We start from the raw sequence: 57,671 nt of genomic DNA, 5'->3' as shown, positions 1-57,671 counted from the left end.
GCCGGCTGCTCGCCTGGGCGGTGCCGGCCACCCTCGCGTTCGCCGTCGTCGCCCCGGCCCTGCCGGCCCAGGCCGCACCGGCCAACACCCCGAGCCCGGCCGCGGCCGGCCCGGTCGACAAGGACCTCAACGGCGACGGCGTACCGGACCTGGTGACCGTCGGCGGCCCCACGACGGGCCTCGACTCCGGAGTCTGGGCGGCGCGGGGCCGGGTCAACGCGACCACCGGCGTCGGCACTGGCCGCGTGAAGGTCCCGGCGGTGAACATCGGCGTGTATGGCAACGGGGTCTCCGGCAACGACGACCCGGCCGCGGATTTCGACGGCGCCCAGGTGATCACCGGCCGCTTCTTCGGCACCGCGAACCAGGACTTCCTGGCCTACTACCCGGGTGGCGTCAACGCCGGAGGCGGCAGCTTCATCGCGGGCGTCGGCGACGGGACGATGGTGAACCCGTACCGCGGCAGCGGACAGGTCACTCTCATCCGCGAATACTTCGTCGACGAGTACGACAACTCTCCGGTCCAACTCGTCAACGGGTACACGGCCGACGGCGCCGACAGCGGCATCGCGGATCTGCTGGGCATCGTCGGCGACTCGACGAACGGCTACCGCCTTACCTACTACCCGAACATCGGGGCGCCCAGCCTCTACTTCCCTCGTCTGCCGCTGAGCAACGCCACCCCGACCGGCGGCACCGACTGGCAGAACTGGACCCTGGCCAGCACCGAGCTGGCCTCGGGGGCGGCGCTGGTGCTGCGCAACGCCACCACCGGTGACCTCTACCTCTGGCAGGGCGTCACCATGACCGACAACGGCGACGGGACCGGCACGCTCTCCTACACGCAGTACCGGCTCGCCTCCGGCTGGAACGCCGGTGTCGCGATCAGCGGCCTCACCACCGCCGACCTGAACGCCGACGGCGTGGCCGACCTGTGGGCGGTGTTCCCGGACGGCAGTGTGCGCGCGTACCTGATCTCGAACCTCTCCGCCACCAAGCCGGCGAAGATCCGGGCGATCGAGGCGCAGCAGCTCCGCTGACCCGAGCTGTGGGGTCCGTCGGCCGCGGGCGACGGGCCCCACACCGCTCAGTCGGTCAGCGCGGCGTAGACCAGTTGGCGCAGCTGGGAGCGGAGCGGGTAGGTGCTGGACGGCATCAGCTGGGTGAACAGCAGCGCGGTGATCTCCTCGGCCGGGTCGACCCAGAACGCCGTGCTGGCCACCCCACCCCAGTAGTACTCGCCGACGCTGCTGGGCACCCGGCTGGGGATCGGGTCGTCGACCACCGCGAAGCCGAGGCCGAAGCCGATCCCGTCCAGGGTGGTCTCGGCGAAGCCACCGGTGGACAGGGTGCCCAGGTCCTGGCCGCCGGGCAGGTGGTTGCGGGTCATGAACCGCACCGTGCGCGGCCCCAGGAGCCGGACGCCGTCCAGCTCCCCGCCGCGCAGCAGCAACTGCGTGAACCGGTGGTAGTCGGCGGCGCTGGAGATCAGGCCACCACCGCCGGAGAGCAGCGCCGGCTTGCTGAACGCGAGCGACCCCAGGCTGTCGTAGCGGACGGCCCTGCCGCTGCGCGGATCCGGTACGTAGAGCGCGGCCAGCCGATCGGCCTCGTCGCCCTCCACCCACCAGCGGGTGTCGGTCATGCCCAGCGGGCCGAAGATCCGGTCGGCGAAGAACGCGTCGAGGCTCTGCCCGGAGACCACCTCGACGAGTCGGCCCAGCACGTCGGTGGCGACGGAGTAGCCCCACGCCGAGCCGGGCTGAAACAGCAGCGGCAGCTCGCCGAACGCCGCGCAGGCGCCGGCCAGGTCGACGTCCGCCGGCGGGTACAGGTCGTAACCGGCGGCCCGGTAGAGCCCGTCGACCACCGAAGTCTGCATGAAGCCGTACGTCAGGCCGGCCGTGTGGGTGAGCAGGTGCCAGACCCGGATCGGTTCGACCGCCGGGACTGTGTACGGCTTGAGCGCCGACCCCTTGGAATAGACCCGCAGGTCGGCGAACTCGGGCAGCCAGCGGCTGATCTCGTCGGTCAGCTCGAACCGGCCCTCCTCCCACAGCATCATCGCCGCGACCGAGGTGACCGGCTTTGTCATCGAGTAGATCCGCCACAGGGTGTCGGCCTCGACCGGCGCGCCCGACTCACGGTCGCGCAGCCCGTACGTCGAGGAGTGCGCCACCTCGCCGCGACGGGTGACCACCACCTGCCAGCCGGCCAGCCGGCCGTCGTCGACGTACCGGCCGAAGTGCTCGTCGATCCGCGACAGCCGCGCCCTGTCGAAACCGATCTGATCCGGGTCCTTGCTCCGAGCCACACTCACGCCGCCGAACGTACTCGCCGGTACACCGACGCCGGAAGGGGGCCGGCCCCGGCCTGCCGGCCGTCGGCTGTCGGCGGCGCCCACTAGCCTGGCCGGATGCCGGAGTTGACCGAGGACGTGACCTTCCGCAACGAGGACTGGTACGGCGAGGAGTTGACCGACCGGCACTTCGTGGGTTGTGAGTTCTTCGGTGTGGATCTGACCGAGGCGGTGAGCAGGGGCTCGGTCTTCACCGGGTGCACGTTCGGCAACGTGGCGTTCAACGCCTCCCGCCATGTCGACTCCGCCTTCACCCGTTGCGTGTTTCGGCGGTGCAACTTCTTCGAGGCCGAGTTCACCGGCTGCAAGCTGGTCGGCAGCACCTTCAGCGAGTGCGATCTGCGTCCGTTGACGGTGGACGGCGGTGACTGGTCCTTCGTCGCGTTGCCCGGCGCCGACCTGCGTGGCGTCCGGCTGACCGGGGTGCGCATGCGCGAGGTGGACCTCACCAGGGCCAATCTCACCGGTGCTACGGTCACCGGTGTCGATCTTTCCGGGGCGCAGCTGACCAATGTCCGGCTCGGCGGTGCCGACCTGCGGGGCAGCGACCTCACCGCGCTGGACCCGACGGTCGTCGAACGGGCCGGTGCCGTGATCGACGTCGAGCAGGCAGTGGTCGTCGCACAACTGCTCGGCTTCCGGATCGGCTGACCCGAAAGGGGCTCCTGGTCTGCCCAAGTGCCCGTCCGGGCGGCCGGGATGTCCGACAGCGTCCCATTGTGGGCTGGACACATCCGGCAGTCCGGATCTAGCGTGTCGTCCACGCCCGGGTAAACGTGAAACTGCCCACAGTGAATGGTGTGGTCCTCGGCGGTCCAAAACGGCCGGGCGGCGGAGTTGGAGGGGTCGGTGGCGGACGAAGACCGCACGCGGGCTGGTTCGAGGGCTGGCAACGCGCCGCCGAGGCACCGTCCGCGTGCCATTACCGCTGGGAAGATCCGCAGTGTGTTGCGCCGTGCCCGACAGCGGCGGCGCTGGGCGGTGGAGGGAGCCGCCGTACTCGCCTGCCTGGTGGTGTTGATCTCGTACCTCGCCGCCCGGTCCGGTCCGGCGCCCGACGACGAGCAGGCCGGTCCGGGCGGCGTGCCCGCCCGTTCCCCCGGTTTCCCGGCCGCCGACGTGCGCACCGGCGAGGCGGGGCCGGCGACGCCCGGCCTGCGTCCGCGCCAGCGCCCACCCTCGCCGGACCCGACGCCGTCGGCCAGCGCGCCCGCCCCGCCACCGCCGAAGCCCGGTTCGCCGGCGTTGACGGTGAGCCGGGGCGAGATGCCCGCCATCGTCGACCTCACTGCCGTGGGCGCCCGGGACTGGGTGCACTGGGGAGAGCGTGGCGGCAGGTCGACGAACCGCAAGCGGTCGGGCTCCGGTGAGATCATCGACGGGGGCGGTCCAGGCCGGCGGGTCGGTTGGGACGGCAACCAGGAGTACGTGCGCTGGGCCGACGGCACGCCGGAACGGTCGACGAACGGCAGCTCCAACGGCGTCTACGCCTGCGGCGCCGGGAACGGGTTCAACCTTGCCGTCGCCGGCAGTGGTGAGCCGCGCACGGTCCAGCTCTACGGTGGCATCTGGATGGCGCGGGGGCGACTGGACGCGCGGCTGTCCACCGGCGGGCCCGCCAGCACCGCCCGACTGGAAGACCCGTACACCAGTCAGAGCGCCCAGTTCACCATCCGCTTCACAGCGCCGAAGGGTGCCCGGCTGCTGCTGAACTGGACCGTCGAGAAGGTCTTCACGTCGCACTGCGGGAACGTCGGCCTCCAGGCCGTGACGGTGCGTTGACTGACTGACTGATCGCTGCGCGTCGGACGGCGGGACAATTTGTCCGTCGCGGACTGTCGAATGGGTCGTAACTTTCTGCTGTCCCCATCCGACCATCCAGTGTGGAGGCAGCGGAGATGAGTAGCAGCACCGCCCACCGCGTCCGTCGTGCCGCTTCGTCCGGCACCGGTGAAGCGTCCGGGGAGGTTCTTCGCGACATCCCCCTGCCGCCGTACGTGACGGGCGAGGACACCCAGTTCGCCGTACGGGCGGTGGTGGTGCACGCCCCCCGCCGGTGGTCCGGGGGTGTGGTCTGCCGCAACGATGCCAGCCCGCACCCGTGCCGCCTGCACCGCTGGGGCACCCGGGTGCTGGCGCTGCGCGGGCTGCGGGCCGCTGAGATCGCCGCGCTCATCGAACGCGGTGACCCGACGGCGGTGGTCCCCCCACCGGACCGTCCGGCCTGAGCGCTCGCCGGGCCGGGAGGCGCGAACGCGCCTCCCGGCCGTCGCTCAGCAGGTGATCGGTTTCACCCAGGAGCACTCGACGCCCTCCGGGGTGCGCGGCGTCTCCGGCACCGTCGGCCGGGCCACCCGTGCCGTCGACGCACCACCCTCACGGAAACCGGCCAGCGCCACGGCGATCTGGTCCTCGAGCGACTTCACCGACGCCGTGAGGTAGTTGTTCAGCAGGATGGAGAACGCCAACAGTCGACCATCGGCGCTGGTGACATAGCCGGAGAGCCCGGAGACACCGGTCAGGCTGCCGGTCTTGGCGTGCACGTTGCCCGCTGCCGGCGTACCGGCCATCCGGCTGCGCAGGGTGCCGCCGACGAACCGCTCGGGCTGACCGGCGATCGGCAGTGCCGCGTACCAGGTCGCGAACCACGGTTCGGCGCGGACGGCGCTCAACAGGTCGACGAATTCCGCCGCCGGGATCAGGTTGCGCCTTGACAACCCTGAGCCGTCACGCTGGCGCAGTCTCCCGGTGTCCATTCCGGTGTCGGCGACATACTCGCTGATCGCTGTGAGACCGGCCGTCCAGGTGCCCGAACCGGAGAGCACCCGGCCGATCTCCTTCGTCAACACCTCGGCGTGCCCGTTGTTGGACAGCTTCAAGAATGGCGTCATCAACTCGCCCAGACTCATCGAGTCGTGACGCGCCACCGGCTGGGCCGTCTGCGGGGTGGGCTGGCCGAGCACCGTCCGGCCGAGCACCCGGACGCCGTGTCGGTGCAGCGCCGCCCGGAACACGTCCGCCGCGTAGCCGGTGGGTTCCCAGACGGTGACCCAGTCACTGGCGGGCTCGTCGCCGACGGCGATCTGACCGGTCACCACGACGGTGTTGCCGCCGTGCTCGCGCTCGATCGAGATCGAGGTCTCGCCGTCGCTGACCGTCTGGGCGCGGTTGTCGACGCGGACGTACCCGGTGGCGGGGGTGGTGGTGACCACCGGCGGGGCGCCGGCCCGGTCGGCCGGTGCGGCGTGCACGATCACGGTGCCCGCGTCGTAGTCGGTGTCCGGGGCCACTGTCAGCGCGGAGACCTGGGCGGCGTAGTAGTAGGGCTCGTCGTCCCAGGTCCAGTCGGGGCCGAGCCGGGTGCGGTCGTAGCGGGTGTCGTCGGCGACCAGGTTCCCGGTGACCACCCGCACGCCGTCGGCGGCGACCTGCGCGGCGAGCGCGTCGTAGTCGGCGGCGAGCATTGTCGGATCGCCTCCGCCGTGCAGGTAGAGGTTGCCGGAGAGCAGGCCCGCACGGCGCTTGCCGCTGGCCCGGACGTCGGTGCTGAAGCGGTGGCCCGGGCCGAGCAGCTCAAGGGCGGCCGTCGAGGTCAGCAGCTTGGTGTTGGACGCGGGAACCAGCCGGCGGTCCCCGTTGCGGTCGTAGAGCGTCTGTCCCGTGCTGGTGTCGACCACGACCACCGACGCCTGCGCGCCGGCCAGCCGGGTGTCGGCGAGGATCGTGTCGATGGTGGCACGCAGGTGGGTCGTCGCGGGGGTGGGCGACTCGGCCGTGGCGCCGGGCGCGGCGGCGGTGGCCGCGGTCGCGACCAGCGCGAGCAGCGCGAGCGCCCGGGGAAAGTGACGACGATGCATCCGCTGATGCTGTCACGGAGATATTCGCCGGAGAAGGGCCTCAGGCGAAAGATATTGCCGTCTGGGCTACTTCGGCCCGCCGACCGTCTTCTCGTGCCCACCCCAGTAGTGCCGCTGCGCCCCCATCACCAGTGGCGCGACCAGCGCGGCGAGCGCCCCACCGAGCAGCGGGAAGACGATGAACACCCAGAGCTGCCGTAGCGCCACACCGCCCTCGAAGACCGCCGGACCGAACGCGCGGGCCGGATTGACCGCCGCGCCGGTCAGCGTCACGCCCACCAGTTGGGTCACGGCCAGGGCCAACCCGATGGCCAGCCCGGCGGTGCCCGGATTCTCGCTCCGACTCGTCACCACCAGCACTACCAGCACGAAGAGGAAGGTCAGCACGACCTCCAGCACCGCCGCGCCGCCCCGGTTGATGTGCGCGCCGTAACCGTTGGTGCCCAGGGCCCCGGTCTGGTCCGCCACGTCACCCCAGCGGGTGAGCGCCCAGAGCACGAAGCCCGCGACCGTCGCGCCGACGAACTGCGCGATCCAGTACGCCACCGCCCCGAGCACCGAGATCTTGCCGGAGAGCAGCACACCGAGGGTCACCGCTGGGTTGACGTGGCTCCCGGAGAGTGGGCCGATCGTGTAGACGAGGGCCACCATCACGAACCCGAAGGCCAGTGCCACCACGACCACACCGCCCTGGACCCGTGCGGCGACCGCGCTGCCCACCCCGAAGAACACCAGCAACAGGGTGCCGAGGAACTCGCCCGCATACCGACGGAAGTCGCTCATCAACTCAGCGTAGGCGCAGGTCAGGTGGTCGAAGCCGGAATAGCTGTCTGTGATCGGCGTGACGGTCGAGGACGGGCACAGCGGCGACATCCAGCGCGTTGTAGCCCACGTGGCCACCCACTCCGCGGACGTCGTGGTGATCGGTGCCGGGCAGGCCGGCCTGAGCGCCGGCTATCACCTGCACCGCACCGGCTTCGCGCCCGACAGCGGCTTCGTCATCCTCGACGCCGACAACGGGCCCGGCGGCGCCTGGCAGCACCGCTGGCCGACGCTGGTCTTCGACCGCGTGCACGGCTTCCATGACCTGCCCGGGCTGCCGCTCCCGCCCACCGAGCCACAACGCCCGGCTTCCGAGCAGGTCAGCGCCTACTTCGCCGCGTACGAGAGAGCCTTCGACCTGCCGGTGCGGCGGCCGGTGCGGGTCCGAGGGGTGCACTCCCGCCCGGACGGACGACTCGACGTGCGCACCGACCGGGGCACCTGGACCGCCCGGGCCCTGATCAACGCCACCGGCACCTGGACGCGACCGTTCTGGCCGCACTACCCGGGCCGGTCGACGTTCCGCGGACGCCAGTTGCACACCGCCGACTACCGAGGGCCGGCCGAGTTCGCCGGCCTGCGCGTGGTGGTGGTCGGTGGCGGCACCTCGGCCGTGCAACTGCTCGGCGAGGTCTCCACCGTCGCGGCGGCCACCACCTGGGTGACCCGCCGGCCGCCGACGTTCAACGAGGAGGAGTTCGGCCCGGAACTGGGTCGGGCCGCCGTGGCCCGGGTGGAGCAGGCGGTCCGCTCCGGCCGGCCGCCGGGCAGCGTGGTGGGCGTGACCGGGCTTCCGGTCACCCCGGAGGTACGCCACCTGCGCGAGCGCGGCGTCCTCGACCGGCTACCCATGTTCGACCGGATCACGCCCGACGGGGTGGCCTGGACGGACGGGAGGTTCGTGCCGGCGGACGTGATCCTCTGGTGCACCGGCTTCCGGGCGGCCATCGACCATCTCGCCCCGCTGGGGCTGCGCGCGCCGGGTGGCGGTATCACGATGGACGGCACCCGAGTGGTCGCCGACGCTCGGATTCACCTGGTCGGGTACGGCCCCTCGGCCAGCACGATCGGGGCCAACCGGGCCGGCCGCGCGGCGGTCAACGAGATTCGCGCCTGGCTGGCGCCGGCCGCCGCTCTCCACTGACCTGGCTCTATTTGACGGATGGCCGGCCAGCGGGCACGGTGGGAGTGACGGGGCCGTCAGCTGCCCCGATTCGGTGCGACGGCGATGATCGTTCGCCCCTCTGTCGCCTCCCACGTGTGCTCGTAGGCGGGCCGAGTGTCCGGTCCGCGCGGTATCCGACAGCGAGCCGACAATCCACGAGGAGTTCCACAAATGCTCACCATGACCGATAACGCCGTGCTCGTCATCCGTGACCTCGCCAACCAACAGGACGTCGCCCAGGACGGCGGTGTGCGTATCGCCGCCGACACCGATGCGGGATCGCTCACCGTCGAGCTGGTGCCCGAGCCGGTGCAGGGCGATCGGGTGGTCGACAACCAGGGCGCGCGGATCTTCCTGGACGAGGACGCCGCCGAGCTGCTCGGCGACGCGTCGGTGGACGCCACTGTCGACGACGAGGGCATCATCCAGTTCGGCTTCACCGAGAAGCAGTAGATCCGGCTTTCAGCGTGGCGATCGTCCCCGCTGCGGTGGCGGCCCCTGCCCAGGGTGCCACCGTGGTGCGCCGTCGCCTGCTGGATGCAACAGCGTGCCGAGCACGTGGGCCAGGTGGTGCGAGGTGCTCCACGCCGCCCAGTTGGCGGTCGAGCCGGCCCCGGCGCCACGGCGGGCCCGGCGCAGCAGCTCATGGTCACCCCAGGAGAAGGCCGCACCGGTGATCGGCCAGTGCGGTGCCGACACCAGCGTGCGGCACAGGTCGGCGAACCTGTCGTCGCCCCGGCCGCCGCGTCGCGCCCAGCGGTAGACCCACCAGCTGCCGTCGTCGGTGTAGCGCACCGTCGGCAACCGGTCGCCACTGTCACCGGCGCCCGGCCCAGCCGGGTGGACACCGTAGTCGCCGTAGTCGACCCCGGTGTCGGCCAGTCGCCGCCACAGTTGCCAGTCCCAGCGGTCCAGTTGGACCGGCTCGTCGGTGGGCAACCGGGACAGCGTCGGAGGCATACCGCCCGCCGCCACAGTCACCGACCGCCAGGCGTGTCGGCGTGCCCAGTCCAGCAGGTGGCGTACCCGGGGCTCGGCGGTCCGCACGTCGGCCGGGCAGCAGACGTCCCCCGCGTCCACCAGCAGGTCGCACTCCTCCGGGGCGAGGCCGGTGAACCGCCAGATCCGTTCCACGGCGGTGGTGCTCGCGTCCGGCCCGGCCCGGTCCTGGCCGGCCCGCAGTCGGATGAGCGCGCGCCGGCCGTACGCCCGCGCCGCCGCGCCGTGCGCGACCAGCCGGTGGTCGCTCTCGGAGAGCCCGATCACCGGCACCACCGGCACGCCCCAACGGGTCAGCTCCGCCTCGGGGATGTCGGGCAGTGCGCTGACGTCGATGGCGGGCAGCAGCCCGGACGGCAGCCGGCGAATGGCGTCCATCGTGGACCGACCGATCGCGCCGATCTCCAGGACCGGGGCGACCAGTGCGGCATGGGCGGGATCGAGGTGGCTCAGGGCTTCAAGCTCGCCCCGTCGGTTGGCGAGGATGGGGCGGTAGACCGGTGCCGCCGCCCGGCCCCCGTGGGCGGGCACCATAATTCAATCTAGCCAGGCATACGCCCGTGCCCCAGGAATGTAAGCCGGAATTCGGCTGCCCGACTGTCGGTTCGGCGACTACCATCCACCGATGCCCACGTCGATTCACCGTTACCAGTCCGACGAAGAGGACAGCGCACGGTGGACCGGTTTCCCGTTCCGCGACGGCGACATCGTGATCAGCACCCGGTCCAAGAGCGGCACCACCTGGATGCAGATGATCTGTGCGCTGCTGGTGCTTCGTAGCGCGGAGTTGCCGACGCCGCTGACAGTGCTGTCGCCGTGGCTCGACTGGTTGGGTGAGCCGCAGGCTACTGTGTACGACCGGCTGGCCGCCCAGCCACACCGGCGGTTCATCAAGACGCACACCCCGCTGGACGGGGTGCCGTCGGACCCTCGGGCGCACTACGTGGTGGTGGCCCGGCACCCGCTGGACATGGCGGTCTCCCTCTACCACCAGAGCGCCAACCTGGACCGGGCACGCATCGCCGAGCTGACCGGCCAACCCGCCCCGACCGGGCCACCCAGAGAGCGGCCACCGGTGCGGGAGTGGTTGCTGAGCTGGGTCAACCGGGAGGTGGACCCCTGCGCCGAGCTGGATTCGCTGCCCGGGGTGCTGATGCACCTCAGTGACGCGTGGGTCCGCCGACACGAGCCGAACGTCGAGCTGGTGCACTACGACGACCTGCTGGCCGATCTGGGCGGCGAGATGCGCCGGCTGGCCGACACGTGGAAACTTCCGAGTCCGGGGCCGGAGTTGGTCGAGGCGGCCACCTTCGGTCGGATGCGGGAGCGCGCCGACAGGCTCGCACCGGACACGCTCGGCGTGCTGCGTGACCGGCAGGCGTTCTTTCGCCGGGGAGGCTCGGGCCAGGGGCGTGACCTGCTGGACGAGGCCGGCCTCGCCCGCTACCGGCAACGGGTCGCCGCGCTGGCCCCACCCGATCTGGTCAGCTGGCTGCACCGCTAGGCCCTCCGGCGGACAAGAGCGCGCGGCGCCGCTCCGTGATCGGAACGTCGCCGCGCTCTGGCCGTCTCCCACCACCGCAGCCGTTCGGCGGTACGTCGGCGGGGACCTGGCTCGACCGGCCGTTCGCGCCGGTCCGCTCCTCGATCCCCGGTCCGTGTGGATCCAAACCCTCCCAGCGTGGGGAATTCCACCATTTGTGAGTCCCGGCGTGGGGTGCCGCCGGACGGGGTATGAGCGTGGACATGGAGCATTTCACTATCGCGACCGTCGCCGAGAAGAGCCCGGATTTCCGGCGGGTGCTGTGGACCGGTGAGCACACCCAGCTGGTCATCATGACCATCCCCGCCGATGGGGAGATCGGCGAGGAGGTGCACGAGGACATCGACCAGATCCTCACCTTCGTGAGCGGTGTCGGCGAGGCGCGGGTCGCCGGCGCGAAGCGGAAGGTCGTCGCGGGCGACCTGGTGGTGGTGCCGGCGGGCACCAAGCACAACTTCGTCAACACCGGTCCCAACCCGCTGGTGCTGTACACGGTCTACGGGCCGCCGGAGCACGCCGACAAGGCAGTGCACAAGACCAAGGAAGAGGCCGACGCGGCCGAGGCGGCGGGCGAGGACGAGCCACCGACCGAGTGATCGCCTCCGGCCTGATCCGGGCCGATGCGGGTACCCCCGGCGGGTGGAGCAGCAGCAGCCGATCTCCGACTACGGGTTCCTCTCGGACTCTCGTTCGGGTGCCCTGGTCGGCAAGGACGGCTCGATCGACTGGTGGTGCCCGCACCGGTTCGACGGGTCGTCAGTGTTCGCGCGGTTGCTCGACCCGGGAGCTGGCCACTTCCGGCTGGCGCCGGTAGGGGTCGGCGGCCCGGGTCACCGGGTGGAGCGCGCGTACCTGCCGGACTCGTTGGTGCTGCGGACGGTGCACCACACCCCACACGGCAGCGTGGCGGTCACCGACGCGCTGGCCGCCGAGGTCGGCGCCCGCGCGCACGAGCTGGGCAAGAATTCACCCGCCGTGCTGATCCGAGTGGTCGAAGGGCTCTCCGGGCGGGTACGGATGGCGTTGGACTTCGCGCCCCGCCCGGAGTACGGCCTGCTCACGCCGTACCTGCACGAGCAGCCCGACGGTGGGGTGCTGGCCGGTGCCGGCCCGGTGGTGCTGATGTTGCGCGCCGGGGGTCTGCACCTGCGGGCGGGCAGGGACCGGGTGACCCACGAGTTCGAGGTCTCCGCCGGTCAGGTGATCGGGATGGACCTCGCGTTCGGCGAGGCGTACGGCGACCCGCCGGCAAAGGTGGACCCGTTGACCACCCTCGCCGAGACGACGCAGGCGTGGCAGGCGTTCCGGGAGACGCACGGATACTCCGGCCGTTACCCCGAACTCGTCACTCACAGCTCCACGGTGCTGACCGGCCTCACGTACGCCCGCAGTGGCGCGGTCGCCGCGGCGCTGACCTCCTCACTGCCGGAGCAGATCGGCGGCGACCGGAACTACGACTACCGCTACTCCTGGCTGCGGGACTTCTCGTTGACGATGCGGGCGCTGTGGGTGGCGGCCTGCCCCGACGAGACGTCCCGGCTGTTCGCCTGGGCGACCCGCTCGATCGGCCGCTTCGGCGACGAGCCGGTGCCGGTGCTGTTCGGGCTGGAGGGCGAGCGCGACCTCTCCGAGCACCACTGCAACCACCTGCGTGGCTACCGCGACAGTCGGCCCGTGCGGGTCGGTAACGACGCCTGGCGGCAGCGGCAGCTCGACGTGCCGGGTGAGGTGATGTCGGCGGTGTGGCGGCTGCGCGACTACCTCGGCGCGACGTTCGAGGACGAGTTGCGGGAGATGGTGCTCGGGCTGACCGAGCAGGTGGCCGCGACGTGGCGTCTGCCGGACCGGGGCATCTGGGAGACCCGCGACGAGGAGCGCCACTACGTTTCGTCGAAGGTGGCCTGCTGGCTCGCCATGGACCGGGCGGTGGGGCTCGCCGACCGGCTCGGTGACCGGGCCGACCCGCATCGCTGGGCCACTGTCCGCGACGAGATCCGCGACGCAGTGCTGCGCGAGGGGTGGAACGAGCGGATCGGGGCCTTCACCGGCGCGTTCGGCTCGGCGGAGTTGGACGCCTCGGTGCTCGCCCTGCCGGTCACCCACTTTCTGCCGGCCACCGACCCGCGGATGCGCTCGACGATCGAGATGGTCGAGCGCGAGCTGGGCACCGAGGACGGGCTGCTGCGGCGCTGGACGACCGACCCGGCCGGCTTTCTGCTGTGCTCGTTCTGGCTGGTGGAGTGCCTGGTGATGACCGGCGAACAGCAGCGCGCCGAGGCGCTCTTCGAGCGGGTCGTCGGGCACGCCAACGACGTGGGCCTGTTCAGCGAGCAGATCGACCTGTCCACCGGGATGCAGCTCGGCAACATGCCGCAGGCGCTCTCGCACATCGGGCTGATCAACGCGGCCTGGCGGATCACCCGGCCGGACAGCTACTGATCGGTGGGCGTGCCGCCCCGGTCGGAATCCTGCAACAGACCTGCAAGCGCCAGGCATTGACGCTGGTGCTTGGGCGGTCCTAGCCTCGAAGGAGCTGGAAAGCCCTTTCCCCAGGGCTTCGATCCCGCTTCACCCCGCTTCGGATCCGGGCGTCCGGCGGGGGCGCACACCGATCCCGTTCAGCGCAGCACTCCGTGCCGACACGTCTCGCCACGGCCGCCGAGGGATCACCACCACATGCGTCAAGGAGGACACCTGTGCAGAAAAGACGCTTCACCGGCCGCCGACCACTACTACTGGCCGTGGGCGCCGGGGTGACAGCGGCGGCCCTCGCCGCCGGCATGACCTCGGCCTTCGCGGCCACCGTCTTCAGCGACGACTTCACCGACGGCGACACCTCCGGCTGGTCCAAGTCCGGCGGCACCTGGGCCGTCGACGGCTCGGGCGTGCTCAACCAGTCCAACGCCGGCAGCGAGCTGGCCCGCCAGTTCGCCGGCCAGACCAGCTGGACCAACTACTCAGTGCAGGCCCGGGTCAGGCCGACGAACTTCGGCTCGTCCAGCGCCCTGGTCGGGCTCGCCGCCCGCTCCACCAGCAGCACCAAGATGTACCGGCTGGCCCTGCTCGGCTCCGGCCGGGCCGAGCTGCAGGCGGTCAACGGAAGCTCCGTCACGGCGATCGGTTCCGCCGCGCTGGGCATCGGCACCGGCACCTGGTACAACCTGCGCATCGAGACCAGCGGCAGCACCATCCGCGGCTTCGTCAACGGCACCCAGATCGCGTCCGGCAGCAACAGCCTCGCCGGTGCGGGCCGGATCGGCCTGGTCACCGCGTACGCCAGCGGCGGCTTCGACGACGTGCTCGTCGACTCGTCCGGCGGCGGCACCCCGACCACTCCGCCACCGACGACCACTCCGCCACCCACCACTCCGCCACCGGCTGGCTGGCCGACGCCCACCGGCAGCCAGAAGGTGGACGCCACGATCCCGGTTTCCGGCTCCTTCGACGGTGGGCTCAAGCGCTACTACGGCATCGGTGACGGCGGGCAGAGTGAGAGCCAGGACCCGATGTTCGAGCTGGCCGCCGGCGCCACCCTGCGCAACGTGATCATCGGCGCCCCGGCCGGCGACGGCGTGCACTGCGAGGGCAACTGCACCCTGATCAACGTCTGGTGGGAGGACGTCGGCGAGGACGCGGCGACCTTCCGCGGCGGCACCACGTACACCGTCGACGGCGGCGGGGCCCGTTCCGCCAGCGACAAGGTCTTCCAGCACAACGGCTCGGGCACCGTCTACATCAAGAACTTCCAGGTGGAGAACGCCGGCAAGCTCTACCGCGCCTGCGGCAACTGCTCCACGTCGTACCAGCGGCACGTGGTGATCGACAACGTCATCGTCCGGAACACCGACGCGATCGCCGGCATCAACACCAACTGGGGCGACACCGCCCGGTTCAGCCGGATCACCATCGTCGGCGACCCGGACCGCGAGACCTCGATCTGCGTGAAGTACAAGGGCGTGCCGAAGGGCAGCGAGCCGACCGAGATCGGCGAGGGCGCCGACGGCGTCAACTGCCTCTACTCGCCCTCCGACATCACCTACCAGTAGACCGGCACGACGGCGCCCCGCGGACCGCAGGGTCCGCGGGGCGCCGTCACCTCACCCCATCAGGGGTACGCCGGAGACGTCGACAGTGTCCGGATACTTCAGCCCGGCGCCGGTGTTGAGCACCACCACCCGTTCGCCGGCCCGGATCCACCCGCCCGCGCGCAGTTGCCGGGCCGCCGTGAGGCAGGCCGCCCCCTCCGGGCAGAGCAGCAGCCCCTCCCGGGCGGCGAAGTCCCGCAGATCGGCAAGGATGTCCGCGTCGTCGACGGCGACCGCGGTGCCGGAGGACTCCCGCAGCGCCGCGAGGATCAACTCGTCGCCCAGCGGGGCCGGCACCGTGATGCCGAACGCCACAGTGTGCGCGTCCGCCCACGGCTGCGCCCGATCCTCGCCGGCGGCGAAGGCCCGCACGATTGGCGCGCAACCGGTGGACTGCACCGCCACCAGCCGGGGCAGCTTGTCGCCGATCCAGCCCAGCTCACGCAGCTCGTGCAGCGCCTTGTGGATGCCGATCAGGCCGACCCCGCCGCCGGTCGGATAGATGATCACGTCCGGCGTCTGCCAGCCGAGCTGCTCGACGATCTCGTACCCCATCGTCTTCTTGCCCTCCAACCGGTAGGGCTCGCGCAGCGTGCCGGCGTCGAAGATCGCCCCGTTCGACTCCGCGATCAGCTCGGCCACCCGCCGACCGGCGTCCCCGATCAGCCCGTCGATCAGGCGCAGGTCGGCACCGGCGGCGACGCACTCGCGCCGGCAGATGCTCGGCGCCTCCAGCGGCATGACGATGGTCGCGCGCATTCCGGCCCGCGCGGCGTACGTGGCCCAGGCCGACCCGGCGTTGCCGTTCGTCGGCATCGCGATCCGCTCGACGCCCAGCTCGCGGGCCCGGCTCACCCCGACCGCCGCGCCCCGGGCCTTGAACGAACCCGTCGGGATCAGCCCCTCGTCCTTGACCATCAGGTCCGCGATGCCGATCTCGGTGCCGTACGCCGGAGCCCGCAACAGCGGCGTCCAGCCCTCACCCAGCGTGGTGACGTGCCGAGGGTCGGCGACCGGGAGAAGCTCCCGGTAGCGCCACAGGTCGGCAGGGCGCAGCGGAAAGCGTTCCGGGGTGACCACCTTCGCCACGGCCGGCAGGTCGTAGCGGGCCAGCAGCGGCGATCCGCACTCGCAGAGATTGTGTAACCGGTCGGCGGCGTACTCCCTGCCGCAGCGCGGGCAGTCCAGGTGAGTCAGGTACACGTCGCTCCTCGCCGTCACACCGCGTCGATGCTCAGCCAGAGCCGGCTGCGCCGCCCCGGCTGGTAGACCGAGTCCAGTCGTTTGGCGACCACGCCCGGCAGGCCCTGTTCCCGCCCGGCACGCAGGGCCTCGTCGCCCGCGCCCGGGAACCACGGCGGAGTCTGCCAGTGCGTACCGGACAAGACCAGCCCATCGAGCAGCTCCCGGCGTTGCGCGTACGGCACGTCGACGCTGCTCACGCCCTCCAACCACAGCAGGTCGACGATCAGGTACTGGGCGCCGGTGGGGACCCGGCTGCCGCTGGCCGGCCGAACCGGGCGGACCCGCCCGGCACCGTCGATGCGGACCAGCACACCGTCGAGCACCGCCTCGGTGGGCGCGAGCGCCTCGGCCATCGCCCGCAGCCACGGGTAGCCGCCGGTGATCTCCTCGTCGGTCTCGGAGAGCAGCCGCAGTCGCCCACCGGAGACGTACGCCATCGCCCGGACACCGTCCCAGCGCAGCTCGTACCCCCAGGCGGCGCGGTCGCGGGGGAGCCCGGCCGCGGGCGTGGTGTGCATCGGCCGGACCAGCTCCGGCATCGGCGTCCAGCCCGGCGGCGCGGGGTCGGTGCGGCGGACCATCCAGTCCCGTCCCCCAGTGGCGAAGAGGACGTAGCGGCCGGCGGTCCGCTCACCGGAGAGCGTCACGATCACCTCGTCGTCGCGCCACTTCTCGCAGCGGTAGGTGCCCCGGTCGTGAATCAGCATCCGGCCGCCGCCGTACTCACCGGCCGGGATCTCACCGGCGAAGTCGAGATACTCCATCGGGTGGTCCTCGGTGTGCACGGCGAGGTGGTTGCGACCCGGATCGCGGGGCAGGCCGCGGGGCACCGCCCAGGACGCGAGCACCCCCTCGTGCTCCAGGCGCAGGTCCCAGTGCAGGCTGCGGGCGTGGTGCTGCTGGATGACGAAGCGGGCGGCGTCGGAGCCGGCCGGCGACGGGCTCTCCGACGGCACCGGCTCGGGTGTGCGGGCCGCGTCCCGCCGTCGCCGGTACTCGTCCAGCCGGTCGGTCACACCCGCATTGTCCGGCAGACCGGACCGGTGCGCTGGACGTCGGAGTGTCCGGTTCGCTCGGCGGCCGGGGGCGCGGCGGGGTAGAACGGACCTCATGGACCTCACCGACCAGCCCACCGCCCTGCTCCCCGGTGACGTGCGGATGCCCCTGCTCGGCTTCGGCACCTGGCAGGCCACCGGCCAGGCCGGTTACGACGCCGTGCTGGCTGCGCTCGACACCGGCTACCGGCACCTCGACACCGCCACCGTGTACGGCAACGAGCGGGAGGTCGGCCGGGCGGTACGGGAGAGCGGGCTGCGTCGGGAGGACCTCTTCATCACCACCAAGCTCCCGCCGGACCGGGTGGGCCGGGAGCGCGCGACGCTGGAGGTCAGCCTGGAGGCGCTCGGCGTCGAATACGTGGACCTCTGGCTGATCCACTGGCCGCCGTCGTCGCCGGGGGACAGCATCCCGCTCTGGCGCGAGCTGCTCGCCGCCCGCGACGAGAACCTGGCCCGGGCGGTCGGGGTGAGCAACTACAGCACCGCGGAGATCGACGAGTTGATCCAGTCCACCGAGGAGAACCCGGCCGTCAACCAGATCCGGTGGAGCCCGTCGCTGTACGACCGGCAGCGGCACACCGAGCACCGGGACCGGGGCGTGGTGCTGGAGGGGTACAGCCCGTTCAAGACCAGCGACCTCAGTGACCCGGTGCTGACCAGGATCGCCGGCGCGCACGGCGTCTCTCCGGCGCAGGTGGTGCTGCGGTGGCACATCGACCACGAGATCGTGGTGATCCCGAAGTCGGTGACCCCGGAGCGGATCACCGCGAACTTCGACGTCTTCCACTTCTCGCTGACGGCGGAGGAGATGCGCGACATCGACGCGCTCGGCGAGGTCTGAATCGGCGAATTCCTTCAGCGCGGGGCCCAGCAATGAAGGGTATCGACATCGACGTACGTGACGGTATAGCGTCCCGTCATCACGTTCGTCGATCCGTTCGTACCCGCCGTCGCTGGAGGATCGCCATGGCCCGAACCCCGTCCATCCGTCTGCCCCGCCGTGGGGTGCTCGGCATCCCCGCCCTGGTGGTCGCCGCGCTGACAGTCGTCACCCGACCCGCCGCCGCGAGCGCCGCGCCGAAGGCCGAGTGCCTCGCCGACCTGCTTCAGGACGCCTGATGGCGACGATTCCCTGGCTGGTGGACGTGCTGCGCGCAGCCGGGGTCCAGGTGGTGGTCGAGGGCGACTGGCTCAACCGGATGCGGCCCGGCTCGTTCGACCCCATCGGAGTGCTCTGGCACCACACCGCCTCGACCTCCAGCGCCAGCAACCCGCACCCGGCGCTCGGCATCTGCATCAACGGCCGGTCCGACCTGCCGGGCCCGCTGTGCCAGGCGCTCGTCGACTACAACGGTGTCTTCCACGTCATCTCCGCCGGCCGGTGCAACCACGCCGGAGTCAGCGGCGGCAGCGGACCGATCCCGGCCGGGGACGGCAACACCCTGATGATCGGGTGGGAGATCGACTACAACGGCGTCAACCAGGAAATGACCGCCGCGCAGTACAACGCGTCGCTCGCCGCCACCGCCGCCGTGCTCACCCGGCTCGGCCGGGACAGCAGCTACGCCCGAGGCCACCGGGAGACCAGCACCACCGGCAAGATCGACCCATCCTTCATCGACCTGAACGTCATGCGCGCCGACGTGGCGGCGAGAATGGCCGGCGGTGGCACGGCGTGGTCCTCCACAGTCGACAACACCACCAGCGGTCGATTCACCGCCAGCGCCAACTGGGGCGTGTCGTCGTACTCCAGTCAGCGCTACGGCGCCGACTACCGCTACGCGGACCCGGTCGCCGCCAGCGACGTCGCGTGGTACCGGTTCAACGTCCCGGCCACCGCCAACTACCGGGTCGAGGCATGGTGGCCCGCGAACACGGGTTACAACAGCGCCGCCCCGTACATCGTCGCCACCGGCGCCGGAAACCAGACCGTCCGGGTCGACCAACGGGCCACCGGCGGGCAGTGGCGGGTCCTCGGCACGTTCACGCTGCCGGCGGGCGACGCCAACCGGGTCGGCGTGAGCCGGTGGAGCAACACCACCGGCCTGGTCATCGCCGACGCCGTACGCCTCACCCGGGTCTGACCACGACCACCCGCGCCTGATCGACTCGACTTCCCGAAAGTCGGGGCGTCCCGCGTGCGAGGACGCCCCGACCTCAAGGATCCCGCGTGGATTTCCTGAGTGGTGGGGGCGTGACCGGATGGTCGCGCCCCCACCGTCAGGTCAGCTGCGCGAGCAGGTTGCCCCGTTGAGCGAGAAGCTGCTCGGCGACGAGTACGACCCGCTCAGGGTGCCCTGGTAGCCGAAGCTGGCAGTGCCCCCGGGAGCGAGGGACCCGTTGTGGCCGACGTTGCGAGCGGTCACCGTCGACCCGCTCTGGCTCACAGTGGCGTTCCAGGCGTTGGTGACCTGCTGACCGCCGGGCAGGCTGTAGTTCAGCGTCCAACCGTTGATCGCGCTGGACCCGGTGTTGGTGATCTGCACGTCGGCGGTGAAGCCGTTGTTCCACGAGTTCGCCGTGTACTTCACCGCGCAGCTCGCGCCACCGCTGGGCGGCGGGGTCGTCGGGTTGGTGGGCGGCTGGCCGCCACCGTTGACGTTGGCCGAGAACGAGGTGACCGCGAGGCCGGCACCGCCCTGCCACGGCTCGAAGCCTGCCTGGATGCTGGTCAGGTACCAGGAGTTGGTGATCGCCCCCCGGTTGCGGGTGTCGTTGATGAAGTCCAGCACGCTGAAGTTCAGGCTGGAGATCGCCGACGACGCGACGTAGGAGATGACGTTGTTGGAGCCGTTGCTGCCCCGCCAGACCTCCCAGGTGCGGCCGGCCAGGTTCGTGGTGCCGACCACCGAGCCGATCGGCTGGATCGGGCCCTGCCGGTTGAGCCAGATCATGATCTCCATCTGGTTCACGCCATCCCGCTTCGGCGACGGGTCCAGCCAGATGTCGTACGACGCGTTGTAGATGGCGCCGCTGACGTAGCGGTAGGAGATGCTGCTGGTGGCGCTGCTGATCTGGCTCACCTGGATCGGCAGGTTCGTGCCGGGGGAGCAGTTGGTGTAGTGGCAACCGAAGAACACCGAGGGGTACGCGGTGGGCGCCCCGTTGGTGGGGCTGCTGCCGTTCAGGGTGGTGATCTCGAAGCCGTTGTTGGTGGCGTTGATGCACTGCTGGGCGGTGGTGCCCCAGCGGTTGTTCTGCACCACGTAGCGGCCCTGGATGACTGTCGAGCCGTACTGTTCGCAGATCTGGGTGTCGGCGGAGGCGCTGCCGCCGAGGGCTACTGCCACCAGCGAACTGGCGACCAGCAACCCGGCGGCGGCCAGGGCCCGAAGTTGACGTTTCATGACACTCCTCGACTCGGCGCGTGCCGGGCGCCGGATGTGGTGGGGCGGTGCGGGAGCGCTCCCACGCTCAACGACACATTTACATGTCTGAAACTGACGCGCAACCGTCCGGGTCGAACTGGTGAATTGTGAGGATTGCCTCGTCCCGCCGGACGGCTGGCCGCTGACGGCCAGCCAAGCGACGCAGGTCGCCGACGAGTGGCAGGGTGCGGGCCGATTGGGCCTGGTGTGCGTCGATCGCTCCGAGTAGCGTGTTGCCTCCAACGCGTGCCGCTCCCCCTCCGGAGGCGTACACCACCATGGGTGGCTCCCCCCTGCGCATCCTCGTCGTCGGCGCGGGCATCGCCGGTCTGGCCGTAGCCCGGGCGCTGCGCCTGGCGGGCTTCCGGCCCGACGTCACCGACAAGCTGCCACCGGGGGAGTCCACCGAGACCGGTCTCTACCTGCCCGGCAACGCCGCCCGCGCACTGCACCGGCTGGACCTGCACGACCCGGTCCGGCCGACCGGGCAGGTGATCCACCGGCAGCGGTTCTTCGACGCCGCGGGCGCGCAACTCTGCGAGGTCGACCTCGACGCACTCTGGGCCGGCGTCGGCGAGTGTCGGGCGCTGCCCCGGGCCGACCTGCACCGGGTGCTGCTCAGCGGCGCCGGCGGCGCCGTCCGGCACGGCGCCGAGGTCCGCACCCTGGACCTCCTTCCGGGCGCTGTCGGCGTCACCTTCACCGACGGCACCACCACGGAGTACGACCTGGTCATCGGCGCCGACGGGCCACGCTCCTCGGTCCGTGCGCTGGCCGCGCTCGGTGGTCCGCCGCGTCCGGTCGGGCAGGTGGTCTACCGGGCCGTCCTGCGCGACGGCCCGCCGGTCACCGAGTGGACCGCACTGCTCGGCCAGCGCTCCGGGTTCCTGATGGTGCCGATCGGTGCCGGGCGGCTGCACCTCTACGCCGACGAGGCCGGCACCGAGGAACCGGCCGACCCCCTCGCGCGGCTGCGGGACCTCTTCGCCGACTACCGCGGCCCGGTGCCAGAGGTGCTGGCGGCCCTCGACGAGGTGCACGTCGGGACCACCGACGAGGTGGAGTTGGGTCGCTGGTTCCGGGGGCGTGTCCTGCTGGTCGGCGACGCCGCGCACGCCACCGCGCCGACGCTGTCGCAGGGTGCGGCCATGGCGTTGGAGGACGCCGTGGTGCTGGCCGAGTCGCTGCGCGCCGCCAACAGCGTGGAGGCGGCGCTGGTGGCGTACGAAAGCCGTCGCCGTCCGCGTACCCGATGGGTGCGGGACCGGACCCGGGACCGCAACCGCACCAGGGACGTCCCGCCGGCGCTGCGCGACCCACTGCTGCGCGGACGCGGCGACCGGATCTTCGGGGAGCACTACCGGCTCCTGCTCGGCCCGCTGTAGGCCCGTAGTAGATCGTGTCACGCCACCCCACGCGGCGCTGCGACCTGCCGGGGACTATCCTCCTTGCGGATGACGGCCCGCCGATAACCAGCGTGTGCCGAGCGGGACAACCGAGAACCGGAGGCCACTCGTGACCACCGTCGCACCCAAGCCGGTCGTGACCCGGCCCTGGCCGGTCCGGGAGCCGGTCAAGGGGTCGGCCATCGCGCGGCTGCTGCGAACCACGGACGCGAAGCAAATCGGGATCATGTACATGATCACCGCGTTCGCGTTCTTCATGATCGGTGGCCTGATGGCTCTGGTCATGCGTGCTGAGCTGGCCCGACCCGGGCTGCAGTTCCTGTCGCCCGAGCAGTACAACCAGCTCTTCACGATGCACGGCACGATCATGTTGCTGTTCTTCGCGACACCGATCGTGTTCGCGTTCGCGAACTACATCGTGCCGATCCAGATCGGCGCGCCTGACGTCTCCTTCCCCCGACTGAACAGCTTCGCCTACTGGCTGTACCTGTTCGGCGGAACGATGGCGACCGCCGGATTCATCACCCCGGGTGGCGCCGCTGACTTCGGCTGGTTCGCGTACGCGCCGCTGAGCAGCGTCGAGCACTCGCCGGGCGTCGGCGCCAACATGTGGATCATGGGTCTGGCCATCTCCGGCCTGGGCACGATCCTCGGTGCCGTGAACATGATCACCACGGTGCTGACCCTGCGCGCGCCCGGCATGACCATGTTCCGGATGCCGATCTTCACGTGGAACATCCTGGTCACCAGCCTCCTGGTGATCCTGGTCTTCCCGCTGCTGGCCGCCGCGCTCTTCGCGCTCGCCGCGGACCGCATCCTCGGCGCGCACGTGTACGACCCGGCAACCGGTGGGCCGATGCTCTGGCAGCACCTGTTCTGGTTCTTCGGGCACCCCGAGGTGTACATCGTCGCGCTGCCGTTCTTCGGCATCATCAGCGAGATCATTCCGGTCTTCTCCCGCAAGCCGATCTTCGGCTACAAGGGCCTGGTGGCCGCCACCATCTCCATCGCGGCGCTGTCGATGAGCGTCTGGGCGCACCACATGTTCGCCACCGGCCAGGTGCTGCTGCCGTTCTTCAGCTTCCTGAGCTACCTGATCGCCGTGCCGACCGGTATGAAGTTCTTCAACTGGATCGGCACCATGTGGCGGGGCCAGATCAGCTTCGAGACGCCCATGCTCTGGTCGGTCGGCTTCCTGGTCACGTTCCTCTTCGGTGGTCTCACCGGTGTGCTGCTGGCCAGCCCGCCGATCGACTTCCACGTGTCGGACTCGTACTTCGTGGTGGCGCACTTCCACTACGTGCTCTTCGGCACCATCGTGTTCGCGGTCTTCGCGGGCATCTACTTCTGGTTCCCGAAGATGTTCGGCCGGATGCTCGACGAGCGCCTGGGCAAGGTGCACTTCTGGCTCACCATGATCGGCTTCCACACCACGTTCCTGGTGCAGCACTGGCTCGGCAACGAGGGCATGCCCCGTCGGTACGCCGACTACCTGCCCGGCGACGGCTTCACCACGCTGAACACGATCTCTACGATCGGCGCGTTCATCACTGGTATCTCCACGCTGCCGTTCATCTACAACTGCTGGAAGTCGTACAAGACCGGCCCGGTGGTCGAGGTGAACGACCCCTGGGGTCACGGCAACTCGCTGGAGTGGGCGACCAGCAGCCCGCCGCCGCTGCGCAACTTCGACCGGATGCCGCGGATCCGCTCCGAGCGGCCGGCGTTCGACGCGAAGTTCCCGGAGCTGGCGGCCGGTGGCCAGAGCCTGGCCGGCCCGCCGGAGGGTGGCGCCAAGCCGCTCACCAGCGAGTCGGACGGCGGAGCCAGCTACCGCGAGGACACCGCGAGCGACGTCGACCGGCACTGACGCTCACGCTCAGCAGTACGACGGGCGCCGCCCCCGGGACACCGGGAGCGGCGCCCGTCGCCATGTCCAGCCCATTGCCACTCTCGCCATCTCGCCATCTCGCCTCGTTCCGGCCGCTCCACGCGGCTTGCCAGCGGCTTGTACACGCGACGTGCCCGCCCTTGGTTGGGCGGGGGTTTGGTTCGGCCTGGTCCTGGCTGGGTGTGGCCTTGGTTGGGCGGGGTTTCGGTTCGGCCTGGTCCTGGCTGGGCGTGGCCTTGGTTGGGCGGGGTTTCGGTTCGGCCTGGTCCTGGCTGGGTGTGGCCTTGGTTGGGCGGGATTTTGGTTCGGCCTGGTCCTGGCCGGGCGTGCCCTTGGCTCGGCGCGGCTGGGCCTCGGGGCTATCTCCCTGATGAGCCTGATGTCTGTGAGTCATCACGATGACTCACAGACATCAGGCTCATCAGCATGATGCTGCCCGCGCGGACGGACCCCGCGCGGACGGACCCCGCGCGGCGGAGGGACCCCGCGACCCCGCGCAGGGGACCACCGCGCAGGCCGCTCCCCGCCGCAGGTCGGTCTCGCGTGCCGTCGCCGCGGTCGGACAGCGCAACGCGGAGACCGGCAAGGGACGCCGACCTTCAGCTTCGCTGCGTCGTAGCGGTCGTAGCGGTCGTAGCGGTCGTAGCGGTCGTAGCGGTCGTAGTGGTTGTAACGGTCGTCAGTGGGCGGCGGAGGTGAGGTCGGCCTCGGCGGGCGGCGGGGTGGCCGCGTCAGCGATGCGGCGGCGGCGCAGCTCGATCGGCAGCACCACCAGGGTGACCAGCGCGCCGAGCGCTCCGGTCACCACGAAGCCCCAGGGTGGCGCGCTGGCGTCGATCACCGCGCCGGCGAGCGGCGCGCCGATCGCGATGCCGACGGTGACCGCGGAGCCGTGCAGACCCATCGCCTCACCGCGTACCTCGGCCGGAGCCAGGCGGCTGACCGCGTCCGAGCCGGCCGCGATGGTCGGCGCGCAGAGAGCGCCAGCGGGGATCAGCGCCAGGCACAGCAGCCACCAGTGCGCACCGCCCAGCCCCACCGGAATGGTGCACAGGGCCAGCGCGGCGGTCAGCGCCAGCGGGGAGAACGAGCGGTGCACGGCGCCGTAGGCGAAACCGCCGGCCAGCGAGGCGACCGCCCAGATGGCCAGGACCGCGCCGGTCCAGCCGACCTCGCCGCTGGCCCGCAGGACGGCGACCACCGCCACGTCGGTGCCCCCGAGCACCAGGGTCGCCGCGGCGCTGAGCGCCAGGACGGCGAGCAGTCGGGGGGTCAGCCACTCCCGGCGCGGCACGCGGCGTTGTGGGCCGGTGGGCTCGGTAGCCTCCCGGATCGGTGGGTTGACCACCCACAGTGCGATCCCGGCGGCGACGATGCCGCCGCCGACCAGGTACATGGTGGTCTGCGCGGAGATCGCGGTGACCAGGGCCACCGCCAACGCCGGGCCGATCATGAAGGACAGCTCCACCGACATCGAGTCCAGCGCGTAGGCGGGGCGGCGTTGGTCCTCGGGGACCAGCGCGGCGATCGACTGACGGACCACGGAGAAGATGGGCAGGGCCAGGGAGCCGGCCACGAACGCTGCTGGCAGGAGCACGGGGTACGCCAGCGACGGCGCGGTGGACCAGAAGATCGCCTCGGCGATCGCGGTGAGCACGAGGACCGGGCGCAGTCCACGCCGGTCCACGAGTCGGCCGAGCAGCGGCCCGCCGATCGCCGCGCCCACGGTGACCGCCGCACCCACCAGCCCGGCCGCCCCGTAGCCCCGATCAAGATCGAGCACCACGTGGAAGGTCAGCGTCACCCCGGTCGCGGTGAGCGGGATGCGGGCGAGGACGGCAACCAGTAGCAGCGACCGCAGGCCGGGCAGGGCGAGCGCCCGCCGGTAAGGCTTCATGTTCACGTGGGTCCGTACCTCCGGCGACATCCTTGACCGGCGGCGGCCCCTGGGCCAACCAATTAGCAGCTCATGCGGCCCTGATCACAGGCTGGCCGTGCATGATCACCCCGGCGCCCTCCATCGCGCGTAGGGCCACGTCGGTGGTCGCCGGTGCGACGGCGGCGGTCAACTCCAGCAGCACTGTGGTGGCGAAACCCTCCCGGGCGGCGTCCAGCGCGGTAGCCCGGACGCAGTGGTCCGTGGCGATGCCGACCACGTCGACCCGGTCCACGTCGCGCCGACGCAGCCAGTCGGCCAGGCACTCGCCGTCGTCGGCATGGCCCTCGAAACCGGAGTACGCCGCCGCGTGCTCGCCCTTGTGGAAGATCGCCTCGACCCTGGCGGTGTCCAGTTCCCTGTGGAACTCCGAACCGCTGGTGCCGACCACGCAGTGCCTTGGCCAGGACTCCACGAAGTCCGGCGGATCGCCGAAGTGGGCACCCGGGTCGACGTGGTAGTCCTTGGTGGCGACCACGTGCGTCCACCGGTCCGGCTCGGCGGCGAGTAACCGGGAGATGCCGGCGGCCACCCCTGCGCCGCCGGCGACGGCCAGCGAGCCGCCCTCGCAGAAGTCGTTCTGCACGTCCACGATGATCAGCGCGTTGGCCATCGGGGGGTTTCCTCTCTCCGCACTGTCGGGGTGGCGCTCGGGGATGAACTCAACCAGCGGGTACGACGGTGACCGGCACCGCCGGGTCGCCGGCCGAGAGCTTCAGTCCCTCCCACGGGATGGAGATCAGGCACTCTCGCAGGTGCTCCCGTGACTCGTCGAGGGTGGGCAGCGGCACCGACTCACCGGCGACCACGTACGACTGCTGGAGCAGGCGGTCGTTGGGCTGCCGGTCGGGAACGCCCTGCGGAACGATGACCTCCTCGGTGGCGGTGCCGGTCGGCTTGTGCCGACGGACCGCGACCTTCCGGCCGCCGATGGTGGCCTTGTGCTCGGAGCGCTTCACCACCGGCCGGCCCTCGACCTCGACCAGTTTGTAGACCAGCCCGGCGGTCGGTGCCCCGGAGCCGGTGACCACGGCCGTGCCGGCGCCGTACATGTCCACCGGTTCGGCGGCCAGTGCGGCGATGGCGTACTCGTCCAGGTCACCGGAAACGATGATCTTGGTCTCGGTGGCGCCCAGCGAGTCGAGCAACTCCCGGGACTGCTGAGCGATCACCGCGAGGTCGCCGGAGTCGATCCGTACCGCCCGCAGGTCCGGCCCGGCCACAGCGATGGCGTTGCGGATGCCCTGGCTGATGTCGTACGTGTCGACCAGCAGCGTGGTGTCCTTGCCCAGCGTGGCGACCTGTGAGGCGAACGCCGCCCGCTCGTCGTCGTGCAGCAGGGTGAACGCGTGCGCTGCCGTGCCCGCCGTCGGAATGCCGTAGCGCGCGCCGGCGGCGAGGTTGGACGTGAACCGGAACCCGGCCAGGTACGCGGACCGCGCCGCGGCCACCGCCGCCTCCTCGTGTGCCCGGCGCGACCCCATCTCGATCAGCGTCCGGCCCCGCGCCGCTGTCACCATCCGGGCCGCCGCGGCGGCCACCGCGCAGTCGTGGTTGAGCACGGACAGCGCCACCGTCTCCAGCACCACACATTCGGCGAAGCCGCCGGAGACGGTGAGGATCGGTGAACCGGGGAAGAACAGTTCACCCTCGGCGTACCCGTCGATGTCGCCGGTGAAGCGGTAGTCGGTGAGCCACGCTGCCGCCGCCTCGTCGACCACCCCGGTCCGCAGAAGGAACTCCACCTCGCTGGGGTCGAACCGGAAGTCGCGGATCAGCTCGATCAGCCGGGCCGTCCCGGCGACCACGCCGTACCGGCGGCCGCTGGGCAGCCGGCGGCTGAACACCTCGAAGACACACCGGCGGTCGGCGGTGCCGTCCTTCAGTGCCGCGCTGACCATCGTCAGCTCGTAGTGGTCGGTCAGGAGCGCGGGGCGGTGGATGCTCACCGCCCCAGCCTAAGGTTCAGCTCGGGTCGCCGCCGTCGTGGCCCGGGATCGAGCGCAGCGCCGCCCACAGTTCGGTCCGCCCGGTGACGCCGAGCTTGGCGTAGATCCGCTGGAGGTGGTTCTCCACCGTGCGCGCCGACAGGTAGAGCCGTTCGGCGATGGCCCGGCTGGGAGCGCCGTGCGCGGCGAGGCGCGCCACCTGCCACTCCCGCTCGGTGAGCACCGGCGCACCGGCCTGGAGCGCCGGCGTCCGGATCAGGTCACAGCGCCCGAGCAGCCCGGCGAGGCGCTCCCGGGCGTCGTTGGCGGCAGCCGGGTGCTCCCGGCGCAGCCGCTGGACGGCCTGGGAGGTGGCCTCGGCCGCGTACACGGTCAACTCCAGGGCGGCGTAGTCGTCGGCGACCGCGAGCAGATCGGTGGGGGAGTCGGTCACCGCGGCGCGGGCGTGACGGGCCAGCAGTGGCGGGAGCACCCCGTCGACCCGCTCGGAGAGCTCGGCGAGGCGCTGCGCGACGGTGCGTCGACCACCGTCGGAGCAGGTGGGGCCGACTGCCATGCCCGCCTGGTCGAGTCGGACGAGGTCGTGCAGGACATGCACCTCGTGCCCGGCGAAGCCATCCGAGCGCAGCCGGTCCACCAGGTCACCGAGGTGCTTGACAGCGCCAGGCAGGTCGCCCGAGGCGGCGAGCGCCGCGCCCCGGGCCTGATCCAGCCACGGGTAGAGCACCGCCATGCCCGGCGCGTGGGTGCGGTCGGCTTCGGCCATCGCCGCGACCGCCTGCGCGGCGTCACCGCGCAGCGCCGCCGCCTGGGCGCGTTCGGCTTGAGCCAGACCGGCGTAGACCCGACTCGTGGCCAGCACCGCGCAGGCGCCCAGGGAGGTACGCATGGCCGCGTCGCTCTGCCCGCGCAGCCGGGCCGCGTACGCCTGGAGGATGGCCAGGTAGCCGGTGCCGAGGCGGAAGTCGCCGGCACCGGCGAGGTCGGCGAACTCGTCGGCCACGATCGCGTCGATCCCGGCCAGGTCGCCGGTGAGCATGAGCCGGGTGCCTCGGGCCAGCTCCAGGGCCAACTGGAGGTACGGCATGTCGGTGCGCCAGTTCGCCGCGGCCGAGTGCACCTGGGCGATGGCCGTACCGCTGCGGGTCAGCTCGCCCTGCGCGGCCTGGACGTACGCGATGGTGGAACGGGCCAGCTCGCGGGCGGCGACGCCGGCCGCCGGCCGGTCCAGGACACGTCGGCTGAGCTGCACCGCGGTGTCAGTGTCCAGTCGGTGCAGGCGCATGATCGCCTCGAAGGCGTGCACCCGGGACCGGTCGGCGGAGTCGCTGAGCTGCTCGACCCGGCCTGCGATCTCCTCCACCGTGGACTCCTGGCTCAGCCCCCAGTAGCTGACCATGCCGCGTACGGTCAGCCAGCGGCAGAGTCGCCGCTCGTCGCCGGGCTCGGGGGTTACCGCGTCGAGGACGTCGATCGCCTCGTCGGGCCGGTCGGCGAACATCAGGATGGTGGCCAGCAACTCCGCCGCGTCGTAGCCGCCGTCGGCGTGCAGCGCGGCCCGCGCCAGGCGGGTCGCCAGCGGCACGTCGTAGCGGGTGAACGCCTGCACCGCGGCGTCCAGCAGCAGAGCCGGGTCCTGCGCGGTGCCCGAGTCGAGTCGCCAGACGGCCACCCGCAACAGGTCGTCGCGTCGGCGTTTGCCGACCTGTTCGAGCAGCTCGGCGAGGTGTGCCTGAAGCCGGCGGGTGCGGCTGACCGGGCACCGACGGCGCATCACCTCGCCGTAGAGCGGGTGCGCCAGCCTGACGTTGGTGCGCCGGTCGTGCTGAATGACGGTGATCAGCCCGCGTTCCTCGGCGGTCTCCACGTCCGACTGCTCGGCGGCCTGCCTGAGGAGGTGCAGGCCCAGTGGTTCGCCGAACGCGACCAGCTCGACGACCGCGCGGACGCCGTCGGTGAGCTTGCCGACCCGGGTGTCGATGAGGTCGGTCAGGTTGGGGGCCAGTTCCAGTCGCCCGGTCCACTTCCAGATCCCGTACGTGCGCTTCAACTCGGCGCTGCCGTTGGCGGCGTGCACCAGCTCGCGCAGCAGCAGCGGGTTGCCGGCCGACAGGCGGCCGAGCCGGTCGGCGGAGCCGGCGTCGACAGGGCCGCCCAGGATCGCGGCCAGCAGGTCGGTGGTCGCCTCCTGCGGCATCGGGGTCAGCTCGACGTGCTCGACGAGGTCGTCGGTCCAGAGTGCGCGGATCGGCAGCGGGATCTGCTCGCCGTCGCGCAGGGTGCCGAGGACTGTGGCGTTCTCGGCGCGGGCGACCAGATGCACAAGTGCGGCCGAGGGCGGATCGAGCAGGTGGGCATCGTCGATGGCGAGCACGATCCGTCGGCCGGCCGCCTGCTGTTGCAGCACGTTGAGCGCCCAGCGCAGGATGCCGGCGGGGGAGAGGCCCTGGGGCTGCTCGGCGGGGAGGACCTGGACCAGCCCACCGAATGGCAGCGCCGCGGTGGTGGCGCTGGCGGCGATGGACCAGATCGCGAACCGGTCGGTGGGCAACATGCCCACACCCTCGCGCAGCAGGCGACTCTTGCCGATGCCAGCGCTGCCACTGAAGAAGAGCCCGCGGCCGGCCTCACCGGTCACCGCCTCCAGCAGGCGGTTGAGCTCATCCGTGCGGCCGACGAACTCCCATCGACTCATTCGCGCAGCATATCGACCGGAATCCGTCCGCGCCCGTACCGTCACCGTGCGAAGTTGAGTAATCGCACAATTACCGGTGAGTATTCGAGGTGTTCCGCCCGGTCGCCAGCCCGCACGTAGTCTTCCGACATCCGGGTTTCGTACCGGAACTTTTCGCGACCGGACCTCTGGTCACCTGCAACGGGAGGCACCTGATGAAGCAGGGCCCTCTCCCCTCGGTCGATTCGCCGGACGACATGACCGGCCCAACTGATCTACCCACCTGCGGCCCCCTCCCCACTCGGGTCGGCGTGTCCGGCGCCGCCCCGGACGAGCCGCTCGGTGTGGTCGCCGTCGGCCCGGCCGGTGCCGAGCGGCGTGCCGTGCTCGCCACACTGCTCGGGCTCGACCCGGTCATGCTCACCGTGCCGGCGGGCAGCTGGTTGGTGGTACGCGACGCCAAGGTGCCCACCCGGGCGGCGTTCGTGCCCGGTTACCGCCAGCCGCACTCGTACGGCGCGGATCGGGATGCCGCCGGTCCGGCGTTGGCCCGCCCGCCCCGGCGTGTCGAGCTGAGCGTGCCCGAGCCGCTGCTGCGGCACTTCACCCTGATCGACGTTCCGGACACCGCCACCCTTGGCGTGTCCGGCACCCGGGTGCTGCTCGAAGCGGCGGGCCGAGCCGGCGCGCTGCTCTTCGTGATCGCTGCCGACCAGGCGTTCACCGCCGCCGAGTTGAACCTGCTCGCCGAAGTCGCCCCGACCTCGGTGGAGGTCGTCTTCGCGGTCACCCCCGGCGCGTCGGGGTGGGCTCCGCCGACCGACGGTACGGCGACTACGGAGGGCGCGGGGGCGTCCGTCCCGCCGGTCGTGGGTGCGGAGACCGAGGTGGATGCGGTAGCGGTGACGGTGGAGGCACATCGGGCGGCTCTCCTGGCCGCGGTGCCGGCGCTGGCCGGTGCGCGGTGGTTCCCGGTCGACGGTGCGGGCACCGCCTCCGATCTGCGGCGGGCGCTGGTGGGTTGGGCGTCGCGTGAGGGGTTGCGGCGGGCCAGCGTCGACCCGCCGGTCCTGCCGGGCCAGCAGGACCGCGTCGCCGTGGCCGCGGATCCGGGTGACTGGTCCGAGCGGCTCGACCGCCACGCCCGTTCGTGTGCGCAGCGGATCCGCCAGCACCTCGCCCTGGAGTTGGCGAACATCCACCTTCGGGCCGTTCAGGAGATCGTGTTCGGAGTCGGCTGTGCCGGCCTACCGGATCTCCTCGACCGGGAGATGGCGGCGTTGTCGTTGTTGGCCACCGCACAGTGCGATCAGGCGGTGCGCGGCATCATGACCGACGTCGCGTCCCAGGTGCTCGGCGCGCCGCCGGCCGAAGGCGTGCGCCGCCGGATCGCCCTCGCCGTGCAGTACGGCCTGTCCGATCACCGGCCCGGCCACGAACTGGACAAGGTGCTGTTGATCACCAGTACCGCCGGCGTGGCCGAGTTGACCGGCATGGAGGCGATCGACGCCGCCGCCAGCTATCCGGTGGCGTCCCGGGACGAGGTGCTCCCGCCGGTCGCGGTGGCGCTCTCCGGCGGGTGCTGGCAGCAGTGGCGTACGCCAGGCAACAGCGACCACAGCGCGGCGCGGGCCTGGTCCCAACGGGCGGTGCGCGAGGTCGAGTTGGGGTTGTCCAGGGAGATCTCCCGACGGTTCGAGGTGATCCGCCTCTCGCTGGGCGTGGTGCTCTCCGATGCAGTCGATCACGGCATTCTGCTCGCCTGACGGCGCGCCCACCGGTTGGTCCGGGTCCGTGCCGGACCCCACCTCCGATGGCGTCCGGGGTGGGTCGGGAGGGCCGGGGGTGGGTGATCCGCGCCGGGCCGGCGTTCCGGTTCCTCGGTTCCGGGAAACCGGTGGCACGATGGGGGGCATGGCGGCTCCGCAGGTTGCACCGGTCGAGACGCCGGACACTGACGAGGTGCCGGCGTCCGACCGGCAGTGGGTGACGATCGTGTGGGACGACCCGGTCAATCTGATGACGTACGTGACCTGGGTCTTCCAGAAGCTTTTCGGCTACAGCCGGGAGAGGGCCGAACAGCTGATGCTTGACGTGCACCACAAGGGCCGCGCCGTGGTCTCCACAGGTGCCCGCGAACGGATGGAGCACGACGCGTCGCAGCTGCACGCGTACGGGCTGTGGGCGACGGTGGACAGATCATGAGCATGTTCCATCGCCAGGCCGGTCACTACGTCGCCGTCTTCGCCGTCGACGAGGTGCGGGTGCTGCGCAAGGTCGCCTCCGAGGTGGTGGGTCTGCTCACCGACGGCTTCGACCACACCGACCCGGTGGTCGGTCGGCTCTTTCCGGCGGTCTACCCACAGGACGCTCCGGGCACTGCCGAGTTTCGCCGCTACACAGAGGGCGACCTGAAGACCGCGAAGATCGATCAGGCGGGTGCGATCCTGGCCGCGTTGCCGGACGAGGCCGGTGGCGAGGTGCGGCTGGACGCCGAGGCGGCCGAGGCGTGGTTGCGGGCACTGAACGACGCCCGGTTGGCGATGGGCGTCCGCCTGGAGATCAAGGACGGCACGGATCTGGGCGAGGAGTTGGACGACGCTGTCGCTGAGGACCCTGGTTCCAGCCGGGTGTTCCAGCTTTCGGTCTACGCCTATCTCGGGTATCTACAGGAGTCGCTGCTCAACGCCTTGATCGACTAGGGGTGACCGGCACCACTTCGGCCCGTGCCCCGCAGGCGTTAGGCTGGTGCACGTGCTGAGCATCGACCGGTCGATCATTGACGCGATCGTCGCCCACGCGCGCCGGGATCACCCTGACGAGGCGTGCGGCGTGGTCGCCGGTCCCGTCGGCAGCGACACCCCGACCCGGCACATCCCGATGGACAATGCCGCGCGGTCGATGACCTTCTACGAGTTCGACTCGATGGAGCACCTGCGCGTGTGGCGGGAGATGGACGACCGGGACGAGGAGCCCGTCGTCATCTACCACTCGCACACCGCCACCGAGGCGTACCCGTCGCGGACGGATGTCTCCTTCGCCGGTGAGCCGGGGGCGCACTACCTGCTCGTCTCGACCCGTGAGCCCGACTCGGAGGAGATCCGGTCGTTCCGGATCGTCGACGGCGTGGTCACCGAGGAGCCGGTCCGTGTCGTGGAGGCCGGTGTCGACCCGCACGCCGTCCAGTCCTACATGTTCGGGCAGAGCCCGGCGACGGTCGATTACGAGTGTTCCGACCGCTGACCTGTCAGCGCCGCAGCCATCTCGTCCCGTCACCGTAGGCACACCCGATCGAGGAGTTCCACATCATGGCCATTGAGGTTCGCATCCCCACCATCCTGCGCAGCTACACCGGCGGCGCCAAGGTCGTCGACGGCACTGGCGACACGCTCGCCGATCTGCTCACCGACCTGGATTCCCGGCACGGCGGTCTGCGCGGCCGGTTGATCACCGACGCGGGCACGCTGCACCGCTTCGTCAACGTCTACGTGAACGACGAGGACGTCCGCTTCCTCGGCGCGCTCGACGCGAAGCTCTCCGACGGCGACAGCGTCACCATCCTGCCGGCGGTGGCCGGCGGCGCGTTCGGCTTCGCCGCGGCAGCGGCGATCAGCTCGCACAGCGCGGCGGCGGCGGCGATCAGCTCGCACAACATCAGCCCGCAGAGTGCCGCCGACGCGGTGGCCCGCGACGCCGTCGCGGCTCGCTGAGGTCGGCCGCCATGGCGCGGTACGACAGCCTGCTCGACGCCTGCGGGGGTACGCCGCTGGTCGGCCTGCCCCGGCTCTCCCCGACGGTGCCCGACGGTGCCCCTCCGGTGCGGCTCTGGGCCAAGCTGGAGGATCGCAACCCCACCGGCAGCATCAAGGACCGCGCGGCGCTGTTCATGGTCCGGGCGGCGGAGGAGGCTGGCCGGCTCCGCCCGGGTGACACCATCCTTGAGCCGACGAGTGGCAACACCGGCATCTCGTTGGCAATGGTGGCGAAGCTGCGCGGCTACCGGGTGGTCTGCGTGATGCCGGAGAATGTCTCCACCGAGCGGGTGCAACTGCTCCGGATGTACGGGGCCGAGATCATCTTCTCGCCGGCGGCGGGTGGTTCCAACCAGGCGGTCGCCACGGCGAAGCAGATCGCCGTCGAGCACCCGGACTGGGTGATGCTCTACCAGTACGGCAACGAGGCCAACGCCCGGGCGCACTACGAGACGACCGGGCCGGAGCTGCTGCACGACCTGCCCAGCATCACGCACTTCGTGGCCGGGCTGGGCACCACCGGCACCCTGATGGGCACCGGGCGTTACCTGCGGGAAAAGGTCGAGGGCATCCAGATCGTGGCCGCCGAGCCGCGTTACGGCGAGTTGGTCTACGGCCTGCGCAACATCGACGAGGGGTACGTTCCGGAGCTCTACGACGCCTCGGTGCTTTCCCGGCGGTTCTCGGTGGGCACCCGGGACGCGGTGTTGCGCACCCGCCAGCTGGTGGAGGTGGAGGGCATCTTCGCCGGGTTCTCCACCGGTGCGATCCTGCACGCCGCGCTGGCGGTGGCGCACGAGGCGGTGCGCGACGGCCGGCGGGCCGATGTGGCCTTCGTGGTCTGCGACGGCGGGTGGAAGTACCTGTCCACCGGCGCGTACGGCGGCACGCTCGCCGATGCCGAGGACGCCCTGGAGGGGCAACTCTGGGCCTGACCGATCTGGTCTGCCGATTACGGGCCGTCGACATTCGTCGACGGCCCGCGCGCTTCCCGACGGACCGCGAGCGGGTGTCACGTTCGTGACAACTTCCGTTGGATGATTCTTGCTGCCGGGTGCGCCAGCGTAGGCTGCGCAGCGTGGCGTACGCGTCGGTAGAGATCATGGCCGGGACCGTCACCGGCGCGGGTGCTACTGATAGTGACAGCGAGACCACTCGATGCGACTGACAGTTCTGGGAAGCGCCGGCAGTTTCCCTGGCCCCGAGTCGCCCTGCTCGGCTTACCTCGTCGAGGCCGACGGCTTCCGGCTCCTGGTCGACTTCGGCTCGGGGTCGCTGTCAAGCCTCCAGCGGTACGCGGGGTTGCACGCCCCGGACGCCATCCTGCTGACCCATCTGCACTGTGACCACATGTTCGACGCCGTGCTGTACGTGGTGGTGCGCCGGTACGCCCCGGACGGCCCCTACCCGCCGCTGCCGGTGTACGCGCCCGCCGGCGCGCCGGACCGGCTCAGCGCCGCGTACGGCGACGACGGCTCGGTGGAGGACGTGTACCAGTTCTACGCGCTCCAGCCGGGCACCTTTCCGATCGGGCCGTTCGCCGTCACCGTCGACCGGGTCAACCATCCGGTCGAGACGTACGGTGTGCGGCTGGAGCACGACGGCCGTTCGCTGTGCTACTCGTCGGACACCGCGCCCTGTGAGGCGCTGCTGCGGCTGGCCCAGAACGCCGACGTGTTCCTCTGCGAGGCCAGTTACCTCGACGGCATGGACAACCCGCCGGATCTGCACCTGACCGGTCGGGAGGCCGGCGAGGCGGCGACCAAGGCCGCTGTGGGTCGGCTGCTGCTCACCCACCTGGTGCCGGCCTGGGGCAGCGAGGCGCACACGTTGGAGTCGGCCGCTTCCGCGTACGCCGGGCCGCTCGAGGTGGTCCGGCCCGGCGCCAGCTACGACGTCTGACGCAGCACGCCCGGTTCGCGAGGCCGGGCCACCGTCGCCGCTTGCTCGGTGTGCAACGGCGCGGGCGTTCCCCGGGGCACCGCGGGTGAGGTGGATCGCCGCACCGCATAGGGTGCAGGCATGGCGCGACCTGACGGGCGAGGGCCCTCTCAACTTCGACCGGTGACAGTGACCCGAGGCTGGAGCACCCATCCGGAGGGCTCGGTGCTCGTCGAGTTCGGCGGCACCCGGGTGCTCTGCACGGCGAGCGTCACCGAGGGGGTGCCCCGCTGGCGTAAGGGCTCCGGGCTCGGCTGGGTGACCGCCGAGTACGCGATGCTGCCCCGGGCCACGAACACCCGTTCCGACCGGGAAAGCGTCAAGGGTCGGGTCGGTGGCCGTACCCACGAGATCTCCCGGTTGATCGGCCGTAGTCTGCGGGCCAGCATCGACCTGAAGGCGCTCGGCGAGAACTCGATAGTGCTCGACTGCGACGTGCTCCAGGCCGACGGCGGCACCCGCACGGCAGCGATCACCGGCGCGTACGTCGCGTTGCACGACGCGGTGGGCTGGCTTGCCGCCCGCAAGTCGTTGGCCGGTAAGCCGGAGAAGGTGATGCACCGCTCGGTGGCGGCGGTCAGCGTGGGGATCATCGCCGGGGAGGCCCGGCTCGACCTCTGCTACGAGGAGGACGTCGCCGCCGAGGTCGACATGAACGTTGTCTGCACCGGCACTGGCGACTTCGTCGAGGTGCAGGGCACCGGCGAGGCGGGCGTGTTCGCCCGCGACCAGCTCGACGCCCTGCTCGACCTGGCCGTCGCCGGCTGCGCCGAGTTGGCCGAAGCCCAGCGGAAGGCTCTCGCGTGAGCACGAGGAAGCCTGCGAGCCCCGCAGTCGCGAACAAAGGTGTCTCAGCATGAACAAGGTCCTGCTCGCCACCCGTAACCGCAAGAAGCTGGTCGAGCTACAGCGGATTCTTGACGGCGCACTCGGCGCGCACCGGATCGCCCTGCTCGGGCTGGACGACGTCGAGCAGTACGCGGAGCTGCCGGAGACCGGCCTGACCTTCGGCGAGAACGCGCTGATCAAGGCGCGGGAGGGCTGCCGGCAGAGCGGGCTGCCGACCATCGCTGACGACTCCGGGCTCGCTGTCGACGCGCTCAACGGCATGCCGGGGGTGTTCAGCGCCCGCTGGTCCGGCCAGCACGGCGACGACCGGGCCAACCTTCAGTTGGTGCTGGACCAGATCGGCGACGTTCCGGACGGGCAGCGGGCCGCCTCGTTCGTCTGCACTGTGGCGTTGGTGCTGCCCGGCGGCAAGGAGCACCTGGTCGACGGCCGGCAGTCCGGGCGGGTGCTGCGGGCGCCGCGCGGTGACGGCGGGTTCGGCTACGACCCGATCTTCCTGGGCGACGGACAGGACCGGACCAACGCCGAGCTGACCCCGGCGGAGAAGGACGCCATCAGTCACCGGGGCAAGGCGTTGCGCGAACTGGCCAAACTGATCGCCAAGGTGCTGCCGCCCGCCGTTTGACGGGCGCGAGGTGCTGCCGCCCGCCGCCTGACCCGCGGCGGACGACAGCGACCCGCTGGAGATCAGCCCAGCGGGCCGACCTCCTGTTCGATGGCGGCGCGCAACTCCGGTCCGGCGACGACGGCACGGGCCGCCTCCATCACCGGGGCGAGGAACACGTCCGGGCCGGGCTCGCCGGCTGCCGCACCGAGCGCGGCGACGGCCGCCCGACCGGCCGGGGACGGCTCCAGCGGGGCGCGCAGCTGGAGGCCGCGTACCCCGGCCAGCAGCTCCACGGCGAGCAGGCTGGTCAGGTTGTCCAGGACGGTGCGCAGCTTCTTGGCCGCCGCCCAGCCCATCGACACGTGGTCCTCCTGCATTCCGCTGGTGGGCAGCGAGTCCACCGAGGCGGGGGCGGCCAGTCGACGGTTCTCGGCGACGATCCCGGCCGCCGTGTACTGGGCGATCATCAGCCCGGAGTTGACCCCGGCGTCGGGGGAGAGGAACGCCGGCAGTTCCCGGGAGCGGGTGACGTCGAGCAGCCGGTCCACCCGCCGCTCGGCGATCGCGCCCACCTCGGCGGCGGCGATGGCGAGGAAGTCCGCGGCGAAGCCGAGCGGTGCGCCGTGGAAGTTTCCTGTCGACTCGACCCGGCCGTCCGGCAGCACCACCGGGTTGTCCACCACTGACACCAGCTCCCGGCCGGCGACGGTGCGGACGAAGTCCAGGGTGTCGCGGGCCGCGCCGGCCACCTGCGGCGCGCAGCGCATCGAGTACGCGTCCTGCACGGCGTGCGCCAGGTCGTCGCGGTGCGAGTCCATCACCCGGGAGTCCTGCAACAGGCGGTGGATGTTCGCCGCCGACGCCGCCTGACCGGGGTGTGGTCGGATCGCGTGCAGCTCGGGCAGGAACGGCCGCTCCGAGCCGAGCATCGCCTCGATGGCCAGCGCTGCCGTCACGTCGGCCATGGCGAACAGGTGCGCCGCGTCGTGGATGGCCAGCAGCAGCATGCCGAGCATGCCGTCGGTGCCGTTGATCAGGGCCAGCCCCTCCTTGGCGGCCAGCTCGATCGGCTTGAGCCCGGCGGCTGTCAACGCGTCTGCCGCGTCCTGCCGCTCACCGGCGGGGCCGAGCACCCAGCCCTCGCCGAGCAGCACCAGCGCGCAGTGCGCCAGCGGCGCCAGGTCACCGGAGGCGCCCAGCGAGCCGTGCTCCGGCACCCAGGGGGTGATGTCGTGGTTGAGCAGGTCGACAAGGGCTTCCGCCACCAGCGGCCGGACCCCGGATCGGCCCAGGGCGAGGGACCGGACCCGCAGCAGCATCATGGCCCGGACCACCTCGCGCGGCATCGGGGCGCCCACCCCGGCGGCGTGCGAGCGGATCAGCGCGTGTTGCAGCTCGGCCCGTCGCTCCGGTGCGATGAAGGTGTTGGCCAACGCGCCGAACCCGGTGGAGACCCCGTAGACGGGACGGCCCGACGACTCGATGCCGTCCACGATGGCCCTGCTGGTCGCCATCGCGTCGATGGTGGCCGGGGCGAGGACGACAGTGGCGGTGCCGCGGGCCACCGCGAACACGTCGTCGGCGGAGATCCCGGTGGGCTGGATGGTCACGTGCGTCATTGCGGAACTCCGTTGCGTATTACCTGGCGGATCAGGGGGACACCGGGCCGGTAGGCAAGGTGCAGGTGTGACGGCGCGTCGAGGATGACGAGGTCGGCCCGCGCGCCGGGGGTGAGGACACCGATGTCGTCGCGGCGCAGCGCCCGCGCGCCACCGGCGGTGGCGGCCCAGACCGCCTCCGCCGGTGTCATCCGCATCTCGCGGACCGCGAGGGCCACGCAGAACGGCATCGACGAGGTGTACGACGAACCGGGGTTGCAGTCCGTCGCCAGCGCCACAGTGACACCGGCGTCGAGCAGCCGACGGGCGTCCGGGTAGGGCGAGCGGGTGGAGAACTCCGCGCCGGGCAGCAGCGTCGCCACGGTGCGGGTGCCCGACCCGTCGCTGTGGGCAGTGTCGGCCAGCGCGGCCACGTCGGCGTCGCTCAGGTGGGTGCAGTGGTCGACGCTGGCCGCGTCCAGCTCCACGCCCAACCGCACCCCGGGGCCGGGGCCGAGCTGGTTGGCGTGCAGCCGTACGCCCAGCCCGGCGGCCCGGCCGCAGGCCAGGATGGCGCGGGCGTGGTCCACGTCGAAGGCGCCCCGCTCGCAGAACACGTCGATCCACTTCGCGTACGGAGCGGCGGCGGCCAGCATCGGCCCGCAGACCAGTCCCACGTAGTCGTCGGGGCGGTCGGCGTACTCGGCGGGCACCACGTGCGCGCCCAGGAAGGTGGTCTCGGTGCTGGTCTCGGCGGCGATCCGCAGTGAGCGGGCCTCGTCGGCGACGGTCAGGCCGTACCCACTCTTGATCTCCATGGTCGTGGTGCCCTGGCGCAGCGCCTCCCCACGCAGCCGGCGCACTGTGGCGCGCAGCTGTTCGTCCGTGGCGGCCCGGGTGGCACCGACTGTGGTCCGGATGCCGCCGCCGGTGTAGGGCTGACCAGCCATCCGGGCGGCGAACTCGGCGGCCCGATCCCCGGCGAAGACGAGGTGGGCGTGGCTGTCCACGAAACCGGGCAGCACGGCCGCCCCACCGGCGTCGATGTGATGGTCGGCGGCCGGCGCGTACGCGGACTGCCCGACCCAGACCACCCGGCCCTCCTCGACCAGCAGTGCGGCGTTGCGACGGATGCCGAGCGGGCCTTCGCCGGCACCGTTGGTGACCAGCTCCCCGATGTTGTCGACAAGCAGGCTGCCGCTCATGCGGGTGTCACCGCCTCGATCGCTGACGACAGTTCGGTCGGCACGTCGACGGTCAGGTGTCGGCCCTCGGCCACCACCACCCGGCCGTCCACCACCACCTGCTCGACGTCCGCCCCGCTCGCGGCGAAGAACACGCCCACCGGCGGCACCCCGGCGGTGCGGGCGCTGTCCAGGCGTACCGTCACCAGGTCGGCGCGGGCACCCACCGAGATCCTCCCGGCGTCGGCCCAGCCCAGCGCGGCGTGCCCGGCGACGCTGGCGGCGGTCAGCAGGTCGAGCGGCGCGAAGTGACCGCGACGGCGGGTGCGCAGCCGCTCGTCCAGCTCGACCGCCCGAGCCTCCTCGAACAGGTCGATCACGGCGTGGCTGTCGCTGCCGAGGCTCAACCGGATGCCCGCGTCGGCCATCAGCCGGGCGGGGCCGATGCCGTCGGCGAGGTCCCGTTCGGTGGTCGGGCAGAGGCACACCCCGGTCCGGCTGTCGGCGAGCAGTGACAGGTCCGCGCTGGTGGGGTGGGTGGCGTGGACGGCGGTGGTGTTCGGCCCGAGCACGCCGTGCTCGTTGAGCAGCGCGGTGGGGGAGCGCCCGTGCACGGCCCGGCACTCGTCGTTCTCGGCTGGCTGCTCGGAGAGGTGCACGTGCAGCGGCGCCTGCCGCTCCCGGGCCCAGTCGGCGACAGTGCGTAGCTGATCGGCCGGGACGGCCCGCACCGAGTGCACCGCCGCGCCGACCCGGACGTGCGGGTCCGTCGGTTGCAGCGCTGCCGCCCGCTCGGCCCAGCGGCCCGCGTCACCGTCACCGAAGCGGCGCTGCGGCCCGGCCAGGGGCCGACCGTCCACACTGGAGGTCAGGTAGCAGGTGTCCAGCAGTGTGAGCCGGATCCCGGCGTGCGCGGCGGCCTCCACCAGCGCCGCGCCCATCGCGTTCGGGTCGTCGTACGCGCCGCCGTCCGGTCGGTGGTGCAGGTAGTGGAACTCGCCCACGCAGGTGATCCCGGCGAGCGCCATCTCGGCGTAGACGGCCCGGGCCAGCGCGAGGTAGGTGTCCGGGTCCAACCGGTCCGCGACGGCGTACATCTGGTCCCGCCAGGTCCAGAAGTCACCCCGCCCACCGTGGGTACGCCCGCGCAGCGCCCTGTGGAAGGCGTGCGAGTGCACATCGGACAGGCCCGGCAGGGTGAGGCCTGGCAGTGGCACCGCGTCGGCGTACACCTCGACCCCGGCCGGTGGCCTGCTGCCGGGGGTCAGCGGCGTCACCGCCGTGATCCGGCGGTCCTCGACCTCGATCAGCACGTCGGGGGTGGGCTCGGCGTGCTCGGGCAGCCACGCGTACTCGGCCAGCCAGCGGGTGGTGGTCATGCCGCTCGCCTCCTTTGGAGCTGAATCGTCTGCGACATCAACGGCCGGGGTGACATCAGCCGCCGGGTTGACATCAGCCGCCGAGTTGACACCCGCGGCCGGGTTGACACCCGCGGCCGGGTTGACACCCGCGGCCGGGGTGACGCCGACAGTTGGGGCTCACCGGCTGATTCGTTTACGACATCAGCTCCAAAGGACGACAACAGGAGATGCCGCACCTCGCCACGCCGGAGACCCCGCACCCACCGGCGCCGCAACTCCGTGCCGTCCGAGGAGCGGCTCGCCACCCCGTTCACCGGCATGTCAGCTCCTCCAGCACCCGGGCCAGCGCCCGTACCCCGGCGGCGCAGTCGTCGTCGGTGGCGGCCTCGGCGGGGGAGTGCGAGACACCGGTCGGGTTGCGCACGAAGAGCATCGCGGTGGGCAGGTACGCGGCGAGCACTCCGGCATCGTGCCCCGCCCCGGTGGGCAGCACCGGCGCGTCGAGCAGTGTGGCCAGGCGGTTGGCCAGCCCGCTGTCGAAGGCGACCACCGGGGTGGCCGACTCCTCGGTGACCGTCACCGTCGTACCGTCGCGGCGGGCCCGCTCGGCGAGCTTGGCGCGTACCGCGTCGACGAGCCCGGTCAGCGTCTCCGGGTCGGCCGCCCGGGCGTCCAGCCAGCCGGTCACCTTCGACGGGATCGCGTTAGTGGCGTTGGGTTCGACGGCGACCCGGCCCACAGTGGCGTGCGCGCCGCGCAGCCGGGCCTCCTTGTTCGCCGCCAGCACAGTGAACGCGTAGGTCAGCATCGGGTCGCGGCGGTCCGCCATCCGGGTGGTGCCCGCGTGGTTGCCCTCGCCGACGACGTCGAAGCGCCACCGGCCGTGCGGCCAGATCGCGCTGGCCACGGCGACCGGCGCGTCGGTGTCGACGAGCGCGCGACCCTGCTCGACGTGCAACTCCACGAAGGCGCCGAACCGGCGCAGCAACTCCGGGCGGGCGCCCGCCGGCCGGTCACCGAGCGCCTCGGCGAAGCTCACCCCGGCCGCGTCGCGCAGGCCGGCCGCACGTTCGGCCGACAGCGCCCCGGTGAGCAGCCGCGACCCCAGACACGGTACGCCGAAGCGCGCCCCCTCCTCCTCGACGAAGGCACCCAGCACCAGCGGCCGGCCGGGGGTGACGCCCGCGGCGCGCAGCTCGTCCACGGCGAGGAACGCGCTCACGATGCCGAGCGGCCCGTCGTACGCCCCGCCGTGCGGCACCGAGTCGAAGTGACTGCCGGTGAGCACCGCGTCGGACGCTCCCGGGTCACCCCATTGGGCGAAGAGGTTGCCGTTGCCGTCCTCGGTGACCGGCATGGCACGGCGCTCGGCCTGCGCCCGGAACCAGGCGCGCAGCTCCCGCTCCGGCTCGGTCAACGCGTACCGCAGATAGCCGCCGCTGCCGGCGTCCCGTCCGACCGGCGCGATCTCGTCCCACAGCGCCCGGAACCGGGCGGAAAGGTCGTCGGTCACGCGGGTCCGCCCTCGGTCATGGGCACCCGGACGCCGGTGCGGTCGGCGACCTCGCGGGCGCTCTCGTAGCCGGCGTCGACGTGCCGGATGACGCCCATCGCCGGGTCGTTGGTGAGCACCCGCTCGATCTTCTGACCGGCGAGGGCGGTGCCGTCGGCCACACACACCTGCCCGGCGTGGATCGACCGGCCGATGCCCACCCCGCCGCCGTGGTGAATGGACACCCAGGAAGCCCCACTGGCCGTGTTGACCAGGGCGTTGAGCAGCGGCCAGTCGGCGATGGCGTCGGAGCCGTCGGCCATCCCCTCGGTCTCCCGGTACGGGCTCGCGACGCTGCCGGTGTCCAGGTGGTCCCGGCCGATCACCACCGGGGCGGAGAGTTCGCCGGAGGCGACCATGTCGTTGAACCGCACGCCCGCCCGGTCCCGTTCGCCCTGACCGAGCCAGCAGATCCGGGCCGGCAGGCCCTGGAAGGCGACCCGCTCACCGGCCAGCTTGATCCAACGGGCCAGCGACTCGTTCTCCGGGAACAGGTCGAGGATGGCCCGGTCGGTGGCCGCGATGTCGGCCGGGTCGCCGGAGAGCGCCGCCCACCGGAACGGACCCCTGCCCTCACAGAACAACGGCCGGATGTACGCGGGCACGAAGCCCGGGAAGTCGAAGGCGCGCTGATAACCGCCGAGCTGCGCCTCACCCCGGATCGAGTTGCCGTAGTCGAACACCTCGGCGCCCGCGTCGAGGAAGCCGACCATCGCCTCGACGTGCGTCGCCATCGACGCGCGGGCCCGGTCGGTGAACTCGGCCGGCTTCGCGGCGGCGTAGTCCCGGGCCTCGGCCAGCTCCACCCCCACCGGCAGGTACGCGAGTGGGTCGTGCGCGCTGGTCTGGTCGGTCACGATGTCGATCTCGACGCCCCGGTTCAGCAACTCCGGGAAGACCTCGGCGGCGTTGCCGACCACGCCCACGCTCAGCGCCCGGCGCTCCCGTTTCGCGGCGCGGACCCGAGCGATCGCGTCGTCCAGGGAGTCGGCGACCTCATCCAGGTAGCGGTCGTGCACCCGACGGTCGAGCCGGGTGCGGTCCACGTCCACGATCAGGCAGACGCCGCCGTTCATCGTGACCGCGAGTGGCTGCGCGCCACCCATCCCGCCGCAGCCGGCGGTCAGCGTCAGCGTGCCGGCGAGGGTGCTCCCGAACCTCTTCGCGGCCACCGCCGCGAACGTCTCGTAGGTGCCCTGGAGGATGCCCTGGGTGCCGATGTAGATCCACGAACCGGCAGTCATCTGCCCGTACATGGTCAGGCCGAGCTGTTCGAGGCGGCGGAACTCCGGCCAGGTCGCCCAGTCGCCGACCAGGTTCGAGTTGGCCAGCAGCACCCGGGGCGCCCACTCGTGGGTGCGCATCACCCCGACCGGGCGGCCCGACTGCACCAGCATCGTCTCGTCCTCGCGCAGGTCGGTCAGTGTGCGGACCAACGCGTGGTACGACGGCCAGTCCCGCGCCGCCTTGCCGGTGCCGCCGTAGACCACCAGGTCGTCGGGGCGTTCGGCCACCTCGGGGTCGAGGTTGTTCATCAACATCCGCAGGGCGCCCTCCTGCTGCCACCCGCGGGTGGTGAGCTGGCTGCCCCGTGCGGCACGAATGGGTTGCGTCATCTCTGGTTCTCCTCCGGTCAACCGAGGAACAACTGTCGGCGGGCCGCGGAGGCTTCGAACGCCTCCAGTCGGCGCTGGGTGTCGGCCGGCGTGGCGTCGCAGATCGCCTGCAACAGCACCATGGCCAGGGTCATCGGGGCGGTGTGCAGGTCGAAGACGAGGTGCGCGCCGACCGCGGCGGCGAGCACCACGTCGGCGTGCTCGGTGGCCGGGCTGACCGGCGAGTCGGTGATCGCCACAACTGTCAACCCGGCGTGGCGGGCGTCGCGCAGCGCGTCGAGGGTTTCCCGGGGGTAGCGGGGCAGCACGAAGGCCAGGACGGCGGACGCCCCGGCCTCGGCCGCCTGCTCCAGGCGGTCGGTGAGCAGGCTGCCGCCGTCGTCGAGGACCCGTACGTCCGGGTGCACCTTCGCCGCGAAGTAGGCGAAGTACGCGGCCAGCGGCGCGGCGGCGCGCAGGCCGAGCACCGGCAGTGGGCGACTCTCGGCGAGCAGGCGCCCCGTCTCGGCGATCCGGTCCCGGTCGGCGAGCTGACCGGCCAGTCGGTCCAGGTTGCCCATCTCCGCGCGTACCGCCTGCTGGAGTTCGTTGCCGGCGTCCGTCGATCCGCCCGGAGTCGAGCCGGTGAGGTCCCGCAGCCGGCGGCGCAGCGCCGGGTAGCCGTCGTGGCCGAGCGCGACGGCGAACCGGGTGACCGACGGCTGACTCACGCCGGCCAGTTCGGCGACCTCGGCGGCGGACAGGTACGCCACGCGGGGGGCGTGCTGCACCAGACAGTGCGCGATTCGGCGCTGGGTGGGGGTGAGCCGCACCCCTTGGAACAGGTCGAGCACCCGGTCAGCGGGTGCCGCGACAGCTCCTTCATTCATGAGCTGACTCTATGCATAGAAACTTTCATAGACAACCACCTCGGGTCACCCCCCGCCCCCCGTTCAGCCGCCGTGACTCGTAACATGCGGGCGGCCAGCGTGATCAGGATCGCGTCACCGAGAAGGAGCGCTGTGGTCGCAGTCGAGGACGCCCCGCCCATTCGTGCCTCTCGTCCGGCCCCTCCTCGACGCATCCGGGCGACGGTCGGGGAGGCGGTGCCGGTCATCGCCCTGCTCGGCGCCTTCTTCGTCGTCAACGACATCCGGTCGTGGCTGACAGCCCAGTACTGGGGCGACGAGGCGTGGGTCGCGCTCTCGGTCCGCTTCCCCCTCACCGACCTGCCGGTGACGACCTCGTCGAGCCCGATCGGGTGGAGTTTCCTGCTCAGGCTGGTCCCGGACATCGACCACCTCCGGGTCGTACCCCTGGGTTTCCAACTGCTGACAGTTGTCGCGGCCTACCTGCTGGGCCGCTCGTTGGCGTCCGAACGCGCCCAGGGCATCCTCATCGGCATCGTCGCCGGGCTGACCGTCCTGCTCCTGCCGGTCCAGCAGACCCGCCACGACCTGAAGCAGTACACAGCGGACGCCGCAGTGGCGGTCTGCCTGCTCGCCCTGGCCACCTGGACGGAACGCTCCTGGTCTCGGCGACGGCTCGCTGTGGTGGTGGCCGCGGTGGGTCTGGGCATGCTGATGAGTCACACCACAGCCATCGTCTCGGTCTGCGTACTCGGCGGTCTGCTGCTCTCCGTCGCCGTGCGCCGGCAGTGGGCGAGGACGGTCGAGGCGGCAGTCGCCGGCCTGGTCGCCGGCGCACTCGTGGCCGCCGTCTACTTCGGAGTGTCGGCCAGAGGCAACAGCGACGCCATGCGGGACTACTGGGACGACTTCCTACCGAGCATCTCCGAGCTGCCCGCACACCTCTCGCGGCAGATCAAGGCCCTGTCGCCGATGCTCGGCGCACCCGTGCCGATCCTCGCCGTGCTGCTCGTGCTCGGCGTCCTCACGCTGATCCGACGCGGACACGCCGCCCCGGCAATCGCCGTTCTCCTGCTGCCGGTGGCGGCCATCGGGCTGGGTGTCGCGGGTATCTACCCCCTGCTCGACCCGCGCACCTCCCACTTCCTGATCGTGGTGACGGGCCTGGTGGTCGGCATCGGCATCGTCGGTCTGGCCGACCTGGCCGTCGTCCTGGTCCGCCGCGGGCTCCCCCGGCTGCCACAGGGTGTGGTGGCCGCCGTGACCTGCGCCGTCCTGCTCGCCAGCTTCGCCGCCGTCAACCACCGCTGGTACCGCCTGGACGGCGACGAACCCGGGGTCTGGCGGGCACACCAGGCCATCACCGACATCGGATCGTCGACCCGCTACGTCGCCGCGCACAAGGGGCCACACGACCTCGTCGTCGTCAGCGGGCCCGCCTGGTTCGGGTTCACGCTCTACTCCGACCAGGATCCGCTGAAGTTGGTCGCGCCGGTCACCGGCACCGTCGGTTGGACAGTCACCATGCCCACCCGCGCCGATGTGATCCTCCCGAGAGCCGCCGACGCGCCGTCCATCAAAGACGCCCTCGACGGGATCCTCGCCAGGGCCGCGGAACAGCCGCCCGGCACCCGGGTCTGGCTGGTCCGCGCGTACACCCACCCGAGTGAGCCGGTGTGGCAGGCGGCGCTGGCCGACTATCGCGTGCAACGCGTCACGTCCGGGCCGGAGCCGGTGGTCGTGATCAGCAAAAGGTGACAGCGGCGACGAGTTGACGGGTGACCGCCGGGCGACTGACTGTGGCACCTGTCGGTACCATGCGCCTGGCGGTCGAGCGGAGGAGTTGGCATGCAGCCGGAAGGCCCCTACAGGTTCACCCACTTGCTGGGCGGTTCGCCGGTGGGCAAGGCCTGGGCCGCCATCGACGAGCAGGGCCGGTTCGTGAGCGTGGCAGTGCTGGACGCGACGGTTGCCGCCGCCCCCGGTTGGCGGGAGGCGTTCGCCGAGGTCGCCAACGCGCTCGCCCAGTCACCCGACGGACCCCCGATCACGTACGCCGACTTCTCGGCCGCCGCGCCCTGGGTGGCGTACGCCGCCGAAGCCGGACCCGCCCCGGAGAAGCTGTTCCGCGCGCTCGGCGTGGAGTACAAACCGGTGCCCGCCGCCCCCCGCCCCGTCTCCGCCCCTCCCCAGCCGGTGTCCGGTGTGCCGCAACCCGTGTCGGGTGTGCCGCAACCGGTGTCGGGTGTGCCGCAACCCGTTTCGGGTGCGCCGCAGCCGGTCGTCGACATGCCGCATGCCCCGTGGGCGGTGCAGTCGGCAGCGATCCCGAACCAGCCGGCTGCCCATCCCGTCTCGGCCGCGCCGGCGTCGAGCGCACCCGCGTCGCCCGCCGGGCCGGCCGGCCACGACGTCGCCCCGACGCCGGCAACAGTGTCGGGCCCACCGGCCGACGTGCCACAGTTCGACCCCTACGCCGCCCCCGTACGGCGGATCAAGCCCTCGGCGCCGCCCAAGCGGCGTACCGGCCTCTGGGCCGGTGTGGCCGCGCTGGCCCTGGTGGCAGTAGTCGGTGGCGGCGCCGGCATCTACGCCCTCAGCTCGGATGAGCCCGGCGAGCCGGATCCCCCGCCGACCGCCACCTCCACAGGCTTTCCGGCTGCGACCCCGCTCGCCCCCGGCCTCAAGCCCTGGGCGCAGGCCGCCCTGCGCAGCCCCGAGGAGCGGGCACTTGCCGTTGCCGGCCCGTCCATGGTCTTCGTGGAGGTCATGTTCACCGGGTACGTCCGCAACAAGGCCGATGGCGCCCTGCTGAACAAGGCGCCGGTGACCTTCAGCCGGCGCTGTAGTGGTGTGGTCGTCCAACACGAGGGGCACGTCCTCACCAACAGCCAGTGCGTGCAGCCCACCCCGGACGTCCTGGTCGGGAGCGCCCTGAACTCCGTGGCCAACCGACTCGTCGCCGAGGGCAGCCTGCAGGCCAAGGACATCAGCACCTACACCCGCAGCCGGGTGAACACCTCGGTCCTGACCGGCGCGAATGCCGCCGATCAGCCGGAGTCCCGGCTGTACGGGCAACTCAACATCGCCAAGGGCGAGGTGACTGACAGCCCGGCGATTCCGGGCACCGTCGTCCGCGCCCTCCCGATCGAGGCGGGGAACGTCGCCCTGGTCAAGCTGGAGCAGAAGAACCTGCCCACGGCGGAGCTGAACACGTCGGCCAGCGTCAGCCCGGAGACGTCACTGCTCGTCCTGGGCTACGGCACCAGCGACACCAGTTTCCGCGCCGCGACCTACACGGTGCTGTCCAAGACCGTGACAGTGACCGGGCTCGACACCTCGACACCGCTGAACCCGTACCGGATCAATGAGGATCTCGGGCTCTATTCGCGGGGCGGGATCGCCATCGACCCGAGCGGCCGGGTCGTCGGGATGCTCGACAACGACGTGCTGCGGCCCGACAAGGCGAACCGCCTCGTCGTGCCGGTCTCCACCATGACCGCCCTACTCCAGGCTGGCGGCGTCACCAACGCGCTCGGCAAGGCCGACAACCAGTACCGCAGCGGCCTCGACGCGTACTTCGCCGGAGACGAGTCGACAGCCATCGCCCGGTTCGACGAGGCCGCGCGGAACTCCCCGGCCAATCTGCTGGCCCAGTCGTATCGACAGGCGGCCGTCGACAGCCGGGGGCCCGACGACTCAGGCGGGTCGAGCTGGGCCGTGCCGGTGATCGCCGCGGCCGGAGGCGCGCTCGCGGTGGCCATCGTGGTGGCGGTGGCGATGCTCCTGGCGCGACGGCGCAACAGCCGTTTCTAGTGGGTCTGGGCGGCGCCCGGCCGAGGCGCCACGCCGCTGGCGGCCCGCGCGGAACCGCCGATCCGGGTGCCGGTCAACCACGGGCCCAGCGGCGTGCTGATGACGATCCACGCGAACGCCCAAGGGACCACGAGCGCGGCGACCAGGTCGACCACCCCACCGGACCGGGGTGTCTTCAGCACCCACAGGATGCCCGCGTGACTGAGCACGACGGCGATGCCGCAGCCGGCCAGTCGACTGATCACCCGCGACGCCCGCACGCTGATGCGCAGGTCGAGTTCCTCCGCGAGCCGGATGAGACCGACGCTGATCAGGATCGCGGTCAGCACCCCCAGTACCGGGGAGCCGAAGTCGCCGGCCTTGAGGTCCAGATCCCGGTTGAGGCCGAGCAGCACGAAGCCGACGCCGATCGAGAGTGACGCCGCACCGGCGCTGGCCGGAAGGCGCGGGCGGAGCCGCCGCAGCAGCCGCCCGGCCAGCACGAAGACCAGGCACGCCGGGACCAGGAAGAGCCCGAGCGGGCCGGCGGTGACAACGCTGGGCGCGAGGTACGCCGTGACCAGGCCGATCACCGCGACCGTCCAGGCGACAGCGGCGGGGAACCGCTCCAGCCACCGGAACGCGACAGCAGCGATGAAGAGCACCGAGACGAACCAGAAGGCGGAGAACGGTCGGACCGCGGCCGTGCCGCCGTAGAGCGCGTCACCGATGGTCCCCGGTGCCACCTGGCCTGTCACGGCGTCCGCGGCGAGCAGCGCCGCGACCAGGATGAGGAACCAGACCACGTAGGGCACGCCCAGGGTCGTCCACCGCTTGCGCAGTTCCCCACCGAGCGGTCGACCGGGCGACCAGAAGTAGCCGGTCAGGACGAAGAACACGGGCACGTGCCAGGTGTAGATGGACGCGCGGGTCAAGCTGTCGCTCCAGACGTGGCCCGCGACAACCGCGGCGATCCCGACAATCCGGAGGAGGTCGACACCGGCAGAGCGGTTACCCGCCGCCGTTGTCGTGCTCGTTGCGGCCATGGCGGGCATCATTTCAGACAGCGGGACAGACCTACGCCCCGGATCGGCACCGGTTCGGCAGTAGGTCGTGCCGGCGTCGTCGGGTACGGCGCATCGCCTAATCTGGGGCACGACACGCTGCCCACACTGTGGAGGTTCTCCGGGTGTCTCCTCCCCACCCTCCGTGGGCCCGCCTCCGATCGGTGCCCCGACCGGCCTGGATCGGCTTCGGGGTGGTCGTCCTGCTGCTGGCGGCCGTCCCCGTGCTCGGCTGGTGGCCGACGAGGACCGGCGCACCGGACGCCGCCTGGTCGGCGGCCGACGTGGACACTCCGCCGCCCGTCGCGCCCATAGACGGCACCGCCTGCGCCGCCAACGCGCACGGTATGGCCGGCTTCACCCCGGTCAGCGCCCTCGACCTGCCCGAGCGGAACGACCCCAAACGGCCCATGGCTCTCTCGTTCGACCGGACCGGCGTGGTGGCCGGCGGGTTCGACCGGGTCGGCTACTGCCTGGAGTTGACCGGCCCCACCGGTACGCAGTGGGTGTGGACCGCCATGTCGCCGTTCACCACCGATGCTCGACGCCTCGGCCTGCCGACCCGGGCCGGTCAGATCGTCAGGCAACGGATCGCCGATCTGGAGGTCGCCACCAACGCGCCGGGCCTGGCCACCGGCACCGGTCTCACCGGCTATCTGGAGATGTGGCCGAACAAGTACGGGCCGGCCAGCTCCGGTCAGATCCCCGGTGCCGCCGCCGACAGGTACGACTCCGACGACGACGTGTACTCGTCGATCGGGTACGGCTCCTTCCAGGTGCACACGGTCGCGGCCACCCGCCCGGCGCCCGCCGTCCCGCAGACCGTTCTCGCGGTCAACGGGTTCACCTCGACCGACCAGCCGCTGTCGGTGGGCATCGGGACCGCCCCCACCGGTCAGCCCGACTGGACGACCGCCGGTAATGCCGGCACGTACACCCAACGTCGGCTGACCACCTACGCCCGCGCGTCGGTGCTCACCGTCAGCCAGCACCCCCGGGACCGGCAGCTGTACCCCCGGGACGCGGCCGGCGGCGCTGTCGTGCCGGTGGCGGGAAGGACTACCGACCCGCGGGTCCGCGCCGTCCGACTCAAGGTCGTCAGCGGAGCCGACGGCTGGGACGAGACGGTGCCCGTCGGGGCTCGTGGTGAGTTCGCGTTCCGGCAGCGGATCACCGCCGCGCTTCGGGAGTACCGGTTCGAGTTGCACGTGCTCGGCGACGGCGTCGCCCGACGGGCGGCCCTGTGGGAGGGCGTGGTGTCCGGCGACGTGTACGTCATCCAGGGCCAGTCCAACGCGGTGGCGGCCAGTCACCGGGGCTCGTCGATCGGTGAGGAGTCCCCGTACGTCCGCAGTTTCGGCTCGACCACGGGCGACCGGGTCCTCTCCGGCGCGGACCGTACCTGGAACTACGCCGTCTCGGGTACGGTCCGGCAGCCCGGCTCGGTCGGCCAGTGGGGGATCCGCGCGGCCCACCGACTCATGGACACCTACCAGGTGCCGGTGGCCGTGATCAACGGCGCGGAGAGCAGCAAGGTCGTGTCGTTCTTCCAACGCAACGACGGCAACCCCGGTGACCTGCGCACCAACTACGGCCGCCTGCGGCAACGACTCACCGCCGCCAACGTCATCGGCGAGGTCCGTGCGGTGTTCTGGTACCAGGGCGAGGCCGACAACAACGACGCCGCCGGGCACGTCGCCGGGTTCAGCGCGCTGTTGACCGACTGGCGTCGGGAGGTCGGCGTCCGGACCGACGGCGGCACCCGGTACTACGTCGTCCAGGTCGGCAGCTCACCGTGCGGAAACACCTCCGGCGGCCCGCTGCGTGAGGCCCAGCGACGGATGGCCGACACCCTGAAGGTGACTGTGCTGTCGACCACCGCCCTGTCGGGCCGGGAGGGTTGCCACTTCGCCTGGGAACAGGGCTACCGCGAGTTGGGCGATCAGGCGTTCGCGGTCCTGGCCCGCGACATCCACCGTGGCCCCGGCGAGGGCGTGGCGGCCCCGAACCCCCGGTCGGCCGCCTTCACCGACGCTCGGCGTACCCAGGTGGTGGTTCAGCTCCGTAGCGTCGACCCACTGACCGTCCGGGCCGGCGCGGGCACCGACTTCACGATCGACGGCGGCACCGCCACCGTCACCGGCGTCGAGTACCGCGAGGGAGGACGGCTCGTGCTGAGCCTGTCCGGCCCGGCCGACGGCGCAAACCGGCTGAGTTACCGGGGCGATGCCGGGCCCTGGTGTGTGAACGCCGCCGGGGCCGGCCTGCTGGCCTTCCAGGGGCTTCCGATAGCCGGCGGATAGTCCGCCCAGCAACGGCCCGGTCGAGGGCCGGGGACTGCGAGGGCTGGTTTGCGCTTCGCGGGTTCAGTTGAGAGCGGCGGCCCGGCTGTCCTGCCGGCCGATGAGTCGCCGGAGCCCGGCCAGGGGCGCCGGTCGGTCCACCAGGTCCACCGGCCCCGGCGCCGGAGTGCGCGCGGGGGGCGCGGACACCGAAGTGGTGAGAGCCAGCAGCACGACGATCCAGGTCAGCCCGTCCACCGACAGTGGGTTCCAGACGACCTCGGTGAACGAGTAGACGATCAGAAGCACGAGCGGCGCCTTGGCGGTGAACGCCTGCCCGTCTTCGACGCCCCGGTGCATCAGGGTGGCCGCCCAGAGGCCGAACAGGGTCAGTGCGACCAGCCCGCCGGAGAAGATGACCAGGACGTACCCGGAGTGGAAGAAGTGGGTGGGTGCCGCTCCGATGTCCTGCAGGTGAAACCACTTCGAGACGCCGACCCCGACGGCCTCCCGACCGTTCAGGTACTCGCGGGCCGCGACCCAGATGTTGCCCCTGTTGCTCAGCGTGGTCTTCGACGCGCTCCAGGTCAGGTACGTGGCAGCTGTCAGTGCGCCGATGACGAACGCGACGCAGATCGCGAAGGGGATCTGCAGGCTCGGTCGCAGGCGCTGTACGAGGAGTGCGGCCAGCACCCAGGCGCATACCGCCCCGACGGCCAGGTAGCTGGTGCGGGAGCCGGTGGCGACGATCACCAGCAGGCAGAACGACGTCGTCACCACCAACTCACTGCGGCGCATCGCGCAGAACGCGGCCACCAGGGTGAACGACGCGAGCATCGCCACGTAGTTCTCGGAGTTGTAGAAGCTCTTGAACAGCGCCCCGGCCACCGAGCACTTTTCCAGCTTCCCGCCGGTACAGAGTCGCCACGACTGCTCGTACACGGCGGTCGGGATGGTCAGCAGCGCCAGGACCGCCAGCCCGGTGTAGGCCATCGTCCGGACACTCACCGCGGTGCGCGCAGCCATCAACCAGATGGCGAGCAGCAGCAGCGCTGCCGCCCCGTACGCCGGCAGCCGCGAACCGTAGAACCCGCCGCCGGTGAGGGCGTCGACGCCGGCAGACCAGACCAGCAGCGCCCCGGCCATCGCGATCGAGATCCGCAGCCACACGTCGGATGGTCCGCGCAGAACCGCCCGGCCGGACAACACCAGCCAGGCCAGCAGGGCGATCAGCAGCACGCCGATGAGCACCGAACTCTTGTCGCCGGCGACCGCTGGCGCCGCGTTGGTGAGCACGGCGAACCCGACCAGAGCGACAGCTGTCGCACTGTCGCCGAAGGAGGCGGCGATGTTCCGCCGGATTCGGATCAACCACAGGGCTACCGCGACGCCACCGACGGTCAGTAGGACACCGAAGATGGTGGTCACGTCAGACCCTTTCTCGGTCAGCTGCCGATGCCGCCTCGGCGTCGGCCTCGCGGGGCGGGTCGCGTCGCAGGGCAGCGACGAGGCACCCCCACAGCAGGACGGCGAGCAGAGCGTCGCACACCAGACTCGACACGACCGCACCCTGCCACCCGTACGCCGGAATCAGCCAGACGTTCAGGCCGGCGTTGACCACGCCGACCGCGATCTGGGCTACCGTCCGGCGTCCCTGCATCCGGGCACCGGACAGGGTATCGGCGGCGAGATAGTGGATCGCCTTCAGTACCAGCAGAGCGCTCAGGCCCTGCAGGGCAAGGGTCGCGGCCTCGTATTCGGGACCGAAGACCACCGGCATCATCCAGGCGAACGCGACGAGAAGGAGAGATGCCGGCACGCTGAACGCCAGGTAGCGCGGCAGTAGCTTGCGCGTGAGCCGCAGTGCGGCCCGAGGTCCGTTTCGCCCGGCCTCGAAGAAGTTGGGGTACGCGACCGCCGCCATCGACCTGGCGGGCGTGTACGCGAAGTCGACAACGCGGTACGCCGCGGCGTAGATGGCCGCGCTCTCCGTGGTCCCCAGCTTGGAGAGCATCACCTTGTCGAGATCGTTGTACACGGTCTGAGCGGACAGACCCACGGCGAACAGCATGCCGGTACGCGCCTGCGCCAACGATCCCCGGACTTCCAGCGGAGTCCGACCTGCCCCTCGTAGGCCACCCAGGACCACTGCCACGCACACCACCGTTGACAGCAGCACCGAGGTCACCGCCCACGCGTGCAGGGTGACCGGTCCGGCCGCCGCGGCCAGCGCGATGACCCCGACCAACCGGGCGACCTGCAGCAACGCGGGAATGACGGAGGCGAGCAGGATCCGGCCCCGGGCCTGGACCGAGGCGGCCACCGCCTCGATGAGGCGCCAGGCCACCAGATCGGCGAAGGCCAGACAGAAGAGGTCGACCAGGCTCGCCTGGGCACCCCAGATCAGCGCGCCCGCCGCAGCGACGAGCACTGTGGCACCAGCCCCGAACACCACCGACAACATCAGCCCTCGGGCCAGGTGTCGGGCCCACTCGGCGGGCGCGTCGGCGTGACTCTGGAAGATCAGGCTCGGTGCCCCGGCCGACGCGAACGGCGAGATGACCGCCACCAGGGCCGTGATGCCGACGAAGAGGCCGTACGTGTCGATGGGCATTTCCCGCGCCAGCAGCACGAAGAGCGCTCCCTGGGCGAGAGTCCGCAGCAGGGTTCCCACGAAGAACCTGCCGGACTTGCGCAGGAAGGCGTCACCCCGGCGAGGCGCCCGGTGCCGTGGTGATGCGCTGCGGTCCGGCTCGCCCACGAGGTCGACCGCTCCTTGGGCGAGGGTCATCGTCGTACCGCCTCCACCCATTGTCGGCTGATTCCGGCCGGATCGAAGGCGACCGAGCGGGCGTGCCAGGCCTTCTCGAACTCGACGGGCCCGGGCCGGCCGTAACCCGTCAGGTGCCTGATCGCCTCGGCGAGGGCGGTCGAGGTCGGGGCCGTCGTCAGCATGCCCGGCACCAGGTCCGGCACCATCTCGTCGACGGCGGACACCGGCATCGCGGCGACCGGCAGACCCACTTCGGCTGCCTCCACGAGGCTGAAACCGAAGGTCTCCGCCAGCGACGGGTGAACGAGCAGGTCGGCGTCGGCCAGCAACCCGCGGACGTCGGGGATCCGGCCGAGGAAGGTCACCCGATCCGCCAGGCCGCGCTCGCGCACCCGGGTCTCCAGCAGTGTCCGCTCCTCGCCGTCTCCGGCAAGCGTCAGGTGGTAGGCGGTGGGCAACTCCGCGAGCGCGTCGATCGCGCACAGGTGGTTCTTCAGGGGGCGCAGCGCGCCAGTGGTGACCAGCCGGATCCGCGCCGGGTCGGCGATTGGCCGGGGCGGGACGAACGGCGCGGTCGGCACCGGATTGGGAATCGTGACGACGCGTGACCCGGAGTGGAGATTGCGCACCGTCCGGGCCACCCCGTCGGACACGGCCACGACGAGCCGCGGCCGGAGAGCACCGAACCCGGACGCGCGGGCGAGCATCCGCACCCGACGGTCGGCCCGCATCCGCTCGGGCAGCAGCGAGTGCTCCCAGGCGATGAACGTCCGAGATGAGCCAGCCAGAGCCGCCCCGACGGGCACGCTGCCCCACAAACCGCTGGCGACGACCTCCACGTCCGGCGGCAGGCTCCGCAACCGGCGGCGCAGCGGGGGGACAGCTTCCACCAGGCGGGTGAGCCGCGACCCGAGGTCCAGGGTGTCGACACGGAGATCGTCGAGCCCCTGCGGGACTCCCCGGGACAGGACGGTCGCGGACACCTCCACGCCGTGACGTGCGAGCCCACGCATCACCAGGACCGCGGCCCGCTCCATGCCGTAGTACGGCTCGAGCTGCGGCAGTACGAAGTGCAGACGCATCAGTGTGGCCGTTCGGTATCAAGCGGTCGAGTGGGGCTGCTGGGGGCCTTCGACTTGCGCATGGCGACCCGTTCCAGGGTCGACCGGGGTACGAGCCCGAGCGCCGCCAGCACCGCGTTCCGGGCGGACGGAGGCGAGTTGCGGCGGATCGCCCGCACCATCTCCCGTACGCCCTCCCGGTCTCGGGCCTGGAGAGCGTAGCGGAGGGTCTGGGCCGCGATGAAGTCCGAGAAGGTCCCCGGCGCCCACACTCCCTCCCAGCGCTGGGCCCAGTGCCACGAGGTACGCCAGTCGGCGCCGGCCGAGATCGACCCGGGGCTGCCCACGGTGTAGACGGCCGTCGCCTCCTCCACCTGGACGATCTTCACCCGGGGCAGCCGGGCGACCCGGACCAGCCAGTCCCAGTCCTGGTGTCGGGGGAGCGTCTCGTCCCAGCGGCACTCGGTCGCCAATTCGTACGTGGTCAGGAGCGTCGACGTGGGCAGCGACTGCCGGCCGATGCCGAGGTGACGGCGGCGGAACAGGTAGTCCTCGGGCAGCATGCCGTCGGGGATCACCTCGGCGGGGGCCGGTGCCGGCAGCGGCTCGGCGCCGTCCTTGCGTTGCAGGATCCGGGATGACACGACGGGGCGGAACCCGGCCGCCGCGACCCGCTCGAGCGCTGGCACCTGTGCCGCCAGCTTGGTCGGCAGCCAGGTGTCGTCGTCGTCGAGGAACGCGACGTGGCTGCCCGGGATGGCGTGGGTGACTCCGAGGTTGCGGGCGTACGACCCGCGCCGGCCACCGCCGGTGCAGACCACCCGGTCGATGTGCTGCCCCAGGTTCCGCACTGTCTGCGGCACCTCCGGGGTGTCACAGACGACCACGATGTGCACGGATGCGCCCTGCTGGGATCGGGCGGAGAGCACCGCGTCGGCGATGCTGGGGCGGCCCGTGGTGGGGATCACGACGGATACGTTCGGCATTACGTTCTCCATGCGTTGGGGGTACGACCGGCACACGGCCGCCGG

Annotated in this window: 49 protein-coding genes (1 of these 49 running past the window's edge); 27 read left to right on the top strand and 22 right to left on the bottom strand. The window is 71.5% G+C overall.

From position 1 onward, the window contains the following. Positions 1-1,040, top strand: partial view of a hypothetical protein gene (locus tag MED01_RS00245; RefSeq protein WP_238666499.1) — the 3' portion only. The gene continues 22 nt to the left of window position 1, outside the view; only the last 1,040 of its 1,062 coding nucleotides appear in the window; its start codon lies beyond the left edge, outside the window; it ends in the stop codon at positions 1,038-1,040. 47 nt (positions 1,041-1,087) lie between these two features. On the opposite strand, the gene MED01_RS00240 is transcribed toward MED01_RS00245, so the two are convergent. Continuing rightward, positions 1,088-2,320, bottom strand: coding sequence for a serine hydrolase domain-containing protein (locus MED01_RS00240; protein ID WP_238666498.1), 1,233 nt, complete (start codon positions 2,318-2,320; stop codon positions 1,088-1,090). Between the two features lie 96 nt (positions 2,321-2,416). On the opposite strand from MED01_RS00240, the gene MED01_RS00235 reads away from it, so the two are divergent. From MED01_RS00235 to MED01_RS00225, 3 genes are all read left to right on the top strand, one after another. Beyond that, the gene (locus MED01_RS00235) at positions 2,417-3,010 is read left to right on the top strand and encodes a pentapeptide repeat-containing protein (protein WP_238666497.1); all 594 of its coding nucleotides are present in this window, start codon (positions 2,417-2,419) and stop codon (positions 3,008-3,010) included. Between the two features lie 294 nt (positions 3,011-3,304). Further along, positions 3,305-4,141: a hypothetical protein gene (locus MED01_RS00230; RefSeq protein WP_238666496.1), complete on the top strand. Its 837-nt coding sequence runs from the start codon at positions 3,305-3,307 to the stop codon at positions 4,139-4,141. Positions 4,142-4,257: 116 nt separating this feature from the next. After that, entirely contained in the window at positions 4,258-4,587 is a 330-nt protein-coding gene (locus MED01_RS00225; protein ID WP_030331319.1) for a hypothetical protein, read from the top strand. A gap of 45 nt (positions 4,588-4,632) precedes the next feature. On the opposite strand, the gene dacB is transcribed toward MED01_RS00225, so the two are convergent. Then, on the bottom strand, positions 4,633-6,216 hold the full coding sequence (gene dacB, locus MED01_RS00220; RefSeq protein ID WP_238666495.1) for a D-alanyl-D-alanine carboxypeptidase/D-alanyl-D-alanine endopeptidase: 1,584 nt from the start codon (positions 6,214-6,216) through the stop codon (positions 4,633-4,635). A 66-nt stretch (positions 6,217-6,282) separates the two neighbouring features. After that, positions 6,283-6,999, bottom strand: coding sequence for an MIP/aquaporin family protein (locus MED01_RS00215; RefSeq protein WP_091393624.1), 717 nt, complete (start codon positions 6,997-6,999; stop codon positions 6,283-6,285). A 58-nt stretch (positions 7,000-7,057) separates the two neighbouring features. Between MED01_RS00215 and MED01_RS00210 the strand changes: the two genes are divergently transcribed. Beyond that, positions 7,058-8,182, top strand: coding sequence for an NAD(P)-binding domain-containing protein (locus MED01_RS00210; RefSeq protein WP_238666494.1), 1,125 nt, complete (start codon positions 7,058-7,060; stop codon positions 8,180-8,182). Positions 8,183-8,374: 192 nt separating this feature from the next. Continuing rightward, positions 8,375-8,656 carry an adhesin gene (locus MED01_RS00205; protein ID WP_238666493.1) on the top strand — a complete coding sequence of 94 codons (282 nt, stop codon included), beginning with the start codon at positions 8,375-8,377 and terminating at the stop codon, positions 8,654-8,656. A gap of 9 nt (positions 8,657-8,665) precedes the next feature. Here MED01_RS00205 and MED01_RS00200 read toward each other — a convergent pair whose 3' ends face one another. Next, on the bottom strand, positions 8,666-9,736 hold the full coding sequence (locus MED01_RS00200) for a beta family protein (protein WP_238666492.1): 1,071 nt from the start codon (positions 9,734-9,736) through the stop codon (positions 8,666-8,668). A gap of 91 nt (positions 9,737-9,827) precedes the next feature. On the opposite strand from MED01_RS00200, the gene MED01_RS00195 reads away from it, so the two are divergent. The 4 genes from MED01_RS00195 to MED01_RS00180 all read left to right on the top strand — a co-directional run bounded on the left by MED01_RS00195 (position 9,828) and on the right by MED01_RS00180 (position 14,791). Further along, complete coding sequence (locus tag MED01_RS00195; protein WP_238666491.1) at positions 9,828-10,706, top strand: sulfotransferase domain-containing protein; 879 nt, start codon at positions 9,828-9,830, stop codon at positions 10,704-10,706. A gap of 242 nt (positions 10,707-10,948) precedes the next feature. Then, entirely contained in the window at positions 10,949-11,341 is a 393-nt protein-coding gene (locus tag MED01_RS00190) for a cupin domain-containing protein (RefSeq protein WP_091397116.1), read from the top strand. Between the two features lie 43 nt (positions 11,342-11,384). After that, positions 11,385-13,184: a glycoside hydrolase family 15 protein gene (locus tag MED01_RS00185; protein ID WP_238666490.1), complete on the top strand. Its 1,800-nt coding sequence runs from the start codon at positions 11,385-11,387 to the stop codon at positions 13,182-13,184. 257 nt (positions 13,185-13,441) lie between these two features. Then, positions 13,442-14,791 (top strand): pectate lyase, encoded by a 1,350-nt coding sequence (locus MED01_RS00180; protein WP_238666489.1) that lies wholly within the window; start codon positions 13,442-13,444, stop codon positions 14,789-14,791. A 51-nt stretch (positions 14,792-14,842) separates the two neighbouring features. Here MED01_RS00180 and MED01_RS00175 read toward each other — a convergent pair whose 3' ends face one another. After that, positions 14,843-16,033, bottom strand: a complete 1,191-nt coding sequence (locus MED01_RS00175; protein ID WP_238666488.1) for a threonine synthase — start codon at positions 16,031-16,033, stop codon at positions 14,843-14,845. A 14-nt stretch (positions 16,034-16,047) separates the two neighbouring features. Then, on the bottom strand, positions 16,048-17,091 hold the full coding sequence (locus MED01_RS00170; RefSeq protein WP_238666487.1) for a DNA polymerase ligase N-terminal domain-containing protein: 1,044 nt from the start codon (positions 17,089-17,091) through the stop codon (positions 16,048-16,050). Positions 17,092-17,185: 94 nt separating this feature from the next. On the opposite strand from MED01_RS00170, the gene MED01_RS00165 reads away from it, so the two are divergent. The 3 genes from MED01_RS00165 (at position 17,186) to MED01_RS00155 (ending at position 19,217) form a co-directional block, all read left to right on the top strand. Beyond that, entirely contained in the window at positions 17,186-17,974 is a 789-nt protein-coding gene (locus MED01_RS00165; protein ID WP_238666486.1) for an aldo/keto reductase, read from the top strand. A gap of 125 nt (positions 17,975-18,099) precedes the next feature. Further along, a complete protein-coding gene (locus MED01_RS00160; RefSeq protein WP_238666485.1) occupies positions 18,100-18,252 on the top strand; it encodes a hypothetical protein in 153 nt (50 codons plus the stop codon). Continuing rightward, positions 18,252-19,217, top strand: a complete 966-nt coding sequence (locus tag MED01_RS00155) for a golvesin C-terminal-like domain-containing protein (RefSeq protein ID WP_238666484.1) — start codon at positions 18,252-18,254, stop codon at positions 19,215-19,217. Before MED01_RS00160 ends, MED01_RS00155 begins: the two co-directional genes overlap by 1 nt. Positions 19,218-19,358: 141 nt before the next feature. Here the strand turns inward: MED01_RS00155 and MED01_RS00150 are convergent, their stop codons facing one another. Beyond that, positions 19,359-20,480 (bottom strand): glycoside hydrolase family 12 protein, encoded by a 1,122-nt coding sequence (locus MED01_RS00150; protein WP_238666483.1) that lies wholly within the window; start codon positions 20,478-20,480, stop codon positions 19,359-19,361. Positions 20,481-20,779: 299 nt separating this feature from the next. On the opposite strand from MED01_RS00150, the gene MED01_RS00145 reads away from it, so the two are divergent. After that, positions 20,780-21,886 (top strand): FAD-dependent monooxygenase, encoded by a 1,107-nt coding sequence (locus MED01_RS00145; RefSeq protein ID WP_238666482.1) that lies wholly within the window; start codon positions 20,780-20,782, stop codon positions 21,884-21,886. Positions 21,887-22,016: 130 nt separating this feature from the next. Then, complete coding sequence (gene ctaD / locus MED01_RS00140; protein ID WP_238666481.1) at positions 22,017-23,777, top strand: aa3-type cytochrome oxidase subunit I; 1,761 nt, start codon at positions 22,017-22,019, stop codon at positions 23,775-23,777. A 700-nt stretch (positions 23,778-24,477) separates the two neighbouring features. Here ctaD and MED01_RS00135 read toward each other — a convergent pair. Genes MED01_RS00135 through MED01_RS00120 form a run of 4 tightly spaced genes read right to left on the bottom strand, consistent with a single transcriptional unit; the run spans position 24,478 to position 30,378 of the window. After that, the gene (locus MED01_RS00135) at positions 24,478-25,725 is read right to left on the bottom strand and encodes an MFS transporter (RefSeq protein WP_238666480.1); all 1,248 of its coding nucleotides are present in this window, start codon (positions 25,723-25,725) and stop codon (positions 24,478-24,480) included. A gap of 40 nt (positions 25,726-25,765) precedes the next feature. Next, positions 25,766-26,347 carry an isochorismatase family protein gene (locus MED01_RS00130; RefSeq protein ID WP_238666479.1) on the bottom strand — a complete coding sequence of 194 codons (582 nt, stop codon included), beginning with the start codon at positions 26,345-26,347 and terminating at the stop codon, positions 25,766-25,768. A gap of 49 nt (positions 26,348-26,396) precedes the next feature. Beyond that, the gene (locus MED01_RS00125) at positions 26,397-27,683 is read right to left on the bottom strand and encodes a nicotinate phosphoribosyltransferase (RefSeq protein ID WP_238666478.1); all 1,287 of its coding nucleotides are present in this window, start codon (positions 27,681-27,683) and stop codon (positions 26,397-26,399) included. A gap of 16 nt (positions 27,684-27,699) precedes the next feature. After that, positions 27,700-30,378, bottom strand: coding sequence for a LuxR C-terminal-related transcriptional regulator (locus MED01_RS00120; RefSeq protein ID WP_238666477.1), 2,679 nt, complete (start codon positions 30,376-30,378; stop codon positions 27,700-27,702). Positions 30,379-30,572: 194 nt separating this feature from the next. Here MED01_RS00120 and MED01_RS00115 point away from each other — a divergent pair, with 194 nt between their 5' ends. The 9 genes from MED01_RS00115 (at position 30,573) to rdgB (ending at position 37,524) form a co-directional block, all read left to right on the top strand. After that, positions 30,573-32,123, top strand: a complete 1,551-nt coding sequence (locus tag MED01_RS00115; RefSeq protein ID WP_238666476.1) for a P-loop NTPase family protein — start codon at positions 30,573-30,575, stop codon at positions 32,121-32,123. Between the two features lie 148 nt (positions 32,124-32,271). After that, positions 32,272-32,562, top strand: coding sequence for an ATP-dependent Clp protease adapter ClpS (gene clpS, locus MED01_RS00110; protein ID WP_088946433.1), 291 nt, complete (start codon positions 32,272-32,274; stop codon positions 32,560-32,562). Beyond that, the gene (locus tag MED01_RS00105; protein WP_210780952.1) at positions 32,559-33,059 is read left to right on the top strand and encodes a DUF2017 domain-containing protein; all 501 of its coding nucleotides are present in this window, start codon (positions 32,559-32,561) and stop codon (positions 33,057-33,059) included. Before clpS ends, MED01_RS00105 begins: the two co-directional genes overlap by 4 nt. Before the next feature lie 52 nt (positions 33,060-33,111). Further along, positions 33,112-33,600 carry a M67 family metallopeptidase gene (locus MED01_RS00100; protein ID WP_308193375.1) on the top strand — a complete coding sequence of 163 codons (489 nt, stop codon included), beginning with the start codon at positions 33,112-33,114 and terminating at the stop codon, positions 33,598-33,600. A gap of 65 nt (positions 33,601-33,665) precedes the next feature. After that, positions 33,666-34,067, top strand: coding sequence for a MoaD/ThiS family protein (locus MED01_RS00095; protein ID WP_238666475.1), 402 nt, complete (start codon positions 33,666-33,668; stop codon positions 34,065-34,067). A gap of 11 nt (positions 34,068-34,078) precedes the next feature. After that, on the top strand, positions 34,079-35,044 hold the full coding sequence (locus MED01_RS00090) for a PLP-dependent cysteine synthase family protein (protein ID WP_238666474.1): 966 nt from the start codon (positions 34,079-34,081) through the stop codon (positions 35,042-35,044). Between the two features lie 223 nt (positions 35,045-35,267). Next, positions 35,268-36,011 (top strand): MBL fold metallo-hydrolase, encoded by a 744-nt coding sequence (locus MED01_RS00085; RefSeq protein ID WP_238666473.1) that lies wholly within the window; start codon positions 35,268-35,270, stop codon positions 36,009-36,011. Between the two features lie 120 nt (positions 36,012-36,131). Continuing rightward, the gene (gene rph / locus MED01_RS00080; RefSeq protein WP_238666472.1) at positions 36,132-36,857 is read left to right on the top strand and encodes a ribonuclease PH; all 726 of its coding nucleotides are present in this window, start codon (positions 36,132-36,134) and stop codon (positions 36,855-36,857) included. Positions 36,858-36,906: 49 nt separating this feature from the next. Then, positions 36,907-37,524 carry an RdgB/HAM1 family non-canonical purine NTP pyrophosphatase gene (rdgB, locus tag MED01_RS00075; protein WP_238666471.1) on the top strand — a complete coding sequence of 206 codons (618 nt, stop codon included), beginning with the start codon at positions 36,907-36,909 and terminating at the stop codon, positions 37,522-37,524. A 62-nt stretch (positions 37,525-37,586) separates the two neighbouring features. Here rdgB and hutH read toward each other — a convergent pair whose 3' ends face one another. The 6 genes from hutH to MED01_RS00045 all read right to left on the bottom strand — a co-directional run bounded on the left by hutH (position 37,587) and on the right by MED01_RS00045 (position 45,686). Continuing rightward, positions 37,587-39,125 carry a histidine ammonia-lyase gene (gene hutH / locus MED01_RS00070; RefSeq protein ID WP_238666470.1) on the bottom strand — a complete coding sequence of 513 codons (1,539 nt, stop codon included), beginning with the start codon at positions 39,123-39,125 and terminating at the stop codon, positions 37,587-37,589. After that, positions 39,122-40,309 (bottom strand): imidazolonepropionase, encoded by a 1,188-nt coding sequence (gene hutI / locus MED01_RS00065; protein ID WP_238666469.1) that lies wholly within the window; start codon positions 40,307-40,309, stop codon positions 39,122-39,124. Before hutI ends, hutH begins: the two co-directional genes overlap by 4 nt. Then, the gene (locus MED01_RS00060) at positions 40,306-41,667 is read right to left on the bottom strand and encodes a formimidoylglutamate deiminase (protein WP_238666468.1); all 1,362 of its coding nucleotides are present in this window, start codon (positions 41,665-41,667) and stop codon (positions 40,306-40,308) included. Before MED01_RS00060 ends, hutI begins: the two co-directional genes overlap by 4 nt. A 292-nt stretch (positions 41,668-41,959) precedes the next feature. Then, positions 41,960-43,162 (bottom strand): allantoate amidohydrolase, encoded by a 1,203-nt coding sequence (locus tag MED01_RS00055; RefSeq protein ID WP_238666467.1) that lies wholly within the window; start codon positions 43,160-43,162, stop codon positions 41,960-41,962. Continuing rightward, positions 43,159-44,817: a urocanate hydratase gene (hutU, locus tag MED01_RS00050; protein WP_238666466.1), complete on the bottom strand. Its 1,659-nt coding sequence runs from the start codon at positions 44,815-44,817 to the stop codon at positions 43,159-43,161. The genes MED01_RS00055 and hutU overlap by 4 nt, the downstream gene beginning before the upstream one ends. A 17-nt stretch (positions 44,818-44,834) precedes the next feature. Next, positions 44,835-45,686, bottom strand: a complete 852-nt coding sequence (locus MED01_RS00045; protein WP_238666465.1) for a MurR/RpiR family transcriptional regulator — start codon at positions 45,684-45,686, stop codon at positions 44,835-44,837. A gap of 132 nt (positions 45,687-45,818) precedes the next feature. Between MED01_RS00045 and MED01_RS00040 the strand changes: the two genes are divergently transcribed. After that, the gene (locus tag MED01_RS00040) at positions 45,819-47,423 is read left to right on the top strand and encodes a DUF6541 family protein (protein ID WP_238666464.1); all 1,605 of its coding nucleotides are present in this window, start codon (positions 45,819-45,821) and stop codon (positions 47,421-47,423) included. Positions 47,424-47,513: 90 nt separating this feature from the next. Further along, entirely contained in the window at positions 47,514-49,481 is a 1,968-nt protein-coding gene (locus MED01_RS00035) for a trypsin-like peptidase domain-containing protein (RefSeq protein WP_238666463.1), read from the top strand. Here MED01_RS00035 and MED01_RS00030 read toward each other — a convergent pair. Beyond that, positions 49,478-50,506: an acyltransferase family protein gene (locus tag MED01_RS00030; protein WP_238666462.1), complete on the bottom strand. Its 1,029-nt coding sequence runs from the start codon at positions 50,504-50,506 to the stop codon at positions 49,478-49,480. The two genes, MED01_RS00035 and MED01_RS00030, sit on opposite strands and share 4 nt — an antisense overlap. Positions 50,507-50,688: 182 nt before the next feature. On the opposite strand from MED01_RS00030, the gene MED01_RS00025 reads away from it, so the two are divergent. Next, positions 50,689-52,827, top strand: a complete 2,139-nt coding sequence (locus MED01_RS00025; RefSeq protein WP_238666461.1) for a sialate O-acetylesterase — start codon at positions 50,689-50,691, stop codon at positions 52,825-52,827. Between the two features lie 63 nt (positions 52,828-52,890). Here MED01_RS00025 and MED01_RS35990 read toward each other — a convergent pair whose 3' ends face one another. From MED01_RS35990 to MED01_RS00005, 4 genes are read right to left on the bottom strand one after another with little or no spacing between them, the layout of a single operon-like run. Beyond that, the gene (locus tag MED01_RS35990) at positions 52,891-54,234 is read right to left on the bottom strand and encodes an O-antigen ligase family protein (RefSeq protein WP_238666460.1); all 1,344 of its coding nucleotides are present in this window, start codon (positions 54,232-54,234) and stop codon (positions 52,891-52,893) included. 1 nt (position 54,235) lies between these two features. Then, positions 54,236-55,597 carry a lipopolysaccharide biosynthesis protein gene (locus tag MED01_RS00015; RefSeq protein WP_238666459.1) on the bottom strand — a complete coding sequence of 454 codons (1,362 nt, stop codon included), beginning with the start codon at positions 55,595-55,597 and terminating at the stop codon, positions 54,236-54,238. Beyond that, the gene (locus MED01_RS00010) at positions 55,594-56,661 is read right to left on the bottom strand and encodes a glycosyltransferase (RefSeq protein ID WP_238666458.1); all 1,068 of its coding nucleotides are present in this window, start codon (positions 56,659-56,661) and stop codon (positions 55,594-55,596) included. The genes MED01_RS00015 and MED01_RS00010 overlap by 4 nt, the downstream gene beginning before the upstream one ends. Beyond that, positions 56,661-57,626 carry a glycosyltransferase family 2 protein gene (locus tag MED01_RS00005; protein ID WP_238666457.1) on the bottom strand — a complete coding sequence of 322 codons (966 nt, stop codon included), beginning with the start codon at positions 57,624-57,626 and terminating at the stop codon, positions 56,661-56,663. The genes MED01_RS00010 and MED01_RS00005 overlap by 1 nt, the downstream gene beginning before the upstream one ends. Positions 57,627-57,671 lie beyond the last annotated feature (45 nt).

It is taken from the genome of Micromonospora alfalfae (assembly GCF_022230925.1).
In the GTDB taxonomy this organism is placed as follows: domain Bacteria; phylum Actinomycetota; class Actinomycetes; order Mycobacteriales; family Micromonosporaceae; genus Micromonospora; species Micromonospora alfalfae.
Note: the sequence above shows the minus strand (reverse complement) of the source record. Positions and strands in the feature narration are given on the sequence as shown.

Excerpts from the sequence above, each read along its gene's own strand:
- MED01_RS00195 (WP_238666491.1), top strand. The coding sequence starts at position 9,828 with ATGCCCACGTCGATTCACCGTTACCAGTCCGACGAAGAGGACAGCGCA.
- hutH (WP_238666470.1), bottom strand. The coding sequence starts at position 39,125 with ATGACGCACGTGACCATCCAGCCCACCGGGATCTCCGCCGACGACGTG.
- MED01_RS00005 (WP_238666457.1), bottom strand. The coding sequence starts at position 57,626 with ATGCCGAACGTATCCGTCGTGATCCCCACCACGGGCCGCCCCAGCATC.
- MED01_RS00205 (WP_238666493.1), top strand. The coding sequence starts at position 8,375 with ATGCTCACCATGACCGATAACGCCGTGCTCGTCATCCGTGACCTCGCC.
- clpS (WP_088946433.1), top strand. The coding sequence starts at position 32,272 with ATGGCGGCTCCGCAGGTTGCACCGGTCGAGACGCCGGACACTGACGAG.
- MED01_RS00225 (WP_030331319.1), top strand. The coding sequence starts at position 4,258 with ATGAGTAGCAGCACCGCCCACCGCGTCCGTCGTGCCGCTTCGTCCGGC.
- MED01_RS00045 (WP_238666465.1), bottom strand. The coding sequence starts at position 45,686 with ATGAATGAAGGAGCTGTCGCGGCACCCGCTGACCGGGTGCTCGACCTG.
- rph (WP_238666472.1), top strand. The coding sequence starts at position 36,132 with ATGGCGCGACCTGACGGGCGAGGGCCCTCTCAACTTCGACCGGTGACA.
- MED01_RS00215 (WP_091393624.1), bottom strand. The coding sequence starts at position 6,999 with ATGAGCGACTTCCGTCGGTATGCGGGCGAGTTCCTCGGCACCCTGTTG.
- MED01_RS00155 (WP_238666484.1), top strand. The coding sequence starts at position 18,252 with ATGGCGACGATTCCCTGGCTGGTGGACGTGCTGCGCGCAGCCGGGGTC.
- MED01_RS00035 (WP_238666463.1), top strand. The coding sequence starts at position 47,514 with ATGCAGCCGGAAGGCCCCTACAGGTTCACCCACTTGCTGGGCGGTTCG.
- MED01_RS00235 (WP_238666497.1), top strand. The coding sequence starts at position 2,417 with ATGCCGGAGTTGACCGAGGACGTGACCTTCCGCAACGAGGACTGGTAC.
- MED01_RS00095 (WP_238666475.1), top strand. The coding sequence starts at position 33,666 with ATGGCCATTGAGGTTCGCATCCCCACCATCCTGCGCAGCTACACCGGC.
- MED01_RS00130 (WP_238666479.1), bottom strand. The coding sequence starts at position 26,347 with ATGGCCAACGCGCTGATCATCGTGGACGTGCAGAACGACTTCTGCGAG.
- dacB (WP_238666495.1), bottom strand. The coding sequence starts at position 6,216 with ATGCATCGTCGTCACTTTCCCCGGGCGCTCGCGCTGCTCGCGCTGGTC.
- MED01_RS00060 (WP_238666468.1), bottom strand. The coding sequence starts at position 41,667 with ATGACCACCACCCGCTGGCTGGCCGAGTACGCGTGGCTGCCCGAGCAC.
- MED01_RS00085 (WP_238666473.1), top strand. The coding sequence starts at position 35,268 with ATGCGACTGACAGTTCTGGGAAGCGCCGGCAGTTTCCCTGGCCCCGAG.
- MED01_RS00200 (WP_238666492.1), bottom strand. The coding sequence starts at position 9,736 with ATGGTGCCCGCCCACGGGGGCCGGGCGGCGGCACCGGTCTACCGCCCC.
- MED01_RS00150 (WP_238666483.1), bottom strand. The coding sequence starts at position 20,480 with ATGAAACGTCAACTTCGGGCCCTGGCCGCCGCCGGGTTGCTGGTCGCC.
- MED01_RS00165 (WP_238666486.1), top strand. The coding sequence starts at position 17,186 with ATGGACCTCACCGACCAGCCCACCGCCCTGCTCCCCGGTGACGTGCGG.
- MED01_RS00115 (WP_238666476.1), top strand. The coding sequence starts at position 30,573 with ATGAAGCAGGGCCCTCTCCCCTCGGTCGATTCGCCGGACGACATGACC.
- MED01_RS00015 (WP_238666459.1), bottom strand. The coding sequence starts at position 55,597 with ATGACCCTCGCCCAAGGAGCGGTCGACCTCGTGGGCGAGCCGGACCGC.
- MED01_RS00120 (WP_238666477.1), bottom strand. The coding sequence starts at position 30,378 with ATGAGTCGATGGGAGTTCGTCGGCCGCACGGATGAGCTCAACCGCCTG.
- MED01_RS00030 (WP_238666462.1), bottom strand. The coding sequence starts at position 50,506 with ATGGCCGCAACGAGCACGACAACGGCGGCGGGTAACCGCTCTGCCGGT.
- MED01_RS00090 (WP_238666474.1), top strand. The coding sequence starts at position 34,079 with ATGGCGCGGTACGACAGCCTGCTCGACGCCTGCGGGGGTACGCCGCTG.
- MED01_RS00190 (WP_091397116.1), top strand. The coding sequence starts at position 10,949 with ATGGAGCATTTCACTATCGCGACCGTCGCCGAGAAGAGCCCGGATTTC.
- MED01_RS00010 (WP_238666458.1), bottom strand. The coding sequence starts at position 56,661 with ATGCGTCTGCACTTCGTACTGCCGCAGCTCGAGCCGTACTACGGCATG.
- hutU (WP_238666466.1), bottom strand. The coding sequence starts at position 44,817 with ATGACGCAACCCATTCGTGCCGCACGGGGCAGCCAGCTCACCACCCGC.
- MED01_RS00135 (WP_238666480.1), bottom strand. The coding sequence starts at position 25,725 with ATGTCGCCGGAGGTACGGACCCACGTGAACATGAAGCCTTACCGGCGG.
- MED01_RS00105 (WP_210780952.1), top strand. The coding sequence starts at position 32,559 with ATGAGCATGTTCCATCGCCAGGCCGGTCACTACGTCGCCGTCTTCGCC.
- MED01_RS00145 (WP_238666482.1), top strand. The coding sequence starts at position 20,780 with ATGGGTGGCTCCCCCCTGCGCATCCTCGTCGTCGGCGCGGGCATCGCC.
- hutI (WP_238666469.1), bottom strand. The coding sequence starts at position 40,309 with ATGAGCGGCAGCCTGCTTGTCGACAACATCGGGGAGCTGGTCACCAAC.
- rdgB (WP_238666471.1), top strand. The coding sequence starts at position 36,907 with ATGAACAAGGTCCTGCTCGCCACCCGTAACCGCAAGAAGCTGGTCGAG.
- MED01_RS00160 (WP_238666485.1), top strand. The coding sequence starts at position 18,100 with ATGGCCCGAACCCCGTCCATCCGTCTGCCCCGCCGTGGGGTGCTCGGC.